Annotated in this window: 36 protein-coding genes and 2 pseudogenes; 21 read left to right on the forward strand and 17 right to left on the reverse strand. The window is 72.1% G+C overall.

Annotated elements, in window-relative coordinates; all coding sequences use genetic code 11:
• Both ACWDX9_RS22110 and ACWDX9_RS22115 read left to right on the forward strand, forming a co-directional pair.
• Window positions 1-381, forward strand: a 381-nt coding sequence (locus ACWDX9_RS22110; protein ID WP_449956866.1) for a DUF6807 family protein, incomplete at its 5' end; no start/stop codon positions are given.
• Entirely contained in the window at window positions 378-1622 is a 1245-nt protein-coding gene (locus ACWDX9_RS22115) for an ROK family protein (protein WP_449956868.1), read from the forward strand. The genes ACWDX9_RS22110 and ACWDX9_RS22115, both read left to right, overlap by 4 nt.
• Window positions 1623-1660: 38 nt before the next feature.
• On the opposite strand, the gene ACWDX9_RS22120 is transcribed toward ACWDX9_RS22115, so the two are convergent.
• The 4 genes from ACWDX9_RS22120 to ACWDX9_RS22135 all read right to left on the reverse strand — a co-directional run bounded on the left by ACWDX9_RS22120 (window position 1661) and on the right by ACWDX9_RS22135 (window position 8547).
• The gene (locus tag ACWDX9_RS22120; RefSeq protein ID WP_449956871.1) at window positions 1661-2854 is read right to left on the reverse strand and encodes an esterase-like activity of phytase family protein; all 1194 of its coding nucleotides are present in this window, start codon (window positions 2852-2854) and stop codon (window positions 1661-1663) included.
• Window positions 2855-2929: 75 nt separating this feature from the next.
• Entirely contained in the window at window positions 2930-3277 is a 348-nt protein-coding gene (locus ACWDX9_RS22125) for a DUF1330 domain-containing protein (protein WP_363980945.1), read from the reverse strand.
• A 104-nt stretch (window positions 3278-3381) separates the two neighbouring features.
• Window positions 3382-4515, reverse strand: a complete 1134-nt coding sequence (locus tag ACWDX9_RS22130) for a HupE/UreJ family protein (RefSeq protein WP_449956874.1) — start codon at window positions 4513-4515, stop codon at window positions 3382-3384.
• 66 nt (window positions 4516-4581) lie between these two features.
• Entirely contained in the window at window positions 4582-8547 is a 3966-nt protein-coding gene (locus ACWDX9_RS22135) for a metallophosphoesterase (RefSeq protein ID WP_449956876.1), read from the reverse strand.
• Window positions 8548-8786: 239 nt separating this feature from the next.
• On the opposite strand from ACWDX9_RS22135, the pseudogene sigJ reads away from it, so the two are divergent.
• Window positions 8787-9638: pseudogene (sigJ, locus tag ACWDX9_RS22140) on the forward strand (RNA polymerase sigma factor SigJ); the annotation flags it as partial.
• An 18-nt stretch (window positions 9639-9656) separates the two neighbouring features.
• Here the strand turns inward: sigJ and ACWDX9_RS22145 are convergent.
• Together ACWDX9_RS22145 and ACWDX9_RS22150 are read right to left on the reverse strand one after the other, a co-directional pair.
• On the reverse strand, window positions 9657-10952 hold the full coding sequence (locus ACWDX9_RS22145) for a YbfB/YjiJ family MFS transporter (RefSeq protein WP_449956878.1): 1296 nt from the start codon (window positions 10950-10952) through the stop codon (window positions 9657-9659).
• 52 nt (window positions 10953-11004) lie between these two features.
• The gene (locus tag ACWDX9_RS22150) at window positions 11005-11712 is read right to left on the reverse strand and encodes an SDR family NAD(P)-dependent oxidoreductase (protein WP_449956880.1); all 708 of its coding nucleotides are present in this window, start codon (window positions 11710-11712) and stop codon (window positions 11005-11007) included.
• Window positions 11713-11899: 187 nt separating this feature from the next.
• Here ACWDX9_RS22150 and ACWDX9_RS22155 point away from each other — a divergent pair, with 187 nt between their 5' ends.
• Window positions 11900-12820 (forward strand): LysR family transcriptional regulator, encoded by a 921-nt coding sequence (locus ACWDX9_RS22155; RefSeq protein WP_449956882.1) that lies wholly within the window; start codon window positions 11900-11902, stop codon window positions 12818-12820.
• Window positions 12821-12908: 88 nt separating this feature from the next.
• On the opposite strand, the gene ACWDX9_RS22160 is transcribed toward ACWDX9_RS22155, so the two are convergent.
• Window positions 12909-13100: a hypothetical protein gene (locus ACWDX9_RS22160; protein WP_449956884.1), complete on the reverse strand. Its 192-nt coding sequence runs from the start codon at window positions 13098-13100 to the stop codon at window positions 12909-12911.
• Between the two features lie 10 nt (window positions 13101-13110).
• Entirely contained in the window at window positions 13111-13977 is an 867-nt protein-coding gene (locus tag ACWDX9_RS22165) for a hypothetical protein (RefSeq protein WP_449956886.1), read from the reverse strand.
• A gap of 138 nt (window positions 13978-14115) precedes the next feature.
• On the opposite strand from ACWDX9_RS22165, the gene ACWDX9_RS22170 reads away from it, so the two are divergent.
• The 5 genes and pseudogenes from ACWDX9_RS22170 (at window position 14116) to ACWDX9_RS22190 (ending at window position 20906) form a co-directional block, all read left to right on the forward strand.
• Complete coding sequence (locus ACWDX9_RS22170) at window positions 14116-15483, forward strand: sensor histidine kinase (RefSeq protein ID WP_449956888.1); 1368 nt, start codon at window positions 14116-14118, stop codon at window positions 15481-15483.
• A 202-nt stretch (window positions 15484-15685) separates the two neighbouring features.
• Window positions 15686-17590 carry a trypsin-like peptidase domain-containing protein gene (locus tag ACWDX9_RS22175; protein ID WP_449956890.1) on the forward strand — a complete coding sequence of 635 codons (1905 nt, stop codon included), beginning with the start codon at window positions 15686-15688 and terminating at the stop codon, window positions 17588-17590.
• A 134-nt stretch (window positions 17591-17724) separates the two neighbouring features.
• Window positions 17725-18116 (forward strand): annotated as a pseudogene (locus tag ACWDX9_RS22180) (substrate-binding domain-containing protein).
• An 86-nt stretch (window positions 18117-18202) separates the two neighbouring features.
• Window positions 18203-19369 (forward strand): acyl-CoA dehydrogenase family protein, encoded by a 1167-nt coding sequence (locus ACWDX9_RS22185; protein WP_449956892.1) that lies wholly within the window; start codon window positions 18203-18205, stop codon window positions 19367-19369.
• 91 nt (window positions 19370-19460) lie between these two features.
• On the forward strand, window positions 19461-20906 hold the full coding sequence (locus ACWDX9_RS22190; RefSeq protein ID WP_449956893.1) for an OmpA family protein: 1446 nt from the start codon (window positions 19461-19463) through the stop codon (window positions 20904-20906).
• Between the two features lie 161 nt (window positions 20907-21067).
• Here the strand turns inward: ACWDX9_RS22190 and ACWDX9_RS22195 are convergent, their stop codons facing one another.
• Window positions 21068-24265 (reverse strand): AfsR/SARP family transcriptional regulator, encoded by a 3198-nt coding sequence (locus tag ACWDX9_RS22195; protein WP_449956895.1) that lies wholly within the window; start codon window positions 24263-24265, stop codon window positions 21068-21070.
• 75 nt (window positions 24266-24340) lie between these two features.
• Here ACWDX9_RS22195 and ACWDX9_RS22200 point away from each other — a divergent pair, with 75 nt between their 5' ends.
• Window positions 24341-25705: an FAD-binding oxidoreductase gene (locus ACWDX9_RS22200; protein WP_449956897.1), complete on the forward strand. Its 1365-nt coding sequence runs from the start codon at window positions 24341-24343 to the stop codon at window positions 25703-25705.
• A gap of 55 nt (window positions 25706-25760) precedes the next feature.
• On the opposite strand, the gene ACWDX9_RS22205 is transcribed toward ACWDX9_RS22200, so the two are convergent.
• Window positions 25761-26321, reverse strand: a complete 561-nt coding sequence (locus ACWDX9_RS22205; protein WP_449956899.1) for a GNAT family N-acetyltransferase — start codon at window positions 26319-26321, stop codon at window positions 25761-25763.
• A 158-nt stretch (window positions 26322-26479) separates the two neighbouring features.
• On the opposite strand from ACWDX9_RS22205, the gene ACWDX9_RS22210 reads away from it, so the two are divergent.
• Together ACWDX9_RS22210 and ACWDX9_RS22215 are read left to right on the forward strand one after the other, a co-directional pair.
• Window positions 26480-26977, forward strand: coding sequence for a hypothetical protein (locus tag ACWDX9_RS22210; RefSeq protein WP_449956901.1), 498 nt, complete (start codon window positions 26480-26482; stop codon window positions 26975-26977).
• A 152-nt stretch (window positions 26978-27129) separates the two neighbouring features.
• Complete coding sequence (locus tag ACWDX9_RS22215) at window positions 27130-31857, forward strand: GH92 family glycosyl hydrolase (protein ID WP_449956903.1); 4728 nt, start codon at window positions 27130-27132, stop codon at window positions 31855-31857.
• Here ACWDX9_RS22215 and ACWDX9_RS22220 read toward each other — a convergent pair.
• On the reverse strand, window positions 31854-32957 hold the full coding sequence (locus ACWDX9_RS22220) for a hypothetical protein (protein ID WP_449956905.1): 1104 nt from the start codon (window positions 32955-32957) through the stop codon (window positions 31854-31856). The two genes, ACWDX9_RS22215 and ACWDX9_RS22220, sit on opposite strands and share 4 nt — an antisense overlap.
• Window positions 32958-33020: 63 nt before the next feature.
• Window positions 33021-33596 carry a TetR/AcrR family transcriptional regulator gene (locus ACWDX9_RS22225; RefSeq protein ID WP_449956907.1) on the reverse strand — a complete coding sequence of 192 codons (576 nt, stop codon included), beginning with the start codon at window positions 33594-33596 and terminating at the stop codon, window positions 33021-33023.
• Between the two features lie 98 nt (window positions 33597-33694).
• Here ACWDX9_RS22225 and ACWDX9_RS22230 point away from each other — a divergent pair, with 98 nt between their 5' ends.
• Complete coding sequence (locus tag ACWDX9_RS22230) at window positions 33695-34801, forward strand: FAD-dependent monooxygenase (protein WP_449956909.1); 1107 nt, start codon at window positions 33695-33697, stop codon at window positions 34799-34801.
• Window positions 34802-34834: 33 nt separating this feature from the next.
• Window positions 34835-35065, forward strand: coding sequence for an alpha/beta fold hydrolase (locus ACWDX9_RS22235; protein WP_449956911.1), 231 nt, complete (start codon window positions 34835-34837; stop codon window positions 35063-35065).
• Window positions 35066-35073: 8 nt separating this feature from the next.
• Here the strand turns inward: ACWDX9_RS22235 and ACWDX9_RS22240 are convergent, their stop codons facing one another.
• The 3 genes from ACWDX9_RS22240 to ACWDX9_RS22250 are packed head-to-tail and all read right to left on the reverse strand — an operon-like array spanning window position 35074 to window position 39177.
• Window positions 35074-35679 (reverse strand): response regulator transcription factor, encoded by a 606-nt coding sequence (locus ACWDX9_RS22240; RefSeq protein ID WP_449956931.1) that lies wholly within the window; start codon window positions 35677-35679, stop codon window positions 35074-35076.
• A gap of 60 nt (window positions 35680-35739) precedes the next feature.
• Window positions 35740-37218, reverse strand: a complete 1479-nt coding sequence (locus tag ACWDX9_RS22245; RefSeq protein ID WP_449956913.1) for a pyridoxal phosphate-dependent decarboxylase family protein — start codon at window positions 37216-37218, stop codon at window positions 35740-35742.
• A 60-nt stretch (window positions 37219-37278) separates the two neighbouring features.
• Window positions 37279-39177, reverse strand: a complete 1899-nt coding sequence (locus ACWDX9_RS22250) for a sensor histidine kinase (RefSeq protein WP_449956915.1) — start codon at window positions 39175-39177, stop codon at window positions 37279-37281.
• Window positions 39178-39327: 150 nt separating this feature from the next.
• On the opposite strand from ACWDX9_RS22250, the gene ACWDX9_RS22255 reads away from it, so the two are divergent.
• Both ACWDX9_RS22255 and ACWDX9_RS22260 read left to right on the forward strand, forming a co-directional pair.
• Window positions 39328-40020: a DUF1579 family protein gene (locus tag ACWDX9_RS22255; protein WP_449956917.1), complete on the forward strand. Its 693-nt coding sequence runs from the start codon at window positions 39328-39330 to the stop codon at window positions 40018-40020.
• Window positions 40021-40291: 271 nt separating this feature from the next.
• The gene (locus ACWDX9_RS22260) at window positions 40292-40792 is read left to right on the forward strand and encodes a PDZ domain-containing protein (RefSeq protein ID WP_449956919.1); all 501 of its coding nucleotides are present in this window, start codon (window positions 40292-40294) and stop codon (window positions 40790-40792) included.
• On the opposite strand, the gene ACWDX9_RS22265 is transcribed toward ACWDX9_RS22260, so the two are convergent.
• Window positions 40704-41453: a tyrosine-protein phosphatase gene (locus ACWDX9_RS22265; RefSeq protein WP_449956921.1), complete on the reverse strand. Its 750-nt coding sequence runs from the start codon at window positions 41451-41453 to the stop codon at window positions 40704-40706. The genes ACWDX9_RS22260 and ACWDX9_RS22265 overlap by 89 nt on opposite strands.
• A 9-nt stretch (window positions 41454-41462) precedes the next feature.
• Window positions 41463-42323: a polysaccharide deacetylase family protein gene (locus ACWDX9_RS22270; RefSeq protein WP_449956923.1), complete on the reverse strand. Its 861-nt coding sequence runs from the start codon at window positions 42321-42323 to the stop codon at window positions 41463-41465.
• Between the two features lie 89 nt (window positions 42324-42412).
• Between ACWDX9_RS22270 and ACWDX9_RS22275 the strand changes: the two genes are divergently transcribed.
• From ACWDX9_RS22275 to ACWDX9_RS22295, 5 genes are all read left to right on the forward strand, one after another.
• Entirely contained in the window at window positions 42413-43480 is a 1068-nt protein-coding gene (locus tag ACWDX9_RS22275; protein WP_449956924.1) for an AraC family transcriptional regulator ligand-binding domain-containing protein, read from the forward strand.
• Window positions 43481-43660: 180 nt separating this feature from the next.
• On the forward strand, window positions 43661-44692 hold the full coding sequence (locus ACWDX9_RS22280) for a hypothetical protein (RefSeq protein WP_449956926.1): 1032 nt from the start codon (window positions 43661-43663) through the stop codon (window positions 44690-44692).
• Window positions 44693-44694: 2 nt separating this feature from the next.
• On the forward strand, window positions 44695-45423 hold the full coding sequence (locus tag ACWDX9_RS22285) for a hypothetical protein (protein ID WP_449956928.1): 729 nt from the start codon (window positions 44695-44697) through the stop codon (window positions 45421-45423).
• Window positions 45424-45538: 115 nt separating this feature from the next.
• Window positions 45539-46324 (forward strand): helix-turn-helix domain-containing protein, encoded by a 786-nt coding sequence (locus ACWDX9_RS22290; RefSeq protein ID WP_449956929.1) that lies wholly within the window; start codon window positions 45539-45541, stop codon window positions 46322-46324.
• 60 nt (window positions 46325-46384) lie between these two features.
• Complete coding sequence (locus ACWDX9_RS22295; RefSeq protein WP_350731760.1) at window positions 46385-46909, forward strand: RNA polymerase sigma factor; 525 nt, start codon at window positions 46385-46387, stop codon at window positions 46907-46909.
• Window positions 46910-47095: the final 186 nt, after the last annotated feature.

The following is a 47095-nucleotide window of genomic DNA, read 5'->3' on the forward strand; positions in this document are numbered from 1 at the left end:
ATCCGGATGAAGGCCTACATCTGGCTGTTCGTGGCCGCGTCCGTCTTCTGGATGACCGCGCAGGTGCTCAGCCCGGACGGCGCCGACGTCCAGCGCGTCCACGGGCAGGCCGCCGACTGGGTGGCCGTCACCGGCCGCGACCGCGACGGCCGCCCCTGGACGACGCTCTTCACCCACGCCGGCGAGGCCGGCGCGCGGGACAGGTGGTTCGTCCGCGCCCGCGACTACCTCGGGGTGTGCTCGTCTCCGGCCTGGGACGAGCCGCTCGTGCTGGCGCCCGGCGAGAGCATCGACCGGCACGTCGTCACCGTGGTGATCGACGGCGCCGTCACCGCCGCCACGGCCGCCGAGCTCGCCGGCACCGCCCGGTCGGCCGCATGACCGCGCGCGTCCGGCCGAGCAGGCCCCGCCAGTCCGAAGAACCCGTACGGCAGGAAAACCTGCGCACCCTCAACCTCGAGCTGGTCTTCCGCCACATCCTCGCCGCCGACGGCCCCATCTCCCGCACCGAGCTCGCCTCGGTCACCGGGCTGACCCGCCCCACCATCACCCGCATCGCCGAGGAGCTCCTGGCCGGCAAGCTCATCACCGAGGCCGGCCTGTCGCACAACGGGCGCGCGGGGCGGCCCCGCGTCGGCCTGACGCTGTCCGAGAAGGGGCCGGCCGGGCTCGGGCTCGACATCCGCGCGGACGGCCTGGCGGCCTGCGTGGTCGACCTCACCGGCACCGTCCGCCATCTGGCCTTCACCCCCGCGACGTACTCCGGCTGGAGCGCTCCCGACGTGCTCGGGCGGCTGGCCCACATGGCCCGGGCGGCCATCGACGCCACGGCCGCCGAAGACCTGACCGTCCTGACCGCCACGCTCGCCGTCCCCGGCCCCGTGCAGGCGGGCATCGTGCAGTCCGCGCCCGAGCTCGGGTGGCGCGACGTCGACGCCCAGGCGTTGCTGCGCGACGCCCTCCATCCCCTCGATCTGCCGATCACCGTGGACAACGAGGCCAACCTGGCCGCCCTGGGCGAGCTCTACGCCAGCGACAACACCCTCGACAGCTTCGTGTACGTCTCCGGCGGGCTCGGCATCGGCGCCGGCATCGTCCTGGACGGGCAGCTCATGCGCGGCGCCCGGGGCTGGAGCGGCGAACTCGGGCACGTGACGGTCTACCCCGACGGCAACGCCTGCCCGTGCGGCTCGCGCGGCTGCCTGCAGACGTACGCCAGCCTGTCCGCCGTCCTCGGCGACGAGCCCGCGCCGGCCGGCACCACCCCCGACGCCGCCGCCACCGGCCGGGCCGAGGCGGGCCACCCCGCCACCATCGCCGCCCTCGACGCGGCCAGCACCGCGCTGGGCATCGCGCTGGCCGACATGCTCAACATCCTCGACATCGACACCGTGCTGCTGGGCGGCAGCTTCTCCCTGCTGGCGTCCTGGCTCACCGCGAACGCCAGAGCCGAGATCGACCGGCGCGTGCTGACCGCCGCCTGGGCGCCCATCACGCTCCGGCCCGCCCTGCTGGGCCCGGACGCCGCCGTCATCGGCGCCGCGCTGACCTCCATCGACCAGATCCGCCGGCACCCGACCACCTGGCTCGCCCGCCAGTCAAACCACATGACCTCGGCCTGAGGGCCTTCCCGGCGGGCCGCCGGGAAGACCTCCGCCCGTCAGCGGGCGTGCAGGCGCCAGGGCAGGCGAACGGTGATGAACTCGTCGTTGTCCGGCCGGCCCGGCGTGCGTCCCGACGAGAACGGGAAGTTGTTGTCGTTGAGGATCCCGAGCGTACGGTCGTCCAGGATGACGACGTCCTCGATGGTCTGGAACGGGAAGCGGAACGTCTCGCCGAACCCGCCGAGCCCCTTGGGGTTGGCCAGGTCCAGCAGGTCGGCGGCCAGCGTCTTGTCCATGGCGCCGTCGTGGTCGCGGTCGCGGCTGTCGGCCAGGTAGACGCGCTTGAGCGCGGCCGCGTCGCCCTGGTTGTTGTCCCGCTCGATGATCAGGAAGCGGTGCTGGTCCACCGCGATGGCGTCGCCGATCGCGTTGGCGGGGCTGTCCAGCCGGTACGTCCACCGCTTGCCGGTGTAGGCGCGCTTGCGCACGTCGAACTCGTTCATCCGCAGCGTGCCCGCCGGGTCACCGTTGACCGTGCCCTCCAGCAGCGGATACAGCCACCGCCCGTCCGCGGAGCGGGCCATGCCCTCGAAGCCCTTGCTGCCGGCCAGGTTGGGGGTCGCGCCGTTCAGCGTGGGGTTCTCGGGCGCCTTGACGCCCGGCAGCTCGATCGGCGCCTCCAGCAGCGTGCCCCGCGCGGAGAAGTGCAGCAGGAACGGGCCGAACTCGTCGCCGATCCAGTACGTGCCGTCATCGGCCCGCACGATCGACTCCACGTCGAAGTCGGCGCCGGTGAGCTTGCGGTCGGCCCTGGTCAGCGGCCAGGACACCCGGCCTTGCGGGTCGGACAGGTTGAACCCGCCGAGCACGTTCACGGTGCCCGCGCGGAAGTCCGGCTTGATGCGGTGGACGCGCAGGAGGAAGTCGGCGCTGTTGGCCTTGTTCCCGTACCCGTTGTCGGACAGCACGTCGAACGTGCCGTCGCCGCGCCGGACGATGCCGCTGAACCCCTGGACCGGCTGGCCGGAGAAGGGCGGGGTCACCCCGTTGATCGGAGCCGTACCGATTTGGGAGCCGGACGGCTCGCTGCCGGGCACGAAGGTCTGCGCGGGGAGCGAGGCGAACCCGGTCAGCGTGGCCCGGGCCGCGCCGTCCGGCGTGGCGGCAGCGGTGGCGTAGGACGCGGGGCCGGTCGCGGCGATGCCCACGGCCAGCGCGGCGGCGCCTACCGCCAGGGAGATGCGTTTCATGCCCGGCACGGTAGAGGGTGCAAATGACGCGTTTCCTAACAAAACGTGCATGCCGCGTTCACCTTTGGCGGGACCTCAGCGGTTCGCCGCGGCCCGCATCGCGGCCGCCATCGCCGCCGAGTCGTGGTCCGGCTCCGCGCCGTCCACCAGCACCAGGTCACCGGGGATGTGGTCGGCACGCAGGTGCAGGATCTCCTGGTAGGCAGGCGAGTCGTACCACTCGCGGGCCTGCTCGATCGACGGGAACTCGATGATCACCAGCCCGCCGGGCCACTCGCCCTCACGCACCTCCACGGGCGCCCCGTGCACCACGAACCTGCCGCCGAACGGGTCCAGGGTGGCCTGGATGCGCTCCATGTACTGGAACACCTCCTCGTGCGGCTCCGCAACAGGACGCAGGTGGGCGAGGGCGTACGCGCTCATGGCTTGCTCCTTCGTCAGCGGGCCGCCGCCCCGGCGGCCTCATGAGGAACATCCTGCCGGGGCACACGTAAGGGCGTCGATTACCTCATAGGTAGGCGGAACCGTCAGAGCGGCAGCGGGATGCGGTCGAAGAACCAGTACAGGCTGACCGCCACGATGGGAACCGAGATCGCGGCCACCGCCCAGCGGGCCGCGGACGTGCGGCGCAGCAGCACCAGCAGCGGGAAGAGCACGGCGATGAGCACGAGCTGCGTCACCTCGATCCCGAGGTTGAAGCTCAGGAGCGACAGGAGCAGCCCCCAGGACCCGCTCTCCTTGATGTCCAGCGCGCCCGCGAAGCCCAGCCCGTGGATCAGGCCGAAGGCGAAGACGATCGGCAGCCGCCATTTGCCCAGCTTGTCCTCGTCGCGGCCCAGGAGGTTGGCGACCGCCACGACGATGATCGACACCGCGATGACGGGCTCGACGATCGCTCCCGGGACGTCCACGACCCCCATCGCCGCCAGCAGGAACGTGATGCTGTGGGCGACGGTGAAGGCGGAGGCCGTGACGACGACGTCGCGCAGGCGGCGGGCCCCGATGACCAGGGCCAGCAGGAAGAAGATGTGGTCGAGGCCGAACAGCAGGTGCTCGGCGCCGAGCACGAAGAACTCTCCTATCTGGCTCGACGCCTGGTGCTCGCCGACCTTCACCGTCGGCGCCGTGCCCTCCAGGACGGCCGAGCCCGTCTCGCCGTCGAGCTCGTAGCGGACCATCGTCTTCGTGCTGTGGACGAAGCTCTCGGCGTCGGGGAACAACGCGCTGGAGATCTCGTGCGTCCCCCCGCTCTCGCCCTGGCAGGCGAAGGTGTAGGTGAGCACGGCGAAGGCCGCCTTGCCGCGCATCCGTATGTCCGCGTCGCCGACCTGGGCCGGCGTGCACGGCTTGCCGGCGTACGCCACGGCGAAGCGGCGCGTGACATAGTCGGTCACGGCATCGCGGTTGATCTTGAGCTGGCGGAGCTGCTCGGTCCGCTCCTTCGCGTCGTAGGCCTCGGCGTAGAGCCAGGCCGACTTCATGAGGAGGTCGTACTCGAGGTCGAGCACGGCCTTGACGTTCAGGCCCGAGCCGGTCACCTCGGCGTGGGCGGTCGTGGTCGCGTCATGCGCCGCCGCCGGGGCGGGACGCGCCAGGTCGGCCAGCACACCGCCGAGAACCAGGGCGAGGACGACGGCGGGCAACCAGCGCATGCGGCGCATGTCTCGTCTCTCCATGTAGATGAAGGGCCGCCCCCGGACCGGGGTCCGGGGGCGGCGGGGATTGAGTTAGCGGTTGAACCAGTGGTACATGGGCGAGTCCGGCCCCCACGTGCCGGGGCGGCCGTGCTCGTCCTTGGTGACGAAGACGCTCGGCTCGGAGGCGGTCACGCCGCCGCCGGTGGAGCGCGCGGTGACGAACCAGGCGTAGGCCGTGTCGTCCTTGAGTCGCTTCCAGGTCACCGAGGCGACCTGGCCCGAGGTGACCGTGCTCTTACCGATGACCCGCGTGGGCTTGTAGATCGCCAGCGAATCGGTCTGGAACGTCGTCGTACGGGAGGTGAGGTCGACCGGCAGCACCATGTTGTCCTCGAGCCCGTTGTAGCGGCGCAGCGGGTCGTACTCGTTGGCGCCGAACTCGTTGAGCAGCGGGGAGAAGGTGTCCACGCTCAGCTCCGCCCGCTTGACGTTGAACTGCAGCATGCGGAAGAAGCTGGCGCCGAACTGGAGCTGGTCCTGCGGGTTGTAGCCGCCGATCGCGGTCAGCCCGAGACGGTCGGCCGACACCGTGTAGAACTGGTAGTCCGCCAGGAGCTCGACGACGCCGTTGCCGACCTGGCCCACCTTCGGCTTCACGTTGGTGCCCACGCCGTGCTCGTGACCGGCGAGGATGAGGAAGACGTTGGCGTTCTTCTCGACCACCGTCTTGTACAGCATCGAGCCGTCGGGAGCCGAGAAGCCGGCGCCCCGGCCGTCCGGGTTGGTGCTCGGCACGAGGTAGTCGTGCGAGAGCAGGATGCCGTTGCGGTTGGGGAACTTCTTGAAGACGGAGTCGGCCCACTCGGCCTCCTCCCTCGTCACGCCGTACGACAGGCCGACCACGACGAAGTCGAGCCCGCCCGCGGAGAACAGGTCGTAGTGGTTCTGGTTGTCGCCTTCCTTCCACGGCCCGCCGTACTTGGCGTGCTGCCAGCCCTGCGACGCGCCCTGGTACCGGCCGGGACCGTAGTACTTGTTGTAGATCGCCTCCGGCCCGTTCTCGGTGCCGGACTGGTTGTCGTGGTTGCCGGCGATCACGCCGTTCGGGATGCCCGCGTCGTCCAGCACCTTCTGCTGCTTCGAGGACACCTCCATCTCGCCGACGACCTGCTGCTGCGTGGCCTCGTCGGCGGGCTTGCGGATGTTGTTCTCGATGATGTCGCCGGTGTGCGCGACGTACGAGATCTTGCGCTGGTCCTTGTTGTCCTTGATCCAGTTGACGACGCCGGCGTAGGCCGACTCCCACACCGCGCGCTCCTCGGGGGTCTCCTGCTCCACCGCACCCTCGGAGATGTACTGGGTGTCGGTGTAGTGGACGATCGAGAAGTCGTACGAGGAGGGGTCGGCGAAGCCGTTCGGGTCGCCCGGGTCTATGTCGTCGGCGAACGGGTCCTCACCCGTCACCATGACGTGGACCTGCTGCCTGTCGATGTAGTCGTCGTCGACGACGGCCGTGAGCACGGTCTTGCCCTCGGCGGCGCCGCGGGCGCTCGTCAGCAGGTCCCACGCCTTGGACTTGGTGTTCCACGCCCGCAGCCCCGCCAGGCGCTCGGGGTCGATGGCGCCTTCCCAGCGCAGGACCGGGGAGTCCACGTGACCCTGCACCTCGACGTCGTACCGCTGGTAGACGAGGTCCTGCCCGGAGGGCGCGTCCAGCGTCTTGCCGTCGGCGGGCTCGAGCCCGTCGGTCTTGACGCGCTTCTCGCCCGGCACCCGCAGGGTCGTCGGGAGAGACTGGACCGTGCCCTGGTAGGCCTGCTCCGGGGTGAGGATCTTCGCCTCGTTGAACGTGGCCGTCACCTGGCCGCCGTCGGGCTCGGCCACCTTCGCCGAGAGCGTGACGGGGTCCGACACGTCGGTGGCCCCCCGCGCCGGGCTCAGCTCGGCCGGCGCGTCCGGGATGCCCGCGGACTCGAACACGACCTCGCGGGTCGTGGTGTTGCCGAGCCCGTCGGCGCCGGTCACGGCCAGGGTGTGCTTGCCGGCGCGCAGCCCCGGGCCCACCTGGGCGCCCAGCTCGATCGGCTGGCCGTCGAGCTTGACGTCCGGTCCGGACACGACGCCGGAGGCGTCCTCCAGCTTGACGTCCAGGACGACCGAGGCGGTGATCTTCTCACCCTCGGCCGGGACGCTCTTGGCGACCTTCGGCGCCGAGTTGTCGGTGATCAGGGTGCGGGTGGCGACCTCGCCGGTGGCCGACTCGGCGGCGAGCTTGTGCTTGCCGTCCTTGATGGCGGTGGTGTCGAGGTCCGCGCGCAGGCCGCGGGCCGGGGCGTCCACCAGGAACTCGAGGTCGATCTCGGTCAGCGGGTTCACGTTGTCGCCGCAGTTGCCGTCGCCCATGCTGTACGAGGTCTTCAGCAGCTGCCCGGTCGCCGTGCCCTGCGCCGGGGTGAGCGCGATGTTCGAGATCGCGAAGTCGTCGCGGTTGTTACCGCACGAGGTCGGGAAGGTGCCGGCCACGAAGTCGATCGTGTTCCAGCCGGGCACCAGGAACTCGTTCGGGATCGTGAAGTCGACGCGCTTGCTCACGAAGTCGCCGTCGAGCACGATCTTCTGGCCGTTGACGAGCAGGAAGTTCTGGTAGCGGGCCTCGATCGAGTTGCTGCCGACGTTGAAGCTGAAGGTCGCCTGGCCCGAGCCGAGCGTCTCGATGACCGGCACCGCCGGAGCGTCGATCTTGTAGCGCAGCTCGGCCTCGCGCAGGAGGGTCGGGCTGCTGCCGCAGGTGCCGTCGCCCATCTCGTACGACGGCTTGAGGTCCTGGCCGGTCACGGTGGCGCCGTCGAGGGTGAGCTCGAGGTTCGTGATCGTGAAGTCGTCGCGGTTGTTGCCGCAGGTCTCCTTGGCGTCGCCGGTGACGACCTTGATCGTGTTGTCGCCGGGCACCAGGAACTTGGCCGGCACCGCGATGGTCACGCGCCGGCTCGCCCAGGTGCCGCCCAGGTCGATGCGCTTGCCGTTGACGAGGAGGAAGTTGTCGTACTTGTCCTCGATCCCGTCCGCGCCCACGTCGAAGCTGAGCATCGCCGCGCCGTTGCCCAGGGTGGGCTTCGTGACGGGCTTCTCGCCGTCCACGGTGAGGGACTTGACGCTGCCCGAGCTGTTCGCCGGGACGTTCGCGAAGACCGGCTTGGTGCCCGCCACGAGCGTGCCGTCCGTCGGCAGCAGGCGCGGCGCCCCGGCCGGGGCGTTGTTCACGGTCACGGTGTTCTTGACGGTCACGCCGGCCGCGGTGGTGGCGGTGATGGTGTGCTCGCCGTTGGACAGCGTCGCGGTGTCCAGGTCCGCGGCGAGGCCCGTGGTGCCCTGCGGGTCACCCTGGACGAAGAACTTGAGCGTGGCGCGCTTGAGCAGCGTGGTGTTGGTGCCGCAGCTGCCGTCGCCGAAGGAGAGCGTGTACGGGTTGTCCTCGCCGTCCGCGACCTCGCCGAGGAGTTCGAGGCCCACGTCGGACAGCACGAAGTCGTCGTAGTTCGTGCCGCACGAGGACGGGATCGCGCCTACGACGATCTCGACGGTGTTCTCTCCCTTGACGAGGCGCTCGTTCGGGATGTCGATGCTCGCGCGCTCGTTGACGAAGTTGCCGATTTCGCTGCGGTACTCGCCGTTGACGAGCACGTAGCTGTGGTACTGCGCCTCCGTCGAGTTCGAGCCCACGTCGAAGCGGAGCTTGGAGACGCCCACCGTACGGGTGGCGTTGAGCGCGGTGTCGTCGACCGCGAGCTTCGTGACGCTGTCACCGGCCGCGGTCGGGACCGCCGCGACCTTGGCCGTCCCCTCCAGGTACGAACCGTCGGCGGGGGTGAGCGTCGGAGGGCTCGGGACGGCGGTGGTCGTCGGCGTGGGGCTGGGCCGGCCCTTGTCCTGTTCCGCCGCCCCCGGGTCGGCGTACGCGGCCGTGACGAAGCTGCTCACCAGCAGCGTCGCGATCGAGGCGGCCAGGGCGAGACGCGCCCGGCCCCCTAAACCGCCCAGTGACTTTCGTGCTGCCATCGGCAGTCCCTTCTTATGTGCATAAGGAGCCCATAAAGCGGCATGCTCCCGGGCGGACACATTGGAGCGCAAGAGTGAACGTTGTGCATAGAGGGGCTGAAGGGACGATAAACGGTTGCGTGATTCTGGTCATCCGTCACAAATAGGTCTCAATGGGCGAGTATCGGAACATTGGGATGTCACACGACGGCCCTCTCAGGGGCTCTAAGAGCAGCAGTCACACGCATAGGGGGCCCGTCATGTCCGATGTCACCCAGGTGTTCGCCGCCCATCGCGAACTGCTGTTCTCCATCGTCTACAACATGCTGGGCAGCGTCACCGACGCCGAGGACGTGCTGCAGGAGACCTGGCTGGCGTGGTCGTCCAAGGATCCGGACGAGATCGACCATCCGCGCGCCTACCTCGTACGCGTCGCGGTGAACCAGGCGCTCGCCCACCAGAGCGCGCTGCACCGGCGCCGCGAGACCTACGTCGGGCCCTGGCTGCCCGAACCCCTCGTCACCTCCCCCGACGCCGCCGACCACGCCGTACGGACCGACACGCTCTCGCTCGCGCTGCTGGTGGTGCTGGAGACGCTCACGCCGCTTGAGCGGGCGGTGTTCATCCTGCACGAGGTCTTCGCCTACGCCCACACCGAGATCGCCGCCATGATCGGCCGCAACCCCGCCGCGGTGCGGCAGCTCGCCCACCGCGCCCGCGAGCACGTCCAGGCCCGCCGCCCCCGTACCCAGGTCGCCCCGGGCCTCCAGCGGCAGGTGACCGAGCGGTTCGTGGCCGCGGCCTTCGGCGGCGACCTGGAAGGGCTGATGGAGCTCCTGGCGCCGGACGTGACGCTGTGGGCCGACGGCGGCGGCAAGTCGAACGCCGGCGGCCCGCGCCCCATCCGCGGCCGCGACAACGTCTCCCGCGTGCTCGTCTCCCGCGCCGCCCAGCCCCTCGACGGGCTGGACATCCAGTACCGCCAGGTCAACGGCGATCCCTGCGCGGTGCTGTTCGTGAAGAACGCCCCGTACGCCGTCATGGTCGTGGACATGACCCCCGACGGCTCCCGGATCCAGGACGTCTACACCGTCAGCAACCCCGACAAGCTCACCCACGTCCCCTGGCCCTCACGGGCTTCCCTGGTGACGGACGGCGAGGACGCGGCGGGGCAGCGGGCCGAGGTGATGGGGGAAGCGGTGGCGCAGCACGCCGGTCGCGGCGGCGGCCAGCGCGACGAGGGCGGCGCCGACGAGCAGCGCCGGGTGGTAGCCCCGGTGCAGGAGCGGGGTCACGACCAGGGGGCCGAGGATCTGTCCGATGCTGTAGCCGGTGGTGAGGATGGCGACGGCGCGCGGGATCCGCAGGTGTGAGCCGATGGCCAGGGTGAGGGTGGCGACGCCGAGGAACGTGGCGCCGAACAGGACGGCCGAGACCAGGGCGGGGACGATCCCACCGGCCAGGGCGGGCAGCGCGATGCCGACGGCCTGCACGACGAGCGCGGCGAGGACCAGCGCCGGGCGGGACCAGATGTGGCTGAGCCATGCCCACAGGGCCGTTGAGGGCAGCGCGGCGAGCCCGACCAGGATCCAGGCGCCGCTGCCGGCCCGGCCGGGCGCGGTCTGGTCGATCGCGGCGACCAGGAACGTGCCGGCGATGATGTAACCGGTCCCTTCGAGGGTGTAGCCGGCCAGCAGCGCCCCGAACCAGCGCAGCCCGGACCCGGCTCCGGACCCGGCTCGGGCGCTGGACGGGGCGGGCGACGCGGGCTGCGACGCGGGTGGCGGCGTGGGCTGCGATGCGGGCGGGGGTGCCTCCGGGGATGCCGGGTCGGTGCGCAGGCCCCAGGCCGGGACCGCGAGCACGGCGGTCAGCGCGGCCGCCGTCCACCAGGCCTGCTGCCAGGTGCCGGTGGTACGCAGGACCAGCACGGCGACGCCCGACAGGGCGATCCCCGCGCCGATGCCGCCGAAGGCCCAGCCGACGAGGTGATGCGCGTGGCCGCGGAGACCGGTGAGCATGGCGTCGGCGGCGATGACGAAGATCAGCGCGCTCGCGATCCCGGCGACCAGCCGGAGCGACGACCAGAGCGCGCCGACATGCGTGACCGGCATCAGGGCCAGCGTGACGACCAGGATCGCCAGGGACGGGCGCAGCGCCCGCCGGGAGGCGAAGATCCGAGGCGCGACGATCGCGGCGACCGCACCGAGGAGATACCCGACGTAGTTGGCGGTGGCCAGCTCCGCCCCCAGCCGCGGGGACAGCCCGGCCTGCGCGTGCATCATCGGCAGGATCGGGGTGTAGGCGAACCGGCCGACACCCATGCCCGCCGCGAGCGCCGCCGCGCCCTGCCCGACGATCCGCCAGGGCCGATCCACCCGGGTCGCCTCGCCGCCGTCCGTGCCGTGCTCTCGTACGGAGGTCAAACTTCGCCTTTCGTTCGGCCGGCGGGAGCGGACGCGCCCGGTGGCGGGGGACTCAGTGGCCGGCGTTCTGGCCGCCGTCGACGTGCAGGATCTCGCCGGTGACGAACGGGGCCGTCTCGAGGTAGACGATCGCGTCGACGATGTCGCTTATCTCGCCCATCCGGCCCACGGGGTGCAGACCGGCGAGGAGGTCGTAGGTCTCGGCCGGGTGCATCGGCGTACGGATGACACCGGGCGCGACCGCGTTGACCCGGATGCCCCGGGAGGCGTACTCGATGGCCAGCGACTTGGTGACCGAGTTGAGGCCGCCCTTGGTCAGCGCCGCCAGCGCGGACGGCACGCGGCTGTCCGCCTGGTCGGCCAGGCTGGTCGTGATGTTGACCAGGTGCCCGCCGCCCTGGGCGAGCATGACGTCGACGGCCCGCTGGGAGATCTCGAAGAACCCGCGCAGGTTGACCCTCGTCACCAGCTCGTAGTCCTCGTCGGTGTAGTCGGTGAACGGCTTGGACACGAAGACACCGGCGTTGTTGATCAGCGTGTCGACCCGGCCGTACGCCTCCAGCGCCTGCTCGATGACGCGCCCGCCGACGGACGGGGCGGCGATGTCACCGGCGATGGTCCGCACCAGCGGGTCGTCGGAGGGCTCGATCGATCGGGAGTTCGCGACGACCGCGTAGCCGAGCTTGCGGTAGGCGGCCACCAGCCCCGAGCCGATACCCTGGGACGCGCCGGTGATCACCGCGACTTTGTGCGTGCTCATGGGTTTCTCTTCTCAAAAGGATCGAGGCCATACGTCCCGGGCCTCGATCAGCGCGGCCGGCCGGCGAACGGGGCGGACCGGCACCGCGCGGTCATGGTTCGAGCTTGCGTCAGCCGGGCGCGATCCCGCCACGACCGGTTCACTCTCTGTTGTGAGGCTGTGCCTCCCAGCGCACTACCCTGGGCGGATGGAGCTACGCCAGCTGCGATATTTCGTCGCGGTGGCCGAGGAGCTGCACTTCGGCCGTGCCGCGGTCCGGCTGCGCATCGCCGGCCCGTCGCTCTCCCAGCAGATCAAGGCCCTGGAGCGGGACCTGGGCGTACGCCTGTTCGACCGGGACCGCCGTTCGGTCGCGCTCACCCCCTCGGGGCAGGCGCTGCTCCCCCAGGTCAGGGCGCTGCTCGACCAGGCCGACGAGCTGCGCCGCTCCGCGGCCGGCATGGCCGCCACCGAGCCGGTCCGGCTCGGCTACGTGAGCTGGCGCCCGCCCGACCTGACCGCCCGCGTGTCCGGCGTCGCTCAGCTGCACGTCGACGCGTGGGTCATGCCGTCGCACACCCAGGCGGGACGCGTCGCCGACGGCAGCATCGACCTGGCCATCTGCTGGGTGCGGGCCGACGACCTGGCCGCCCATGCCCTGGAGGCCCGGCTGATCGGCGCCGACCGGCTCTTCTCGATCTCCACGGGCACCGGCACGTCCGCGGTCCCGGCCAAGGACACGTCGGTGCTGGTGGACTCCGACACCGCCACCTGGGACTCGTGGAACCGCTATGCCGAGGAGTTCGCCCGCGACACCGGTGCCCGCGTCGTGCGCATCGACGACGGCGGCATCACCGGGCCCGCCTTCTTCGACCACGTACGGCGGCTCCGCCGGCCCGTCGTCAACTCGCCGAAGGGCCAGACCGCACCGGTGCCGCCGGACCTCGTCCAGCGCCCGGTGGTCGATCCGGCGCCGTACTGGACCTGGGCCCTGGTGTGCCGGCGCGACGAGACCCGCAAGGCCGTACGGGCCGCCGTCGAGGCGCTGACCGGGGACGTCGGCGGGCTCGGCCTGGCCGCCGACACGGCCTGGCTACCGGCCGACGACCCGTTCCGCACCACCGGATGACGCGGTGCCGGTCGGCGTGGCTCCGGTAGGCCTGGTGATCGTGGTCCGTGTGGTCGGCGTGGTCGGCGTGTGATCGCGGTGATCGTGGTCAGCGGGCTTCGAGGGCCGCGAGGTCGGGCAGCGTGTAGCGGCGGTGCTCGCACTCCTCCTCCATCACCACCCGCAGGCAACCGCCGACCGTGCGCGGCTCCTCCGGGTAGCCGGGCGCGGGTGCGCGGGTGCAGGCCCGTTCGAGCCCGGCGTCGGTGAGGCCATCGAGGATGCCACGCACCAGCGCCATCGCGCCCCTGCTACCCGCGGCCGTACAGCGGCGTAACCCCGCGCACGACGGGCAGTCCCGTGCCCGAGTCGAGCACGAGGCGGTCGCCGAGCGGACGCGTCAGCGTGACGGTGGTCGTGGCCATGTGGAGCGCCAAGTCGCAGATCCCGCCGGAGCCCTCCTCGTCCACGTCCACCACCACGAGCTTGCCGGTCTCGTACGCCCGCGCCCCGTGAACGCGGTCACAGGAGCCGTAGCCGTACTCCAGGAGCAGGTCGTGCGGCTTGCCCGCGACGAGGTCGAACCCTTTCACCTCTTCGGATCCCCCCTCCGCGGCCTGCGGCCGGGGAGTGATGGCCGAGGGGGCGACCGCCACGTACACGAACTTCGACTCGACCCCCTTGACGGTGAACTGCCACGCCGGCACCCGGATCGTGCCGCGGCTGGTCTCCAGCGTCGTCTCGCCCAGCTCGGCGCCGGTCACCCGGAGCGGGCGGCAGCCCTTGGCCGGGCACTCCTCCTCGATGAAGTCGGCGGGCCTGGTGAACTCCGCGTACGCCTCGATCGCAGTGACGAGCGGGACCTCCGAGACCGAGCCGTCCGGCCACCGCACGGGCGCGTCGGCCAAGGGGCCCGCGGGTAACTCGGCCGCGAGCTTCCACACGCTGTTGTCCGTACTTAGGGTGACCCAGAAGGGAGGGTCGGTCCAGCCGCCTCGATCCTGGAGGCCTCCGAGCAGGACGAAACCCGAACGCCAGGCGCGGTCGCCGGCCGAGCCGTCCCAGCGCGCCACCACCTCCCGGGCACGTGCCTCGAACCGGCCCGGTGAGACCCGATTGGACCAGCTGCAGAAGGCCAGGAGCAGCACCAGGCACAGGCCCGCGATCGTCCTACGCACGACTTCGTGATCACCCCCGGACGCCTAACGTAGCCGCCCATACACCGGCCAAGTGCCCTCTTATCGGATTTGCGGGGGAATCTCCCTGAATTAGGGGCGAACGCACTCCATGTGGTCTTCTGACTACCGGGGTGTGGAGTGATCAGACGGCTGGGCCGGTCGCTGCGGATGCGGTTGGCGCTGCTCGCCAGCTTGGCCATGTTGCTGCTGAACGTCGTCGTCAGCGCGTTCGTGCTGTACGCCATCCGGAACGAGGCCGCCGACATCCGGGCGTACGACGTGGCCAGCCGGGCCCTGCGCGTGCTGCTCATGGTCAAACGGAACGAGTTGCCCCCGAGGGTGACCACCGACGGGCTCGACGGCATCCAGGTGATCGACTCGGCGGGCCGCGTGGTCTCCTCGACGCCGAACCTGACCGGCCTGCCCCGGCTCACCACGGTGATCCCCCACCGCAACACGGCCAACGACGTCGCCGAGTTCTGCGACCTGCGCGCGTTTCCCGGACGGTGCGAGCTGGTGGTCGCCATGCACGCGTACCAGCCGGACGGCGCATGGGTCATCTATGCCTACGCCCCGGCCGTGCCCTGGTACGTCAGCCTGAAAGTGGTCCTCTTCCAGATCTGCGTGGCGGCCCTGCTGCTCCTCCTGACCTGGTTCGGGGTGTCGCGGGTGGTGGCCCGGACGCTCGCACCCGTCCACAACATCACGAAGAGGCTGGCCGAGATCACCGCGGGCGGAGGCGGGATGCGGCTCCCCGTACCGAAGAACGTGGACGACGAGATCAGGACGCTCGCCTGGACCGGCAACCAGATGCTGGAGCGGCTGGAAGCCGCGATGAAGAAGCAGCAGGAGGCGGTGGAGCAGCAGCGCAGGTTCGCCGGGGATGCCTCGCACGACCTGCGCAGCCCGATCACGGCGATGCGCACCCAGGTCGAGGACGCGCTGCTCAACCCCGAGGACGCCGACTGGCGTGCGACGGGCGAGGCTCTGCTGGCCAGCCTGGACCGGCTCCAGGCCATCGTCACCGACCTTCTCACGCTGACCAAGCTGGACGCGGGCGCGCCGAGTTCCCGGGAGCCGGTGGACCTGGGCGAGCTGGTCGCCGCCGAGACCGACAGGCCGCGTTCGAAGAACGTCATCACCACGCTGCAGCCGGGTGTGGCCGTCACGGGCGACCGGCTGCAGCTGGCCCGCCTCCTGACGAACCTGCTGGACAACGCCGAGCGGCACGCCGAGTCCCAGATCCTCGTCACCGTACGGCGGCAGGGCCGGCAGGCCGTGCTGGAGGTGCTCGACGACGGCGCCGGCATCGAGCCCGGGAAGCGCGAGACGGTCTTCCAGCGCTTCACCCGCCTGGACGCCGCGCGCAACCGCGACGCCGGCGGGACCGGGCTCGGCCTGCCCATCGCCCGCGAGATCGCGCAGGCCCACAGCGGCACGCTCACGATCGAGGACTCCGAGCGCGGCGCCCGCTTCGTCCTGCGCATCCCGGCCCGAGAGGACTGAGCATGCGGCCCGCGCGGACTGAGCATCCGGTCCGCGAGGACCGAGCATCCCAGTCCGCGCGGACCGAGCAAACCGGCCCGAGAAGACTGCGCAAACCGGCCCGCGAGGGCTGCGCCACACCCCCCCAAGTCGGCTCCAAGCCACGCACAAGAGCCGGACCTCACCATTTCCGGATGTGAGCGGAAATTTCAGGACAAGATTGATGAAGATCGCCGCAGGTGCGGCGGTCGCCATGGCGGTCGCGCTGCCCGCGTTACCGGCGGCGGCCGACACGCCCGATGAGCGGCCCGACGTGCCCGTCGGCACCTGGCTGGCCGCGCGTACCCAGCCCGCGGTCCAGCTGACGAGCTTCACCTACACCGGCACGGTCGCCGTGCCGACCAGCACGATCAACCAGGCCGCGTTCAACCGGCTCGTGGAGCAGGCCACCGCCACCGTGGCGTCCGGCAAGATCTCCTCGGACGAGCGCAGCATCGCCAAGTGGCTGTTCCAGCAGATCGCGGCCGACGTGGACACCTACCTCGCCTCGACCACCCCGGAGCGCACGGTCGAAGCCGAGGTCGGCGGCCTGTGCACCGGCTGGTGGGTCACCCCCGACGGGTACATGGTCACCGGGGCGCACTGCGTCCAGGTCGGCGAGACCGAGCTGAGCCAGCTGTTCGCGCGGCAGGCACTGGCGAAGTTCAACCAGCAGGACGCCAAGGAGATCATCAGCGGGCTGCGGGGCCTGGAGGCCGACGAGGAGATCGTCAAGCTCGCGCAGCAGATCTACGTCACGTTCAACACCAACCACATGCAGCTCCGCAACCTGAAGCAGAGCCTGTCGGTGATCCAGAGCCTGCCCGGCGGCGGCGTGGACAAGACGGCCAAGCCGGTCCCGGCCGAACTGGTGTCGGTGGGCGAGAGCTACCCGGGCAAGGACTTCGCGCTGCTCAAGGTCAACGGCCAGCAGAACCTGCCGACCGTGCCGCTCGGCGACGACTCCGACGTGCGTACCGGTGACACGCTCTACATCAGCGGGTTCCCCGGCCTGGTCACCAATACGCCGTTCTTCAGCCTGGAGTCCAAGCTGGAGCCGGCGCTGACCGAGGGCCCGTACAACGCCAAGCGCACCACCCAGACCGGCGTGCCGTACATCCAGACCCAGGCGCCCTCCTACCACGGCAACTCCGGCGGCCCGGTGTTCAGCAAGGACGGCAAGGTCATCGGCATGCTGATCGCCGGCACGGTGAGCGAGAACGGCGAGGCGTCCGAGAGCGAGAGCTTCGTCCTGCCGGTGGGCATCATCAAGGAGAAGCTCGGCGAGAAGAACATCAAGCCCGCCCAGACCACCACGACGACCCGCTACAACGAGGCGCTCAACGACTTCTTCCGGCAGTACTACTCGGACTCGCTGCCGAAGTTCCGCGAGGTCCAGGCGCTGTTCCCGAACCACCCGTACGTGGCCAAGTACATCAGCGACGCGCAGCAGGCGATCTCCGCGGGCAAGGACGAGTCGCCCAAGCCGATCCTGCTGTGGGTGCTGATCGGGGCCGGCGTGCTGGTCGCGGCGGTGATCGTCGCGGTCCTGGCCAAGGTCCTCCGCGGCCGCGGGCGCCGGCGCCGCCACTCCGAGCCGTCCTTCGTCCAGCCCCCGCCCGGCGCGGTGCAGCCTCCGTCGTGGCGGCAGCTCCCCGCAGGCCAGATGCAGCCTCCGGCGCAGGAGGCGTACGGGCAGGGTGCATATGGCCAGAGTGCATACGGGCAGGCGGCGTACGGGCAAGCGGCTTACGGGCAAGCGGCTTACGGGCAGGGCGCCGACGGGTACGGCCCCGTCGCGTACAACGCCCGCGGCTACGGCGCCGCACCGTACGGGTCGGCCCCTGACCACGCCAATCCCCAGTACGGGTCGGCCCCTGACCACGCCAACCCCCAGTACGGGTCGGCCCCTGACCACGGCAACTCCCCGTACGGGTCGGCTCCAGACCACGGCAACCCCCAGTACGGACCGGGCCCGTACGGGTACCCCGCGCCCCCGCACGGCCAGGCCCAGCCGCACTCGGGTGAGCAGACCCGCGCCGTCCGCTACGGCCAGTTCACGCCGCCGCCGAACGACCGGCCCTCCTAGTCCTGGGTCCGCGGCCTGGTCGACGCGGGGCGGCGAGCGGTGATCACGATCGGCAGCGAGCCGGCCCCGGCCACCTCGGCGGCATCGCCGACGCGGCCTGCAACCAGGCACGCATGCACGGCTACCGCGCCGCGATGGAAGCCGCGGACGTGCCCGTGCCCGCCGAATACGTCCGTACGTCGGGCTTCCGCTATCCCGAAGGGGAGCCCGCACTGCTCGACCTGCGGCTCCCGCCGACGGCCATCCTCGCCGCCGGCGACGGGAGTGCCCTCGGCGCCATGCAGGCCGCCAGGGCGCGGGGCCTGCGCGTCCCGGAGGACCTCAGCGTGGTCGCTTCGACGACACCGAGGTCGCGGTCATGACCTCGCCGCAACTGACCACCGTACGCCGGCCGCTGCGCGAGATGGGCGGGATCGCCCTGCGCACGGCCCTGCGCCTGGCCGTCGGCGAGAAGATCGAGTCCCGCCACATCGAGCTCGCCACCGAGCTGACCGTCCGCGGATCGAGCCGGGCGGCCGGCCCATGAGGTTGCGCGGCGACTCTGGACAATGTGCCGCATACGTGATCTGACGGAGTAAGAGCGCCGACGATCGCGAACAGGAGCACCTGGACATGAGCGACACGCCGCGACTGCACACCGCGGGCAACACCCTGCTGGAGCGAGCCCGCGCGCTGCGCCCGTTGATCGAGCGCGACGCGGACCAGGCCGAGGAGCAGGGCAGACTCTCCACCTCCGTCGTGGACGCCCTACACGAGGCAGGACTTTTCGGGATATGGGTGCCAGTGCCGCTCGGCGGCGCCGAGCTGTCGCCCAGGGAGCTGATGGCCGTCCTCGGAGAGCTCTCCTACGCCGACCCCTCGACGGGCTGGGTGGTCATGGCCACCTGCCTGGAGAACGGCACGGCCGGCGCCTACCTGGGCGACGAGGCCGTCGAACGCATCTTCAAGGGCCCCAGGATGCCGCTCTTCGCGGGCCAGGGCACCCGGCCGGGCATCGCCGTCCCCGAGGACGGAGGCTTCCGCCTCAGCGGGCAGTGGAGCTTCGCCTCCGCCATGCTGCACTCCCAGTACGTCCACAGCCTGGGCGCCATCGAGGGCACCGACGAGGTCCGGATCTTCATAACACCGATCGAGGACGTCAAGCCGCTCGGCAACTGGGACGTCCTCGGCCTGCGCGCGACCGGCAGCATCGACTACTCCATGGACGACGTCTTCGTGCCGGAGTCGCAGTCGCACGTCTTCGCCACGAACGAACCCCTGCGCGGCGGCGCCATCTACCGGCTCGGCCTGGTCGACCAGGCGCTGATCTGTCACTCCGCCTGGGCGCTCGGCGTCGGCCGCCGGCTGCTGGACGAGCTGAGCCGCTACGCCGTGGCACGGGCCGGGCGGACCGGGCAGATCGCCGGCAGCGACGCCTTCCACACCGACTTCGCCCGTGCCGAGGCGAAGTTCCGCGCCGCGGCGGCCCTGGTGCGCGAGACGTGGGACGACGTGGAACGCACCCTCGACTCGGGCCGGACGCTCGACGTACGGCAGGAGACGATGGTGCGGCTCGCGCTCAACCACATCACGTCGACGATCACCGAGGTCTCCCACTTCGTCTACGCGTCGGGCGGCACCTCGGCGCTGCGCGACGGGCTGATCCAGCGGCTGTTCAGGGACGTCCACGCCGGCGCCGCGCACATCACCTCGGGCCCGCAGCTGCTCCGGGAGTGCGGCCGTGAACTGGCCGGCCTGGCCGCGGGCGAGTCCTGGGCACTGTTCGGCCTGGAGCCGTGAGAGTGCGCTGACCCGCGCGTTCGGGGCCGGGGCGGCGCGGTGAGACTCCGGTGAAATGTCCGTGGAACGCCGTGCTCCCAGGCTGGTCCGCATGCCAATGACTGACATGACCAGGAGCGCGGCCTGCGGGGCGGCGCTCGTGCTCGCCCTTTCCGCCTGCGGTGCGCTGGGACGGCCGGCTCAGCCCGCGGCCTCGGTGAAGGCTCCCGACGCCCCGGCGCAGGACCGGCCCGAGGACCCGCCGGAGGAGACACCCTCTCCGGAGGACTCTCCCGCGCGGCCGGAGTCGTCCTCGGAGGGCGTGGTCGCCGGGCCCACCTCGTCCGCCCTGCCGGTCGAGGGCCGGAACCTGCGCCTGGTCAGGTCCGGCGAGAACGAGCTGGCGCTGCAGTTCGAGCTCTACAACGGCACGGACGACGAGATCTCGCTCGGCACGCTCGGCCTCGACAGCCGCGAGCAGCTGATCACGCTGGTGGACCTGCCCCGCGGCACCGCCTACGGCCTGATCGGCAGCTCGGGCCCGGACGGGCGGATCAGCGCGGACGTCGACATCGAGCCGGACCGGTCGGCCCCGGTGACGGCGGTCTTCGCGGCACCGCCCAAGGAGGCCACCGAGATGCTCGTCGTGCTCAACGGCCTGCTCCCGGTGACCGTGCCGATCACGGACGCCGAACCGGCCGACGATCCCGCCCTGCGCGGCCCGCACAACAAGCTCCAGGTCGGTCCGCTGGTCTGCAAGACGACGGGCGGCACGCGTGAGGCCTTCCGGCTGCCCAGCGACGTGCTGTTCGAGTTCGGCAGCTCCAAGCTGTCGCCGTCGGCCAAGTCCGCCATCGAGGCGCTGCGCGGCCGGGTCTCCGCCTCGTCGGGATCGGTCACCGTGGACGGACACACCGACGCGATCGGGGGCACCTCCGACAACCAGACGCTGTCGCAGGAACGCGCCGCGGCCGTCAGCCAGGTGCTGCGTCCTTCGCTCGGCGACGGCTTCGCGTACCGGGCGAAGGGGCACGGCGAGGGCGAGCCCGTGGCACCCAACACCAAGCCCGACGGCAGCGACGACCCGGACGGGCGGGCGCAGAACCGGCGGGTCGAGGTGCAGATCGACAGCGACACCACCGTGCGGGCCCCGGAGACGGGCACCGACCTGACCGACGCGGGGCTCCAGGTGCGGGTGGAGAGCGTACGGCGGCTGTCGGGCTACCTCCTGGCGAGCGTCAAGGTCACCAACCCCGGGTCGGAGGCCGCGTCCCTGGAGTACGAGAACCACTTCACGCCGAAGGAGCTCACCTCGGGCCAGCTGTCGATCGCGGCTCAGGACGGCCGGCAGGAGCTGTGCGGATTCGCCGAGCCCACGTACTTCGACTTCGTCGGCACAATGAGCGCCTCCTTCGCGCCGGGCAAGCTCGACACGGTGCCGGCGGGCGCCGAGGTGACGCTGTGGGGGCTCTTCCCGGCGCCGAGCACGAACGTCCCGTCGGTGAAGGTCCAGGTCGGCGGCTACGACCAGGCGCTCCCGGCCGAAGTGGCGAGCTGACCCCTCACGCGTCCCGGCCGAGGTGGCGAGCTGCCCTCACGGTCCCGAACCGAGGTCGCGAGCTGACCCCTCACGCGTCCCGAACCGAGGTCGCGGCGAGCTGAGCCTTCAAGATTGCGGCCGAGGTGGCGGCGAGCTGAGTCCGGTGTTTCGCGGGCCGGTCATCCGGTGGCGAGCGCGGCTCTGACCTCCTCCAGGCGGGCGGCGTAGCGGGGCCAGCCGAAGCCCGAGGCGGTGTAGGCGGCGGCCGTCGCCTCCGCCAGCTCCCCGGCCCGCCGCCGGTCCCGGCCCGCGAACGCCAGCGCCGCCGACACGGCCCGGGCCGCGAGCCAGGGCGTGCTGTGCTCGGCCGACTCGGCGTAGACCTCGTCCAGCAGCGCCGCCGCCTCGCCGAGCTCCTCGCGCCGGATGAGCACGTCGGCCAGGTCGATGTGCGCCATGCTCGCCCCGGAGCCGTCGGTGACCGCGTAGCCGACGGCCGTGCGCATATGGGTTTCCGCCCGGGCCAGCTCCCCCTCGGCCATGGCGACGGCGCCCCTGATCAGCTCGTTGAGCGGGAGGATCTGGCGGTCGTCCAGCCGCGCGGCGTAGTGGTCGGACTCGGTGGCGCACGCCAGCGCCTCCTTGAGGTGGCCCATGCCCAGCAGCGCCTGCGCCTGGTTGCTGAGACCGCGCGCCAGCCCGTGCTCGTCGCCGGTCTCCAGGTCGAAGGCGTTGGCGGTGACGTAGCGCTGGAGCGCCTGCTCGGCATCGCCCGAGTAGAGGTGGAGCGTGCCGAGCGCGTCGGCGAAGGCGGACACCCGCTGCGTGTGGGAGACGCTTTCGGCCAGTTCCAGGCCCTGGAGCAGCGGCGGGAGCGCCTCGCGCAGGCGGCCGCGTTCGATCTCCACGATGCCGCGGTAGTAGAGGACGTTCATGGTCACCATGTCGTCCGACGCGATCCCGGCCAGCTCGGCGGCCCTGGTCAGCAGCTCGGCCGCGGCGTCGAACTTGCCGACCATGGTGGAGACGAAGGCCTGGTCGCTCAGCGCGGTCGCCTGCTCGGTCGGCGTGCTGCCCGGCGCGTCGGCCAGGGCCGAGAAATGCCGCTCGGCCTCGCCATACCAGCCGCGGATCAGCCACGGCGTGTGCAGTTCGAGCGCGAGCCGCAGGCCGTCGGCCGCCCGGTCGGTGCCGGGGGCGCGCTCCAGCGCGTCGAGCAGGTTGGGCCACTCCGCGAACACGGCCGACACCTCCTCCGCCGCGAGGAAGTCGGTCGGCGCGCCGAGCCGGCGGACGAACGCCACGCACCAGCCCAGGTGGGCGGCCAGCGCGCCCTCCGTCTCCCCTGCGGCGAGCAGCTTCACCCGCGCGTAGTCGCGTACGGTCTCCAGCAGCCCGAACCGCCGCCCGCCCCCGGACGTCTCCACGGTCACCAGGCTCCGGTCCGCCAGCTCGGCCAGCGCGGGCGCGACGTCCCCGACGGTCACACCCTCCCCAACGGCGTCACCCATGCCGGGGGCTCTCGTGCCGGGACCCCCCGTGCCGAGGTCACCCGTGCCGGGGCCGCCCGTGGCGAGGCCGCTCGCACCGGGACTGCCTGGGCCGGCGTTGCCCGGCACGGCCGGCACGACGTGTTCGGCGGCCTCTAGGTCGAAGCCGCCGCTGAACACCGACACCCGCCGCAGCACCAGCCGCTCCCGCTCGGCCAGCAGGTCGTGGCTCCAGTCGAGGGCGGCGCGCAGGCTCGTGTGCCGGCCGCCCGCGTTGCGTCCGCCGCCCACCAGCAGGCGCAACCGGTCCTCGACCCGTGCGGCCAGCTGCGCCACGGTGAGCGTGCGGGTCAGACCGGCGGCCAGCTCGATCCCCAGCGGCAGCCGGTCCACGGCGGCGCAGATCGCCGCGACGGCGGCGGGTTCGGCGCCGGCCTGGTCGGGAGCGCACCGCTGGGTGAACAGCGTCGCCGCCGCGTGGGCGGGCAGCGGTCCGACCCGGTTGAGCTCCTCCCCCGCCGCCAGCAGCGGGAGCTGCGAGGTGACCAGCACGGCCAGCCCGTCGGTACGGCCCAGCAGCCCCATGACCAGCTCGGCCACCTGGTCCACGAGGTGCTCGGCGTTGTCGAGCACCAGCAGCCCGCCGTCCAGGCGCGCGGCCAGCTCCGGCAGGGGATCGTCGGACTCCGACTCCAGCCCCACAGCCGCCGTCACCGCCGCGCGCACCGCCCCTTCCCGGTGTAACGGCGCCAGCTCCACCAGGGTGACCGCCCTGGGCACCGGGGCCTGGGCCACGGCCTTGGCCGCCTCGATGGCGAGCCGCGACTTGCCGCTGCCCGGCCCGCCCGTGAGCGTGACGAGCCCCGGCCGCGCGAGCCGTCTCACCAGCGCCGCCAGCTCGCCGTCCCGGCCGACGAAGCTCGTCGCGGGGCCCGGTAGGCGTACCCGGGGTCGAGCCTGATCCGGGGCGGGCGACTCGACAGGGGGCGGCCCCGATGACCCGGCCGAATGCAGGGACGGCTCCGCGACGGAGAGCGGGGGCGGATGCGCCCATGGCGCGGTCACGCCTTGCGCCGGGGCGGCGTTCGTGAGCTGCAAGGACGGATCCTGGCGGAGGATCCGCAGCTCCAGCGCCGCCGTCTCCGGGACCGGGTCAACGCCGAGCGCGTCGGCCAGCCTGCGGCGGAGCCTGGCCAGCCGGTCGAGCGCGTCGGCCTGCCTGCCGGTGCGATAGAGGGCCAGCGCGAGCAGGCAGGACACCCGTTCGTGCAGCGGATGCTCGTCCGCCAGCCGCTCCAGCTCCGCGCTCACCTCGGCCGCCGCGCCGAGGGCGAGGTCGGCGGTGAGCCGCTGCACCATCAGGTCCAGCCGCCACGCCTCCAGCCGCTCCCCCTCCAGCTCGGCATAGGGGATCGCCCGCAGGTCCGCCAGCGCGCTGCCGCGCCAGAGCCCGAGCGCCTGCGCCGCCGAGCCCCCGGCGCCGGCGTGGTCGCCAGACCTGGCCGCCGCGTGCGCACGTTCGGCGGCGGCCCGGGCCTTGACCAGGTCGGCGGCGTGGGCGTCGAGTGCGTAGCCGCCAGGCATTCTGACCAGGGGCGAGGCCTGCCGCGACCGGCCCGCGCCCTGCCCGGGGCCGGCGGGGAGAGCGGGGAGGGCGGCGCGCAGGCGGGAGACGAGGACCCGCAGGCGTTCGGTGGGACGGGCCAGCTCCGCCTCCCCCCACAGGTCGGCGGCCAGCCGCGCGTCGGGAACCGGAGACCCGCCCGCGAGCGCGAGCCGGGTCAGCAGCGCGCGCTCAAGGAGGCGATCCACCACGATCGTCGCGTCTCCGGCACGGACGGTGACCGGTCCGAGCACGAGGACGTCCAGGCCGGGGAGGGAGGGCATGGGGGAATTATCTCAGCGAATTCCGTGAGACGTCCGTGAAACGGGGGTGCAAGGTCATCCGCTCAGGCTGGCCTCATGACACACGACATCACGGACCTGCGAGCCACCGTGCAAGGAGAGGTCCTCACCCCGCGGGACGCCGGCTACGAGGACGCCCGGGCCCTGCACAACAGCATGATCAGCCGCAGGCCGGCCGCGATCGTGCGGGTCAGCGGCACCGCCGACGTCGTCAGCGCGCTGTCCTACGCACGCGAGCACGCTCTGGAGGTGAGCGTGCGCGGCGGCGGGCACGGGGTGGCCGGGCACGCGCTCGGCGGCGACCTCGTGATCGACCTGTCGGCGCTGCGCGGCGTCACCGTGGACGCGGCCGCCCGGACGGCCGTCGTTCAGGCGGGCGCGATCTGGGGTGAGGTCGACCAGGCCACGCAGGCGCACGGCCTGGCCGTGCCCGGCGGCCGGATCAGCCACACCGGCGTCGCCGGGCTCACCCTCGGGGGCGGCGAGGGCTGGCTGTCCGCGAAGTACGGGCTGAGCTGCGACAACCTGATCGCCGTCGAGCTCGTCACGGCCGACGGCCGGGTGGTCGTCGCCGACGACGAGAGCGAGCCCGAGCTGATGTGGGCGCTGCGCGGCGGGGGCGGCAACTTCGGCGTGGTCACGTCGTTCACCTTCCGCCTGCACCCGCTGGGCCCGCTGGTGCTCGGCGGCATGCTCGGTTACCGGGTGTCCGACGCGCCCGCCGTACTGGAGGCCCTGGACCGGCTGCACGCGGCCGGGCACGACGACTTCGCGCCCGCGGCGGTCTTCCTGACGGCGCCACCGGCGCCGTTCGTGCCCGGGCACGTGGTGGGACGGCCGATCCTCGCGATCGCGCCCGTCTGGCTCGGCGACCCGGAGGCGGGGGCCGAGGTGATCCGGCCGCTGTTGGAGGCGGTGACGCCGCTGTTCGACGCGGTCCAGCCGATGCCGTACCTGGCGCTGCAGTCGATGCTGGACGACGGCTCGCAGCCGGGGCGGCGCAACAGGTGGTCGGCGGAGTTCGTGCCCGGCCTGGAGCCGAGTCTGATCTCCGACCTGCAGGACGCCGCGATCGCCGCGCCGAGCCCGCTGTCTCAGCTGATCGTCTCGCCGCTGCCGGAGGCGGTCAGGACGGCGCCGGACTCCGCGTTTCCCAGCCGCCACGGCGGGCGCTGGCTGGTGCACCCCGTCGGCGTCTGGGTGGATCCCGGCGACGACCCCGCCAACCTCGCCTGGGTGGAGGAGGTGACCTCGGCGATCAGGAAGCACGGGGTCACCGGCTCCTACCTGAACCTGGAGCAGGCCGACGACGACCGGGTGCGCTGGGCGATGGGTGTGCGCAGGTATCGCCGGCTGCAGCAGGTGAAGGCGGCCTGGGACCCCGGCGACGTGTTCCGCCACTGCGCCCACGTCAGTCCCTGAGGAAGTCCCTGAGGAGCCCGGCACCCGCCCGGACGGCGGGCGGGTGCCGGTCACGCTAGGACGGCTGCCTGGCGGCGCGCCACTCCGGCGCGAGCACCGACCAGACCTCCATGTCGTGCCGCTTGCCCCGGTACGGGTAGCTCTCCCGCAGCACGCCGTCCTTGGTCATCCCCAGCCGCCGAGCCACGGCGATGCTGGCCGCGTTCTCCGACGCGACCACCCACTCGATGCGGTGGATGCCCCGTTCCTCGACGGCCCAATCGATGATCACCCGTGCGGCCCTGGACACCAGGCCCTTGCCCGCCGCCGACGGCTCCAGCCAGCAGCCCACCTCCGCGACGCCCGTCAGGACGTCCATCGTGCGGAAGAGCACCCCGCCGACCAGCGTGCCGTCCAACCAGATGCCGTAGATCCGGCCGGTGTCGGTGGCGGCCTTCTCCGCGTATCTCAGGAGCAGGGACCGGCTCGACTCCAGGTCCGTGGCCCTGTCCGCAAACGAGATGAACTGCCCGACGAACTCCCGCCCCCGGTCCATGTGGGCCAGGAACTCCTCGGCCGACCACGGTTCCAGCGGCCGCAGCTCCGCGCCGTCCTCGCCCAGGGATATTGAGAACATCGTTCCCCCCAACGATCGAAAACCAGGCCATATCGCCAGCAGATCCTCTCACGCGGCGCGGCGGGGCAGGTTGGCGATCTTCCCGAACAGCCCAAAACTGTGCATCGTCCCGCACGCCGACCGGCCGGGCCCGGCGGGCGCCCGACGACACTGCTGCCATGGACACGCATGACACCGAGGGCGGCCAGGAGCGGACCGAGTTCGCGGGGGCCGTGTACGGCTCGCTGCTGGCGGCCTCGGTGGTGGCCGGCAGCGCGGTGGACGGGACGCCGGTGTCCGCGGGCGACCTCGTGGTCGTGTTGATCTGCACGGGCGTGGTGTTCTGGCTCGCCCACGTCTACGCCTGGGTGGTGTCCAGCAGGACCCAGCCCCTGACCTGGCAGCGTCTCCGCACGGCCGGCCGGCACGACTGGCCGGTGGCGCAGGCCTCGTTCCCCCCTGCCATCGGCGCCGCCTTCGCCTCGTCGCTGGGCCTGTCCGACAAGGCGTCGACCTGGGTGGCGCTGGTCGTCGCCGTGGCGAGCCAGACGGCCTGGGCCGTCGCGGCGGCCGTCACGGCCCGGGCCTCCGCGCGGGTCGTGGCCCTCTCCGGGGCCGCCAACCTCGCGATGGGGCTGGCCATCATCGCGCTCAAGACCCTGGTCGGCTCCCACTGAGGTCTTGACACGGCGCCGCCGATTTGAAAACTTCCTTAACAGATCGGGGTTGACAACGTTGTCATCACTCCTCCAGGGAGACCGCTGTGAGCACCCTCTGGCCTTCCCCGTCCCGTCGTAAACGATCTCTTATGATGGCGGTCTTATGCGCCGTGACCACCCTCGCCCTCGCCGCACCCGCCGCCGCGCTGACCGGCCCGGCCGGACCTGAGCCCGTGCCCAATCCCGGCCCTTCGGGCACTCCGACCCCCAACCCCTCCTACAGCCCGCCCCCTAGCCCGCAGGCCGCCGAGCCGGCTCCGCCCGCGGCGGAGACGCAGCGGGCGGCGCGGGACGGGCAGGCCCTGGCCCGGGCCGAGGGCGCGGCCTTCGCCTCCTCCTTCGAGCCCGGCGACCCGCAGCCGACGTGGGCCGACACGACAGAGACCGACGCCCGCGGCGTCAAGAAGGCCGCGAACGTCATCGGCACCCTGCCCGGACGCATCGAGGGCAGCATCTCGGACCGGATCGCCCGGTTCAGCGCCAGCGGCGAGAACGCCTCCGGCGGCGAGGGGAAGGAGAACCTGGCCGACGATGACGCGAACACCAAGTGGCTGGTGTTCGCCGGCACCGGCTGGGCGCAGTACGGCCTGGCCGCCCCGGTCGCGGTCGTGCACTACGCGCTGACCTCCGCCAACGACGCGCCCGAACGCGACCCGCGCGACTGGCAGCTGCAGGGCTCCCAGGACGGGCAGAGCTGGACCACCCTGGACACCCGGACCGGCGAGACGTTCACGGCGCGCTTCCAGCGCAAGGAGTACCGCTTCGCCAACCCGACCGCCTACGCCCACTACCGGCTGAACGTCACCCGGATCGGCGGCGGCTCGACCCTGCAGCTGGCCGAGTGGGAGCTGTCGGACGGCCGGACCGGCCCCACGCCGCCCAGCGACATGCGCAGCCGGATCGGCGCGGGGCCGAACGGCGGGTTCGTGTCCAAGCCGCGCGCCGGTTTCTCCGGCCTGCGGGCGTTCCAGTACGCGGGCAGCACCACCGCCGAGACCGGCGGCCACTCCACCAACAAGGTGTTCGAGGTGGACATCCCGGTCACGGCCACGACGGAGCTGTCCTACGTGGTCTTCCCCGAGTTCACCGCGGCCGACCTGCGCTACCCCAGCACGTACGTCTCGGTGGACCTGGCCTTCCGCGACGGCACGTACCTCAGCGACCTCAAGGCCGTCGACCAGCACGGCGTCCGGCTGGCGCCGCGCGCGCAGGGCGAGTCCAAGACCCTGTACGCCGACCAGTGGAACTACAAGCGCGCCCAGATCGGCGAGGTCGCCAAGGGCAAGCGGATCAGCCGCATCCTGGTGGCCTACGACAGCCCGGCAGGGCCCGCCGGGTTCCGCGGGTGGGTGGACGACATCAGGATCGTCTCGGAGCGGAGGCGGCAGCCGTACGAGGGCCGCCCGGCACACGACGACCGCAGCCCTGCCCAGTACGTGATGACCACCCGGGGAACGCACTCCACCGGCGGTTTCTCGCGGGGGAACAACTTCCCGGCCACCGCGGTGCCGCACGGGTTCAACTTCTGGACGCCGATGACCAACGCCGGCTCGACGAGCTGGCTGTACGAGTACCACCGGGCCGGCAACGCCGCCAACCTGCCCGAGATCCAGGCGTTCGCCGCCAGTCACGAGCCCAGCCCGTGGATGGGTGACCGGCAGACGTTCCAGTTCATGCCCTCGGCGGCCGAGGGGGTGCCCGACCCGTCCCGTACCGCCCGCGCGCTGGCCTTCCGCCACGAGCGGGAGGTCGCGCAGCCGCACCTGTACGCGGTCACCTTCGACAACGGGCTCAAGACCGAGATCGCCCCGTCCGACCACGCCGCGCTGGCCCGCTTCACCTTCCCCGGCTCGGAAGCCAAGCTGATCTTCGACAACGTGAACAACAGCGGCGGCCTGACCCTGGACCCGGCCGGCGGTGTGGTGACCGGCTACTCCGACGTGCGCAGCGACCTGTCCACCGGGGCCACGCGGATGTTCTACTACGCCGTCTTCGACCGCCCGGTCACCGGCGGCGGCAAGCTGACCGGCCAGGGCCGGGACAACGTGCTCGGCTACCTGTCCTTCGACGCGGGCACGACGAGGACGGTCACCATGCGCATCGCGTCCTCGCTGATCAGCATCGACCAGGCCAGGCACAACCTGGAGCTGGAGATCGCCGCCTCGGACACGCTGGAGACGGTCAGCGAGCGCGCCCGCCGGGCGTGGGACGCCAAGCTGGGCGTCATCGAGGTCGAAGGGGCGAGCCGGGACCAGCTGGTCACGCTGTACTCCAACCTGTACCGGCTGTTCCTCTATCCCAACTCCGGCTTCGAGAACACCGGCACCGCCGCCGCGCCCGTCCACAAGCACGCCGTGCAGTCGGCGACCAGCACCCCGCCCAGCACGCCCACCCAGACCGGGGCGCCGGTGGCGGACGGGAAGGTGTACGTCAACAACGGCTTCTGGGACACCTACCGCACCACCTGGCCCGCGTACGCGCTGCTAACGCCGAAGGCGGCCGGGGAGATGATCGACGGGTTCGTGCGGCAGTACCTGGACGGCGGCTGGATCTCCCGGTGGTCCTCTCCCGGGTACGCCGATCTGATGGTCGGCACCAGCTCCGACGTCGCCTTCGCCGACGCGTACCTGAAGGGGGTGACCGGCTTCGACGCCGTGACCGCTTATGAGGCCGCGGTCAAGAACGCCACCGTCGCCCCGCGCACCCGGCAGGTGGGCCGCAAGGGCCTGACCACCTCCGTCTTCCGCGGGTACACGAGCGTCCAGTCGACCGGCGAGGCGATGTCGTGGGCGATGGACGGGTACATCAACGACTTCGGGATCGCGAACATGGCCAAGGCGCTGGCCGAGCGGTCCACGGGAGCGCAGCGTGCCCGCTACCTGGAGGAGTACGAATATTTCCGGAACAGGGCGCGTAACTACGTCCACCTGTTCGACCCGGCGGTGCGCTTCTTCCAGGGCCGGAACGCCGACGGCTCCTTCCGGCTCAAGCCGAGCGCCTACGACCCGCGTACGTGGGGCTTCGACTACACCGAGACCGACGGCTGGAACATGGCCTTCCACGTCCCGCAGGACGGCCGCGGCCTGGCCAACCTGTACGGCGGCGCCGACAAGCTGGCCGCCAAGCTGGACGCGTTCTTCGCCACCCAGGAGACGGCGGCGTTCCCCGGCTCGTACCGGGGGATCATCCACGAGATGCGCGAGGCCCGGGACATCCGGATGGGCCAGTACGGGCACAGCAACCAGCCCTCGCACCACATCGCCTACATGTACGACTACGCGGGACAGCCGTGGAAGACCCAGGCCAAGGTGCGCGAGGCGCTCTCGCGGCTCTACCTGGGCAGCGAGATCGGTCAGGGCTACCCCGGCGACGAGGACAACGGGGAGATGTCGGCCTGGCAGGTCTTCGGGGCGCTGGGCTTCTACCCGCTGCAGATGGGCAGCCCCTACTACGCGATCGGCTCGCCGCTGTTCAAGAAGGCGACGGTGCACCTGGAGGGCGGCAGGAAGCTGGTGATCAGGGCGCCGGGCAACAGCCCGCGCAACGTCTACGTGCAGGGGCTGACGGTCAACGGCAGGGCGTACGACAAGACGTACCTTCCGCACGATCTGATCGCCAAGGGCGGCGAGCTGGTGTTCGAGATGGGGCCGAAGCCGTCGCGCTGGGGCACGGGCAGGAACGCCGCCCCGCCCTCGATCACCGACGACGACCGGATCCCCGCCCCGCTGCACGACCTCACGGGGCCGGGACGCGGCACGGCGTCGGCGGCCGGCGGCGCCGACGTGAGCGCGCTGTTCGACGACGACTCGGCCACCCGGGCGGCGCTGCCCGAATGGGTGCGATACACCTTCGACGGCGACCGGGAGGCGCGTTACTACACGCTCACCTCCGGCGCCGGGCAGCCTTCCGAGGATCCGTCCGGATGGGTCCTGGAGGGCTCCGCCGACGGCACGTCGTGGAAGGTGCTCGACGAGCGGGCCGGCGAGAGCTTCCCGTGGCGGCTGCAGACCCGTCCGTTCAAGATCGCGCATCCTGGCGCGTACGCCCACTACCGGATCAGGTTCACCGGCGGCACGTCGCTCGCGGAGATCGAGCTGCTCGCTCCCGCGCCGCCCGCCACGTCACCGCTGGTCATCGAGGCCGCCGGGGTCTTCGCCGCTCCTGGGGAGACCGTGACAGTCCCGGTGACCGTGTCCGACCACGCCGACCGGCCCGCCACCGGACGGCTGACCGCGACCGGCCCCGAGGGCTGGACCGTCCAGCCCTCGGGAGGGGTCGCCTTCGGTCCCGTCGCGCCGGGCGCGTCCCAGACCGTGCCGTTCCAGGTGACGGTGCCGGCGACGGCGGGTCCCGGCAGCCACCCGGTCCGGCTCGCCGCGACCTCCGACCAGGGGCCGGCCTCCGAACAGGTGGCGGTCACGGTGGTCGGCGACACCGTGGAGTTCACGCCCGGCACGGCCGCCGAGGAGCCGTGGCTGCTGGAGGCCGACGGGTCCCAGCTCGACGGCGAGGTGTTCGACGGGCGCGCCCGTTTCACCGACGGCGACGGCCACGCCACTTATCGCTTCGAGCTGCCGGCCCAGGTGAGCGGGGGTTCGGTGACGCTGGACATCGGCAACCAGTTCCTGGTGCAGGTCTCGGCCGACAACCGGAGCTGGCGGACCGTGCTGCGGGAGAGCGCCGACGTGCGCGACCTGTCCAACCGCTCGGCGCGCACGCTCGACCTCGACGAGCTTCGGGGCGAGGCCCGTACGTTCTACCTGCGCATCGGGGACAGCCGGCCGGAGAACGGCTGGGGGTCCTGGCTGGCCAGGGTGCGGCTGGACCTGCGGCGCTAGGAATTGCGGAAGATCACGTCTCCCTGAGGAGGTTTCCAGGCGAAGCCCGCGGCCAGCGCCGAGCCCGTACGCGGCACGGCGACGAGGTCCGTCCATGCAAATCCGGTCGCCGGCGGGGTGACGCTCTGCCGGGTCAGCACGCCGCCGGCGTACCGGAGCGCGTCGATGGACAGGGTGGTGTAGGCGTAGGGGTCCTGGCCGTCCGGGGTCGCGGTGATCGACTGCCGGGTCGTCGCCGCGTAGACGCCGCCCGAGCCGTCGCCGGACAGGGTGGTGACGTGGTCGCCGGGCAGCCGGAGCTGCTCCCACGTCCCGCCGCGCCGGTGCAGCAGGACGGCCCCCGGCTGCGTCCAGTCGCCCTGCTGGAACCCGGCGGCGATCCAGACGTCCCCGTTCGCGGCGGCGAGCACCGCGTCGTAGCGGACCCGTACCGGTCCGTACGCGGGCACGGCCGCCACGGGCACCGCGACGGCGGGCGGCGCCACCGGGTGCCACGCCTTGCCGTCCCAGCGCATGACGGCGGAGGGACCCCAGCCCCAGATCTCTCCGGGCGTGCGGACGCTGATCTCCCTCAGGGACGCCGGCGCGGGCAGGCTCGTCCAGCGCCCGCCGTGATAGCGCTTGAAGAACACTCCCCGTGTACGGCCGTCGCGGCCCACGACCCAGGCGTGCTCGCCGTCCGGGACGTCCAGATCGGTGATCGTGGTCCGGCCCGACCCCATGAGCCGCCAGCGCCTGCCGTCCCAGCGCGACAGCACCGAGCGGGCGCCGGCGCTCCCCGCGATCCACACGTCGGCCGGGGAGGACGCCTCGATCAGGGAGATCTCACGCAGGGACCCGCCCGGGCCGGCGAACTCCGTCCACTCCCTGCCGTTCCAGTGCCTGATCAACGGCGCGGTGACGGGCGAGCCGGTCCGCGGATCGCGCTTCTTGGTCTCGCGCCGGCCCGCGGCCCAGGCGTCCGCCGGCACGGTGGCGGCGAGATCCGCGATGTACGTACGAGCTCCGCCACGGAAGCTGACCTGCCAGCCGACGGCAGCCTCGACCGGCGTGACCATGGTGAGCGCCGCCAGCACGACGGCCACCGGGATGCGGTACACAGAGGCATGATGGCGCCTGCCCGGGATCCGGCTGGCTGCGCCGAGCTGAACGATTGACGAACTTCACCCCATCCGGGCGGTCAGCGCGCGCAGGCCCGCCAGCACCTCCGCCCCCGTCGGGGCCTGGTCCGGGTCGTTGAGCCACTGCATCATCACGCCCAGCAGCAGCGCGAGGTGCACCGAGCCGGCGGTGCGCACCTCGCGCTCGGCGAGGTCCGCCTCGTCGCCGTCCGCCAGGTGCGCGGCCATGCCGCGGCGGCCCTCGCGCTGACCGGCCACGAGCTCGTCGCGCAGCTCCGGCGAGTGCTCGGCCTGCACCATGGCCTCCAGATTGGCCAGCCACAGCGTGCGGTGCTCGCCGATCGACGCGATGAGCCGCTCCCAGAGCGCCTCGAAGCGCTCGCCGGGCGCGGCCGCCTCGTCCACGGCGGCCATCGCGGCGCCGATCTGCTCGCCCCACTCCCGCATCGCCTCCACCAGCGCCGCGTTGAGCAGCGCCTCGCGCGAGCCGAAGTGGTAGCCGATCGCGGCCATGCTGACGCCGGCCGCCGCCGAGATGTCGCGGACGGTCGTGCGCGCCCACCCCTTCTCCTCCAGGCAGCGCCGCGCCCCGGCCAGCAGGTCCTCACGGTTTCCCATGGCGGACAGCCTAGCACGATCGCATGAGACGACCGTCTTGCGCATTTGCCCAAACTCTGCGTACGGTTGCCCCACACCAACCGAGAAGGGAAGTCCCCATGCGGATCCTGATCTCCGGCGGCAGCGTCGCCGGCCCCGCCCTGGCCTACTGGCTGCACCGGCACGGCCACGCGCCCACGATCGTGGAGCGGGCCCCGGTCGTCCGCGGCGGCGGCGCCGCCATCGACTTCCGCGGCAGCGCGCTGGAGGTGCTGGAGCGGATGGGCCTGCTGGAGGAGATGCGCCGGCACGAGACGGGGATGACCGGGATGACGCTGGTCGACGACGCCGGCGCGCCCCTGGCCGAGCTGCCCGCCAGCGCCATCTCCGGCGACCTGGAGGTGCTCAAGTCCGACGTGACGGCCATCCTGTACGAGGCCACCCGCGACACCACCGACTACCTCTTCGACGACACGATCACGGGGCTCGACCAGGACGGCTCCGGCGTCCACGTGACCTTCGAGCGCGCCGGATCCCGTACGTTCGACCTGGTGATCGGCGCGGACGGGATGCACTCGACCGTGCGCCGGCTCGCCTTCGGCCCCGAGTCCCGCTACGTCCGCCACCTGGGCATCTACGGCGCGCTGTTCACCACACCCAACCTGTTCGGCCTCGACCGCACGGGCCTGATGCACAACACCACCGGCCGCAACGCGCTGGCCTTCGCCGCCCGCGGCAACAGCGAGCTCCGCGTCGGCCTGTCGTTCGGGGCTGACCACCTGGACTACGACCGGCGCGACCGCCGGCAGCAGGAGAAGCTGGTGGCCGAGCACTTCGCCGGCGCGGGCTGGGAGGTGCCCCGGCTGCTGGAGGCCATGAGCGAGGCCGAGGAGTTCTTCTTCGACTCCTCCGGTCAGGTCGTGATGGACGCGTGGTCGGCCGGCCGGGTGGCGCTGGTGGGCGACGCCGCGTACTGCGCCGCGCCCACCTCCGGCCGCGGCACCTCGCAGGCGTTGATCGGCGCGTACGTGCTGGCCGGCGAGCTGGCGGAGGCCCCGGACCACGCCACCGCCTTCGCCGCGTACGAGGGCAGGCTGCGCGACCACGTCGAGCGCAACCAGCTGCACGGCCGGGCCGCGGCCCGCTGGTTCCTCCAGCCGCCCACCGAGCCCCCGGTGGAGGTGGCCGAGGACGTCGTGCCGCTCAAGGACTACCCCGTGGGATGAAGGTCCCGATCAGTCCATGTCGATGTCGTCGAGATGCCCGAGCAGGCGCGACAGGACCCGGAGGCAGGCGGTGACCTCGGCGTCGGTGAGGTCGCCGCCGATCCGGCGCAGCTCGGCGCGCTCGCGATGGCCCAACGCCTCGCCCGTACCGTGGCCGACGGGCGGACGATCTCGATCGACGGTGCCGCCCACTACCCCAACATGGAGCGCCCGGACCTCTTCAACGACATACTCGACGGCTTCGCGTCCGCTGCGGCATCGTGAGATGCCGGTCAGAGCCAGCCGGCCTCGGAGGCGATGCGGATGGCGTCGATCCGGTTGCGGGCGCCCAGCTTGGCGACCGCAGAGGTCAGGTAGTTGCGGACCGTGCCGTAGGTGAGGAAGAGCCGCTCGGCGATCTCCAAGGGCTGGGCGCCGGTCGCCGACATCCGCAGCACCTCCGTCTCGCGCTGGGTGAGCGGGCTCTCCGGCGCCCGCAACGCGGTCATGGCCAGGGCCGGGTCCACCGCCTCGCCTCCGGCGGCGACCGTCCGGATGGCGGCGACGAGGTCACCGGGCCTGATGTCCTTGGGGACGAACCCGGCGACCCTCGCATCGAGCGCACGGCGTAGCTCGCCCGGCCTGCTCAGCGCGGTCAGGATGAGCACCCGGCAGTCCGGCAGCCGGTCGTTCAGCTCGGCGGCGGCCGTGATGCCGTCCATCCCCGGCAGGTCGATGTCGATCACCGCGACGTCCGGCCGGTGACGCTCCGCCGCCGCCACGATCTCCGCCCCGCTGGACACCTGGGCCACCACGTCGATGCCGTCGTGGAGGTGGAGCAGCTCCACGAGCGCCTCGCGCAGGAGGAGCATGTCCTCCGCGAGGAGAACGCGGACCACGCTCATGTGCGCAATTCGGCTCGCTGCGTCGTCACGATCACTCAGCTTAGAGGTCCCGTTTCACAGCGTCTCCTCCTCGGCCTCGCCCGCGGCGGCGACCAGGTGGACGAGCCGCTCCACCTCGGCAGCGGTCGTGTGCGGGTTGAGCAGGGTGAGCTTGAGCCGCACGCGGCCCGGCCCCGCTCCCGGCAGCTCGGTACGGCCGACGACGGCGCGTCCCTCGTGGAGCAGGCGGCGGCGCAGCCCGGCGTTCACCCGGTCCGTCAGGGCGGAGTCCGCCGGGAGATACCGGAAGAGGAACGCCGTCAGCACCGGGTCGGCGTGCAGTTCCAGCCGGGGATGGACGCGGACGGCCGCCGCTCCGGCCCGCGCCAGATCGTGGCAGGCGTCCACGAGGCGGCCCAGGCCGTCCCTGCCGAAGGTCGCCAGCGTGACGGCGATCTTGAAGCCGTCGGGGCGGCGGGTGGTGCGCAGCGAATGCCCGAGCAGGCTGGTGTAGCCGGCCTCCTCGTCGTCGGCCGGGTTGAGGTAGGCCGCGCGCCGCTCCAGCGACTCGTACGTCTCGGCCCGCCGTACCAGGAAGACGCCCGCGGCGACGGGCTGCCAGCCCAGCTTGTGCCAGTCCAGGGACACCGAGTCGGCCCGCTCGATGCCCGCCAGCAGCGGAGCCAGCCGGTCGGACAGCAGGGCGCCACCACCGTAGGCGGCGTCCACGTGCAGCCAGGCCCCGTGCTCGGCGGCCAGCTCCGCGCAGGTTCCCAGCGGGTCGATCGCGCCCGTGTCGGTGGTGCCGGCCGTGGCGACGACGGCCATCGGCAGCTCGCCCCGCCGCACGCACTCCCGCAGCGCGGCGGCCAGCTCCTCCGGCCGCATCCGCAGCTCGCCGTCCACCGGGATGGTCACGACCGCGTCCTCGCCCAGGCCCAGCAGGGCCGCGGCGCGCCGTGTCGAAAAGTGGGCGGCGACGGAGGCGAAGATCCGCGCCCGCGGCGCGTTCGCCGGCAGGCCGCTCCGCTCGATCCGGTGGCCGGTCGCATGACCCAGCACCCGGTCCCTGGCCAGCATCAGGCCCATGAAGTTGGACTCGGTGCCGCCGGAGGTGAGCACACCCGCGGCCGAGTCCGGGTAGCCCACCAAACCGGCCAGCTCACCCAGCAGGAGGGTCTCCAGGGCGGTGGTCGCGGGGGCCTGGTCCCAGGAGTCCTGCGACGGGTTGAGCGCGGAGATCGCCAGGTCGGCGGCCACGGCGACGGCGAGCGGCGGGCAGTGCAGGTGCGCGGCGCAGGCGGGGTCGGCCGGGTCGGCGCTGCCGGCGGCCACCAGCTCGGTGAACCGGCGCAGGGCGTCACCGCCCGGCCCGGCGAAGCCCTGGGCGACTCCCGCGAAGAGCTCGGCGGGCGTACCGGCGGGGATCGGCCCGCCGCGCCGTGCCGCGCCTTCCGAGAGGGCGGTCAGCACCGTACGCAGCAGAGGTTCCAGGGCGGCGGCGCCGGAGACGCCGCCGGACAGGTCGGGCACGACGGTCGGATGCGAAGACATGCGGGCTCCGGACGGGATGGACAAATGGACCGCGGTCGTACGGTTTCTCCTCCTCGAACGCTACTGGGACGGGCGGCTCGCCTCCTGGGCGGCCTGGGTGGTGTCGGCCGGATCGGTGCGGAACTCGGCGAGCACCTCGAACCTGCCACCGGGGTGGTGCCCCGCCGCCAGCCGCCCGCCGGTCCGCGACGCGATGCTGTCGAGCCCGGTCCCCCGCTCTCCCGGCCGTTCGGTGGCGCCGTCGTTGACCAGCCGCAGCCGTACGGACCCCGCCGCCTCCGACACGGTGATCTCGCAGGTGCGGGCCCGGCTGTGGCGCAGGACGTTGGTGACGCCCTCACGGAGCACGGCGGCCAGCGCGGTGTCGACCTCCACCGCCAGCGGGCCCGTCCCGACGCTCGTCACCACCTCGATGCCCGCGCTCGCCAGCACCTCGCGGGCCGCGTCGACCTCGGTACGGAGCCGCAGCTCGACCCGGTTCCCCGCGATGGAGCCGAGCTCCGCCACCGCTCGTTCGACCAGCGACCCGAGTGCGGCGATCTCGGCTCTGGCCCGGGAGGGGTCGGTGTCCAGCAGGCGTTCGGCCACCTCGCCCTTCAGCGCGACCGCCGACAGGCTGAAGCCCAGCACGTCGTGCAGGTCGCCGGCGACGCGCACCCGTTCGCGGCGGACCGCCGCCTCGGCGAGCTCGTGCCGCATCCGCTCGAGCACGGCGAGGAGCCCGCTCAGGCGTCCGAGGCAGTACACGAGCCACATGATCATGATGTGGCCGCCGAACTGGGAGAGCGCCGCGGCGACGTCGTCGACGAACAGGGCGCCGCTGTCCACGGAGTGGAGGAGCCAGGTGAGGTGCCCGGCCAGGACGAGCCCGGTCATCGCCCAGGAGAGCGGCGGCCGTACGTTGAGCAGCAGCTTGCCGGTGAAGACGCTCAGCAAGCGGTCCCAGGCCTCGGGGAAGACGGCGAGCGGCAGCAGGATCAGCAGGCTCTGCGCGATCAGCGCCGCCCGCGACGGCGGGAGCACCTGGAGGATGACGACGGCGGCCAGCAGGGCCGCCGCAAGGGCGAAGGCCGGCCAGTCGTAAGGGTGCGTGGGTGCCATCACCCTCAGGACGAGCACGCACTGGATGAGCAGGACCGCGAGCAGCACGTGCCGGGCCAGGCGCGGCGACTCGATCGGTGGCGGGGCCTCCTGAGGTGCGGCGGCACGGTAGGCGCCGGCCGTGGCCCGCACCTCCGCCAGCGTGCGCCGCGCGAGCTCGACCCCTTCCCGGAGGTCGCGCCGGGCGAGTTCGGCACCTTCCCTGAGGTCGCTCCGAGCCTCCCCGGGCACCTCCTGGGCCGCCTTCCGCATCCGGAACGCGATCGCCCGCAGCTTTCCGCCGAGGACGCCGCGTAACTCTCCGTCCAGCCGCAGGCGCTCCCTGGCCAGGGCCACCCGGGCCAGCTCCTCCCGGGCGCCGTGCACCTGCTCGACGGCCCGGACGAGCGCGGACAGGCCGAACACGATGAGACCGTCGTCCGCCGTGATGATCATGTACCCGAGGAGGGCCTGGATTTCCTCCCCGGGATAGGAGTCGTACCCGAGCACGAGGACGGACGCGCCGGCCGCGGCCACGACGAGGACGAACAGCGGCCAGGCGACCCGCCGGGGAAGAGCGCACAGGACGGCGGCGGCCACGGTCCACGGCACCCAGTCCCAGGACTCGCCGACGACCGGGAACGGCAGGAAGTAGAGCAGCACCACGGCGGCGAGGAGCGCGTACCGGACGGCCGGGCTCCAGCGCCGCACCGCCAGCGCGACCAGCGGCGGGTACGACGCCATCGGGAGCAGCACCCCGAGCGGGCCGGCGCCGCTGTCCAGCCCGGCGAGCGCGCGGATGGAGAACAGGATGCCGAACGAGGCCCACAGCATGGCTCGGGCCAGCCGGAGCGGAAGATCGTCCGCGGTCCGCGCCACCCGGCCCTCCTCGTGAACCGTGCAAAATGCATACCCGGCCGAGTACAGCGACACTATCAGCGGCTATGCCCCCGATGTCACGATCCCTCTGCGCCGAGATCACTCCGGCGGCCGGGCTCGTCCGAGCCCTCCGAGCACTGTGGAGACATCATGCTGAACCGACTGGCACCGGCCGTGGTCTCGGCCGTGGCCGTACTGGGCCTGGCCGGCGCGCCGAGCGCGTCCGCCGCGACACCGATCACCGCGCGGGCCGCCGCCCAGCTCCAGAGCGCGCCCGCCGCGGCACCGATCACTACGCGGGCCGCCGTCCAGGTGCGGAGCGCGCCCGCCGACGTCCTCACGCCCGGCCCCTTCCACCGGCAGCTCGACCCGCTGGTCGGCACGTGGAAGGCCGTCAAGACCAACTACCTCCTCGGCGGCGGCAAGCCGATCGTCTCCCGCGACATCACGGTCACGACGCGGTGGATCGCCAAGACCGGCGGCCGCTTCCTGGAGGAGCGGACCGAGGGGACCCTGGGCGGCAACCCCTACTACCGTCTGGGCGTCCTCGGCTTCTCCACCATCGACCGGCGCTACGAGTGGACGACCTTCGACAGCGTCACCCCCACCGCGATGACCTACCGCGGGCCCGCGCTCACCGAGCGCACCAACAAGCTGTCGCTGCCCGGCACGTTCACCGACCCCGGCGTGCTCGGCCCCGAGTACGTCGGGAAGACCATCCCGATGCGGACCGTGATCACCATCAGGTCGAACGACAAGCACACCTTCGACCTGTACTTCACGCCTCCCGGCCAGTCCGAACGGCTGGTGGACCACGTCGTCTACATCCGCAAGGCCGGCTAGGAGGATCCCCGCGCGACGGGCCGGATCACCAGAAGGTACGACTCGCCGGGGCGGTTGGACAGCCGCTCCCCCCGCCGGGCGCGGCCGTGGACCTGTAGCCCGTAGCGACCCGCGCCCTGGAACGTCAGGTTGGGCGGGCGCTCGCCATCGGTCCGAGCGGTTCTGGAAGGACCAGCGGGCGCAGCGGGTCCCGTACGGGCGGGGCCTGTTCTACTTCCTCGGCCTTGACGCCAAGCTCCGCGCGGCCGGCCGCCGGCCCCTCGACGAGCTCGTGCTCACCGTGCTCGACAGGAAGCGGGCCGGGGAGGAGGTCGGCGTGCCCGAGTGGATCGACCTGGTGGTCGCCGAGCTGGGCGAGCGGGCCAGGCGCGACTTCGCGGCGCTGGAGGCGGGCGAGTGGATGGTCCCCGCCTCCGACGCCCTCGGGCCCCGCTTCCGGCGCGAGGACCTCCGCGACCGCGTCGCGGAGGTCGGATTCGACCTCGCCGGCATGGAGACCGGCGTCGTCGCGGGGCTGGTGGCCGGATCGGCCGCCGTCCGGGCGGGCATGCGTGAAGGTGACCGCATCCTGGCCGGACCCAGCGGCTCCGACCTGGCCAAGGGCTCACCCGCCGAGGTCACGTTCACGCTTGCTCGCGGCGGTTGGAGGTGTCGTACGAGCCGCGCGGCGCCGAGGTCGCCTCCTACCGCTGGGTGCCGGCGTAGCCGTCGTGGAGGTACCGGCCACGGAGCTCTGAGATCAGCTCCTCGTCCACGCCGAGCCGGTCGGTGACATAACGCCGAACGGAGCCGTGAGCCGCCGTCAGGTCGGCCAGGAAGAGCCGCATGATCTCGGCGGGAGCTCTGCCGTACCCGGGCCACTTCAGCTCGCGGCCCGGGTGGGCCGCCCGCCAGTCGGCGATCAGCCGGTCGGTGGCCAGCTCGGTCAGCGCGAAATCCCGCACGATGTCGTCTTCCGGCACCTCCAGCAGGGCCAGCACCAGCGCGGCCACCAGCCCGGTCCTGTCCTTGCCGGAGGCGCAGTGGAACACCAGCGGCTCGTCCGCCGAGGCGATGACCTCCAGGGCCTGCCGCAGCTCCGCGACCCCGTCGAGGGCGACCTCGGCGTAGCGGTCGGCCAGGAAGCGCCACGGGTCGGCGTCCGGGTCGATCTCCGCCTGGTCGTAGGGCCGGTGCTCGATGCTGAGGTTGTGATAGGCGACCCCGTCATGGTGCGGCACCCGCCCCTTGGCCTCGATCTCCCAGGGGTAGCGCAGGTCGATCACCGTACGGACGCCCAAGCCGAGGAAGCGGTCCCAGTCCTCGCCGCCCAGCTTGGCCAGCGAATCGGATCTGAACAGCCGCCCCCACCGCACCACGCTCCCGTCGGCGGCCCGGTAGCCGCCGAGATCCCGGAAGTTGTGCAGCCGCTCGAACGCGATATGTCTTCTCACGCGGTCACTCTACGACCGCCCCAGGCCCGCGAAGTGCTCGGCGATCTCGTCGCTGGTCGTCAGCCATACGCCGTCGTGGCCGGCGATGTACTCCAGCGCCTGGTCCAGGTACTTCGCCCGGAACGCCTGGCCGATGACGAACGGATGCAGCGCCAGCGCCATGACCCGCCCGCTCTCGGCGGACTCCGCGTAGAGCTGGTCGAACTGGTCCTTGACCAGCTGCACGAAGTCGCCGCCGCTCCTGCCGTGCATCGTGAAGATGCCCAGGTCGTTGAGTTCGAGCGAGTACGGCACGCTCAGCATCCCCGGGACGTTCAGCCGGTACGGCTGGTCGTCGTTGGTCCAGTCGAGCACGTAGCCCAGGCCGAGCTCGGCGAGCAGGGACGGCGTCCGGAACGTCTCGGTGAGCGCGGGGCCCAGCCAGCCGCGCGGCCGCCGCCCGGTGGCCTTCTCGATGGTCTCGACCACCTCGGTCAGGTAGGCGCGCTCGTCGCCGACGTCGACCTGGAGCGTGGAGTTGTTCTTGCCGTGGGCCAGCCACGCCCAGTCGCGGGCGTTGCCCGCCTCAATGATCTGGGGGTACCGCTCGCACACGTCGGCGTTGAGCAGCACGCTCGCCCGGATCCCGTGCCGGTCGAGGACCTCCATCACGCGCCAGATCGCCACCCGCGGCCCGTAGTCGCGCCAGCCGTAGTTCAGCGGATCCGGCACGAGTGCCGCGGTCGCCTCGTTGATGCTGGTGGAGGGGCGGTCGACGGTGAAGTGCTCCACGTTCAGGCCGACGTAGAAGGCGACGCGGGCACCGCCCGGCCAGCGGATCGGTTCGCGCCCGACGATCGGGCTGTAGTCGAACAGCGTGTTCTCCATCATGTTCCTCCCGCAAGGGCCCCTGAAAGGGCGGTCTGCCCATGAAGGTAGAAATTGCGGGAGTCCGTCAGGAGGGCCGAAGGCGTCATCGGATGGGCCGAAGGCGCCACTTCCGCTGGGAGTTCATGGTGAGCAGCACGACGGGGGACGACACCGCGAAGGGCACCGTCTCGCCCCACCTGACCCGCCTGCTGGTCAGGGCGGGCATCGCGGCGGGGCTGGACCGCTCGCGCCTCGCCGGCGTGCCCGGCCTCGCCGTCCTGGACGAGGACGGGATCCGCATCCCCACCGCCACCATCCTGCGGGTCTGGGAGCTGATCTCCGGCCCGGCGTGGCAGAGCAGCAACCGGGTCATGGAGCTGTGGCGGCCGGGCGGCCTGGGCGTGTGGGACTACCTGTTCGCCGTCTCCGGCACTCTCGGCGACGCCTTTCAGGTAGCCTCCCGCCGCCTCACGGCCATCGCCGACCCCGCCGACCGGCTCGCCGTCACCCGCGACGACGACGGCGGGGTGACGGTCAGCTGGCAGGGACCCTACCGCGACCACCCGGACTACCCGATGATCGCGGAGTTCGCGACGTACATGATGCTCGTCATGGCGAGCTCGGGGGCCGGACGGCGGATCACGCCGGTACGCGTCCACCTGCCGCACCGCTCGCCCGCCGCGCCCAGGCAGCTGATGGAGCTCTTCGGCACCAGGCGCGTCGAGTTCGAGACCGGCGAACCGTCGATCACGTTCGCCCGGGCCGACATGGAAGCCCCGCTGCCGCGTGCCGACCCCGCGCTCGCCGCGATCCTGGACGACCACGCACGGCTGTCCGTCGTGACCGCCCGGCCGGTGCTGGGCTGGCTCGACCGCTTCCACGCCGTGCTCGAGTCCGCGGTCGCCGGCGGCCCGCCGGGCCTCGACCAGGTGGCCGCGCGACTGGCCATGAGCCCCCGGACCCTCCAGCGCCGCCTGCGCGACGAGGGCACCAGCTGGCGGGAGGAGCTGGAGAGGTTGCGCCGGCGGCGGGTGGACCGCCTGCTGCGGGAGACCACGCTCAGCGTGGAGTCCATCGCCGCGCGGGTCGGCTTCACCGACTCGCGGGCGCTGCGGCGGGCCATCCACCGCTGGTACGGCCACGGCCCCGCCGTCATCCGGGCCGGCGGCCCCACGTAGCCCACTTCGCGCCCACTTCGCGCCCACTTCGCGCCCACTTCGCGCGGACGTCCGGAGATGACCGGCGTCCCTGATCAACGGCTCGGGCCAATGGACAACGTCACCGTCTGGCTGGTCATCGACGGGCCCCGTAGTCAGGGATCGCTGGCAGACGTCCAGCAGCGCGAGAGGAGAGCAAACGTGAGATCACCTTCGAGGCTGCGCCGTGCGGCGGTCGTCCTGGCCGTGAGCGGCGCGGTCGTCACGAGCGGGGTGACCGCCGGCGCGGCGAGCGCCGCCGTCGACCCGTTCGGAGGGTTCGACCCCGGCTCCGGATTCCTGCCGTCGGACGACTCGGGCGGCCTCAACATTCCCGGTCTCCCCGGCATCCCGAGTATTCCCGGCATCGGGGACATCGGATCCGGGCCCGCCCGTAGCTCCGGCGACGACAGCCCTTCCTTGTCCTTGGAGGAGCCCGAGAGCGGCGGGGACACGCCCACCGGCACGGGCGACCAGCCGGGTCCGGCCACTCCGAAGACGTTCCCGAAGACCAACGGGGGTTCCAAGCTTCCCTCCTGGCTCGAACGGGTTCTGGAGCGTGGCGCGAACGCCGCCATCGACCGGTACATCGTCGGCCGGCCGGGAAGCGGCCAGCCGCAGCGTCCCTCCCAGGGCACCCCGGCTCCGGCGCAGCGCGGCACGCCGGGCCAACCGGCCCAGCAAGCTCCCCAGGCCCGGCAAGACTCGTACGGCCAGGACGGTTCGTACGGGCGGCAGGGCTCCTACGGCCAGGACGGTTCGTACGGCCGCCAAGGCTCGTACGGGCGGCAGGTCATGCGGTTGCGGCCGAGCCTGCAGCGGCAGACCTGCCGCGTCCCCGCCTACGTCCGCCTGTACGGGACGACGGCCCGCACGGGCAGGTTCACCCCGAGGTTCTACATCGGCGGCGACAACCTCGGCAAAACACTCGTCCTCGGCGGCAACGCCTACCTGGCGCCCTTCGGCGACAAGCTCGCGAAGAGCAGCACGGCCGAGTACGCCTTCCTGTCCGAGTCGGGCGACGAGCTCCTCAACCGGCAGCCCACGGTCGCCAAGAACACCGTCCTGGAGGACCGCACCAGGTACGCCGCCTCCTTCCTGACCAGAGGCGTCCGTTACATCGTGATCGTCCGGTACGTGAACACCTGCGGCGAGCCGGTCGTCGACATCCTCGGCAAGGTCAGGGTGGGCTGACGATGAGACTCACACGCCCGCGCCGCCTGCTGCCCGTCCTCGCCGCGCTCGCGGTGATCACCGGAAGCGGAGCCGTGGCGACCGGCCCGGCCCGCGCCGACGTCATCGACCTGTGGTCGGACCCGGAGGAGCCCAGCTGGTACGAGGACCTCTATGACGATGACACGGAGGACGAGCCCGTGACCGAGGAGGAGGAAGAGAACCAGCGGCCCTCCCCCGGACCGACCCCCCTGAGGCCGCCCGACCCCGCGACGGCCGACAAGGAGTTCCACCTGGCCGTGGACACCGCGCTGGACCTGCTGGAGCACCGCCCCCGCTGCAACAGCTTCGTCACCGGTCTGGACAGCCCCCGCGGCGAGAGCGCCCTGTCGATCCTGCGGGCGATCTGGAAGGCGCCCAGGCTGTTCGACCTGTACACCAAGCACGGCACGCCCGCGCCGGACGGGCGCCTGCCGTACGCGGAGTCGACGACGGGCCGCGGCTCGGCCGGAACGATCTACCTCTACCAGGAGTGGCACCAGTCCAAGCCGCAGCCTGTGCAGTACAACAACGACGACGGCGGCAGGCCGCTCGACCCCGACGAGTGGCGCACGCTGATCCTGCTCCACGAGCTCGCCCACCTCACCGGCGCCATGGCGAGCCACCGGACCGAGGCGGGGAACACGAAGAACACCTACACGATGAACGAAGGCATCGTCCTGACCTGCCTGCGGGGCAAGGGCAGAGGGTAGGAAGCCGGAGGCCTGGCGGGAGCGGACGCGCCCCCCGCCAGGCGCTTCGCCGTACGTGCAGTCCGCCGGCCGTGTGCCCACGAATAGGGGGCGACACTTCACGGCAGGGGGCACGATGACACACGACGGCACCACGACACGTGGGCGGCGGGAGCGGCCGGTGCCGCCCGGCCCGCTCCAGGACTTCGCCCAAGGGTTGCGCAACCTCCGGGGGGCGGCGGGCAATCCGAGTTACCGGGCGATGGAGCGCAAAGCGGGTTACTCGGCCTCCGCGCTGTCCGCGGCGGCGGCGGGCGACCGGCTGCCGAGCCTGGCGGTCACGCAGGCGTACGTCGGCGCGTGCGGCGGCGATCAGGACGAATGGACCCGGACCTGGCACACGATCAGAGCGAGGCTGGACACCACGACGTCGCCGCCGCCGGCCCGTCCGCGCCGCCGCTCGGCGCTGCTCTGGCTGGCCTTAGTGGCGCTCGGGCTGATCGTGCTGGTCACGGCCGGCACGCTCCCCAAGAACCTCATGGCGGCGACCGGGCCCGACCTCGCCTTCACGGCGGTCGCCGCCCCCAGCTGCCCGCGCCACGACAACCGCGGCACACCGGGCACGGTCTGCGGGAACACCTTCCAATGGCGGTTCACCACCGGACTGCGCGGCCGGCACCAGTGCTTCGTGGACGTCTCCGTGGGCAACCCTCCCCTCCCCGGCCGGCAGGTCCGGTACACGGTCAAGGACGGCTTCGGCGACGGCGCTCGCACCGTCGCCGAATTCACCCTCGACCAGCACACCCACCAGGGCACCTGGGTCCCCGTCGTCACCTCGGACGGCCTGGTCATGGTCGAGATCGCGGACCCATCAGGCGCGCAGTCCACCGCGGCCGGCCCGGTCCGCCTCTCGTGCCGGTGAGCCTGACGGATAATTCGGTGGGTCGCGGTAATCCAGGGGCGTCCGGAGGGACTACTGGGTGTGGATGATCCCGAGGAACGATTCACAGACCTCTACGACCGGCACTACCGCAGCGTCCTGGGCTACGCCCTGCTGCGGGCCGAGCGCGACCTGGCCGAGGACGTCTCCAGCGAGACGTTCCTGGTGGCGTGGCGGCGGCTCGACGACCTGCCGGAGCCGCCGCTGCCGTGGCTGCTCGGGGTGGCGCGCAACCTGCTGGCCAAGCAGCGCGACTCGCGCCACCGGCGGCAGGCCCTGGTCGACCGGATCGTGGCCCTGACCACCCCGCGCGACCAGGTGGCCTGGGACGTGGCCGAGCACGTCATCGACAGGGAGACCGCGCTGGCCGCGCTGTCGGCCCTGCCGGAGCACGACGTGGAGGCCATGATCTTCGCCACCTGGTACGGCCTGCCGCCCGAGCAGGCGGCCTCCGTCGTGGGCTGCTCGGTCCGTACGTACAACGTCCGGCTCCACCGTGCGCGCAAGCGCCTCACCCTGGCCCTCCGCCTGGGCGGCGCGAGCCCGGCCCGCAGCCTCGACTCCTGACCACACCCTTGGAGGACCCCTCATGACCGACCGAATCTTCGCCGAGCTCAAGCCCGACGGGCTGGACGAGCTGGCCGAGGACGGCTACCGGCGGCGCCGCTCGGCCGACCTGGCCCGCGCCTTCGCCACGCCGCGCGTCAGGCGGCGCTCGCGGTGGCCGCTCCTGATGGTGGCGAGCGCGGCGGC

This window comes from Nonomuraea sp. NPDC003201 (assembly GCF_053590415.1).

Excerpts from the sequence above, each read along its gene's own strand:
- ACWDX9_RS22210 (WP_449956901.1), top strand. The coding sequence starts at position 26,480 with ATGGACACGCATGACACCGAGGGCGGCCAGGAGCGGACCGAGTTCGCG.
- ACWDX9_RS22115 (WP_449956868.1), top strand. The coding sequence starts at position 378 with ATGACCGCGCGCGTCCGGCCGAGCAGGCCCCGCCAGTCCGAAGAACCC.
- ACWDX9_RS22235 (WP_449956911.1), top strand. The coding sequence starts at position 34,835 with ATGCCCGAGCAGGCGCGACAGGACCCGGAGGCAGGCGGTGACCTCGGC.
- ACWDX9_RS22125 (WP_363980945.1), bottom strand. The coding sequence starts at position 3,277 with ATGAGCGCGTACGCCCTCGCCCACCTGCGTCCTGTTGCGGAGCCGCAC.
- ACWDX9_RS22155 (WP_449956882.1), top strand. The coding sequence starts at position 11,900 with ATGGAGCTACGCCAGCTGCGATATTTCGTCGCGGTGGCCGAGGAGCTG.
- ACWDX9_RS22135 (WP_449956876.1), bottom strand. The coding sequence starts at position 8,547 with ATGGCAGCACGAAAGTCACTGGGCGGTTTAGGGGGCCGGGCGCGTCTC.
- ACWDX9_RS22255 (WP_449956917.1), top strand. The coding sequence starts at position 39,328 with ATGCTGAACCGACTGGCACCGGCCGTGGTCTCGGCCGTGGCCGTACTG.
- ACWDX9_RS22270 (WP_449956923.1), bottom strand. The coding sequence starts at position 42,323 with ATGATGGAGAACACGCTGTTCGACTACAGCCCGATCGTCGGGCGCGAA.
- ACWDX9_RS22185 (WP_449956892.1), top strand. The coding sequence starts at position 18,203 with ATGAGCGACACGCCGCGACTGCACACCGCGGGCAACACCCTGCTGGAG.
- ACWDX9_RS22275 (WP_449956924.1), top strand. The coding sequence starts at position 42,413 with ATGGGCCGAAGGCGCCACTTCCGCTGGGAGTTCATGGTGAGCAGCACG.
- ACWDX9_RS22175 (WP_449956890.1), top strand. The coding sequence starts at position 15,686 with ATGAAGATCGCCGCAGGTGCGGCGGTCGCCATGGCGGTCGCGCTGCCC.
- ACWDX9_RS22205 (WP_449956899.1), bottom strand. The coding sequence starts at position 26,321 with ATGTTCTCAATATCCCTGGGCGAGGACGGCGCGGAGCTGCGGCCGCTG.
- ACWDX9_RS22230 (WP_449956909.1), top strand. The coding sequence starts at position 33,695 with ATGCGGATCCTGATCTCCGGCGGCAGCGTCGCCGGCCCCGCCCTGGCC.
- ACWDX9_RS22190 (WP_449956893.1), top strand. The coding sequence starts at position 19,461 with ATGCCAATGACTGACATGACCAGGAGCGCGGCCTGCGGGGCGGCGCTC.
- ACWDX9_RS22245 (WP_449956913.1), bottom strand. The coding sequence starts at position 37,218 with ATGTCTTCGCATCCGACCGTCGTGCCCGACCTGTCCGGCGGCGTCTCC.
- ACWDX9_RS22290 (WP_449956929.1), top strand. The coding sequence starts at position 45,539 with ATGACACACGACGGCACCACGACACGTGGGCGGCGGGAGCGGCCGGTG.
- ACWDX9_RS22195 (WP_449956895.1), bottom strand. The coding sequence starts at position 24,265 with ATGCCCTCCCTCCCCGGCCTGGACGTCCTCGTGCTCGGACCGGTCACC.
- ACWDX9_RS22225 (WP_449956907.1), bottom strand. The coding sequence starts at position 33,596 with ATGGGAAACCGTGAGGACCTGCTGGCCGGGGCGCGGCGCTGCCTGGAG.
- ACWDX9_RS22130 (WP_449956874.1), bottom strand. The coding sequence starts at position 4,515 with ATGCGCCGCATGCGCTGGTTGCCCGCCGTCGTCCTCGCCCTGGTTCTC.
- ACWDX9_RS22200 (WP_449956897.1), top strand. The coding sequence starts at position 24,341 with ATGACACACGACATCACGGACCTGCGAGCCACCGTGCAAGGAGAGGTC.
- ACWDX9_RS22285 (WP_449956928.1), top strand. The coding sequence starts at position 44,695 with ATGAGACTCACACGCCCGCGCCGCCTGCTGCCCGTCCTCGCCGCGCTC.
- ACWDX9_RS22120 (WP_449956871.1), bottom strand. The coding sequence starts at position 2,854 with ATGAAACGCATCTCCCTGGCGGTAGGCGCCGCCGCGCTGGCCGTGGGC.
- ACWDX9_RS22150 (WP_449956880.1), bottom strand. The coding sequence starts at position 11,712 with ATGAGCACGCACAAAGTCGCGGTGATCACCGGCGCGTCCCAGGGTATC.
- ACWDX9_RS22160 (WP_449956884.1), bottom strand. The coding sequence starts at position 13,100 with ATGGCGCTGGTGCGTGGCATCCTCGATGGCCTCACCGACGCCGGGCTC.